This window comes from Flavobacterium ajazii (assembly GCF_010614725.1).
GTDB classification, from domain to species: Bacteria; Bacteroidota; Bacteroidia; order Flavobacteriales; family Flavobacteriaceae; genus Flavobacterium; species Flavobacterium ajazii.
This window is the reverse complement of record NZ_JAAEHL010000012.1, coordinates 115343-173013: the sequence shown is the minus strand read 5'-3', so window position 1 is coordinate 173013 and position 57671 is coordinate 115343. Positions and strand designations below refer to the sequence as shown.

Genomic DNA, 57671 nt, shown 5'->3' with positions numbered 1-57671 from the left:
TCGTCATTTAAAATATGACCTTTAACGACAGGAAGCTGATTCCATTCTAATAATTGATAATAATCTTCAAGACTTTTGGTATTTTGGGCAAAACTATACCAGCTGTCGCTGATAGAAGAAACACCCAAACCAATCATAAGTTGCGTTTTCGAAGAACTGTAACCCATGAAATTTCTATGCAGTTCTTTGTTTTGTGTTGCTTTGTATAAACTGTCGGATGTCAGGGCAAAATGATCCATTCCAATTTCATGATATCCATATTTAGAAAGCATTTTTTTTCCAATTTCGTATAGTTTTCTTTTTTCGGCATCTTTGGGCAGGTCTTCGTCGTTAAATCCGCGCTGTCCGTTTCCTTTAATCCACGGCACATGAGCGTAACTGTAAAAAGCGAGTCGGTCGGGTTTTAGGGAATTTGTTTTTTCAATAGTATCAATCACATTTTCAATCGTCTGAAATGGCAAACCAAATATAATATCATGCCCGATGGAAGTGTAGCCAATTTCTTTTGCCCAAAAAGTAACCTTTGCCACATTATGAAACGGCTGAATACGATGAATCGCTTTCTGTACTTTTTCTGAATAATCCTGAACACCAAAACTAACTCTGCGGAAGCCTAAATCGTATAATTTTTTCAATTGTTCGTAAGTCGTATTGTTGGGATGTCCTTCAAAACTAAATTCATAATTTTCTGCTTTATTAGAAAAACTGAAGATACCGTTTATCAAATGTTCTAAGTTTTTTGTTGAAAAAAAAGTAGGTGTTCCGCCACCCAAATGGATTTCTTTTATAATTGGTCTTTCAGAAAGTAAATTGCAATAGAGGCTCCATTCTTTCAAAATAGCCTGAATATATCTTTCTTCAACAGCATGGTTTTTGGTAATTCGTTTGTTGCATCCGCAAAAGGTACACATACTTTCGCAGAAAGGTAAATGAATGTACAAACTTATTCCGTTTTCTGAATTGCTTTCTGCAAAAGATTTTTGAAGCGATTCAATCCATTTTTGCTGGGTAAAATCGCTTTCATTCCAGTAAGGAACAGTAGGGTAGCTGGTGTATCTTGGTCCGGGAACATTGTATTTTTGAATGAGTGAAATTTCCATAAAAAACAATTTAGAGAGTCAAAATTACTTTATCACTTAAAAAATTAAAATGATAAATATCATATTAGCCACAAAAAAAAGAGACTCATTACGAGCCTCTTTTCTGAATTAAATAACTAACTAACGTGAAATGGGAATCAAATGGAATCCTGAATAATTTTAAGCCATTTTTTTGCAAACTGATGGTCCTGATAAACGCTTATCTGCTTGATGCGGTCGTCATCAAAATCATAAAATGGTATGGTGATTTTTTTAGAACTTTCTTTTTCCTGAAATTCAAAATCTATTTTAACAATAGTATCCGAGTTTCCTTCGGTGGTTAAAACCAGTTTACAGGAAGAAACATTTTTTAAATCGACATAAATTGATTCCTGTTGCTTCGGATTGAAATTCATCAGGATAAACTTTCTGTTTTTTTGATCGATGGTAAGTGTTTTGTTGCTTTTAGATTCTGTCAGATCAAAATGTTCAGGATTATTCGGGTTGAATTTCTTTTTGATATTCAGTATTTTAGATTTGCTAGCAGCACTCGATCGTGCTGAAAAATAAATAGGAATGGCTACTATGACCGCAATCACAATACCAATTATAGTTACACTTGTTTCCATGTTTTTAAATTTGGTGAATAATATGAAATTATAAACAGTCTTCAGGAAGAAAACGGTTCAATAGTTACGGAAAAAAGAATTCTTTCCGTTTAAAATTTCATGGATTTATCTACCAAAAAAAGTGGAAGGCATAGAGCAATAATGAGATTTTTTTGCTCTGAATTGAAAATTGTCGGGTTAAGTCAAATAATGTTTTGACGGTTTTATGCTGCGGAAGAACAGGCAGTAAAGAGTCGAACCATTTAATTTCGACAGGATAATCTGTTTTGATGCTTGCAGCAAATTGATAACTGCCCTGTGGTTGAATGAAGGCTGATGAATCGGCAATATCTTTAGAAAAATTGCTGTCCGTCTTTTGGTTTTCGATTTTTTGTACAGGAAGGTTGCTTGCCTGAGCGGCAAAAATTCCCATTATCAAAAGTGATACAAAAATAACGGTTTTACGAATCCAGTCCATGGCGGCGAATATAGTTCATAAAACACAATTAAGAAAATTTAAATTGCTAATTACTTCTTAAAAATTGTTTTTATAATTTATCCCCAACTTAATGGGTTGGGGATAAATTTATATTATTGCTGCATTTTGAAGTAATAGTCTGCAGAATGTTTTCCTCCTCCATAAAACAAAAAGAAGATACAAACTAATAATACAATTATAGCCAGAATTAAGCTTTCGGAGTGCATACGGCCCATAAAATTGATAAGTACTGCACCAAATAATACGGGTAACTGAGCGGCAATTGCCCAACGGGTCAGAAGACCAAAAACAATCATTATTCCGCCAATCATGTGAGCCGGGGCGATGTAATGTAAAAGAAACATTCCGCCTCCATACTGATCGATAGGAGAAATTAGATCATGCAGATACTGAGCATTCGTGACAAACGAAACACCTTTCATAAATAAAAAAACACCCAAAACAATACGTACTAAATCTAATGGTAAATAAGTGTGCGCATTCGCCCATTTATTCAAACTTTTTACATTTTCCATGATGCTACAGGATTAAAAATTATATACTAAGTTACTAATTTTTAATCAGATATTTATTTTTAAAGTATTGAAAATGAGTTTTTTGTTTTTTATTTAACGTCTAACTGAGAATTCTTGAATCTAAACTTGGATTACTCCTAAATTGAAAGGTTTCTGAATAGGAGCGTGGTTGGCTGCTTCGATTCCCATCGAAATCCAATTGCGTGTTTCTAAAGGATCAATGATGGCATCTGTCCAAAGTCTTGATGCAGCATAATATGGAGAAGTCTGCTCATCGTAACGTGCTTTTATTTTATTGAATAGTTCTGTTTCTTTTGCTTCATCAACTACTTCTCCTTTCGCTTTAAGCGAAGAAGCTTCAATTTGCGCCAATACTTTTGCGGCTTGAGTTCCGCCCATAACGGCAAGTTCGGCACTTGGCCAGGCAAAAATTAATCGGGGATCATAGGCTTTTCCGCACATGGCATAATTTCCTGCTCCGTATGAATTTCCGACAATAACTGTAAATTTTGGTACAACTGAATTACTTACTGCATTTACCATTTTGGCACCGTCTTTAATAATGCCGCCATGTTCTGATTTTGAACCTACCATAAAGCCGGTAACATCTTGTAAAAACACCAAAGGAATTTTTTTCTGATTGCAGTTTGCAATAAAACGAGTGGCTTTATCGGCACTATCTGAATAAATAACGCCACCAAACTGCATTTCGCCTTTTTTGGTTTTTACGACTTTTCTTTGGTTGGCAATAATACCGACAGCCCAGCCATCAATTCTGGCGTAACCAGTAATTAGAGATTGTCCGTAACCGTCTTTGTAAGCTTCAAATTCTGAATTGTCAACCAAACGTTTGATGATTTCCATCATATCATATTGTTCGGTTCTGGCTTTTGGAAGAATTCCATAGATATCATTTGGGTCTAAGGCAGGTTTTTCAGCTTTGATTCTGCTGTAACCTGCTTTATCAAAATCACCAATTTTATCTACAATATTTTTGATTTTGTCTAAAGCATCTTTGTCGTCTTTAGCTTTATAATCTGTAACTCCGGAGATTTCACAGTGTGTAGTTGCTCCTCCTAAAGTTTCATTATCAATAGTTTCACCAATTGCAGCTTTGACAAGATAACTCCCGGCAAGGAAAATACTTCCGGTTTTATCGACAATTAAAGCTTCATCGCTCATAATAGGAAGGTAAGCACCACCGGCAACACAGCTTCCCATAACGGCAGCAATTTGGGTAATTCCCATACTGCTCATTTGGGCATTGTTTCTAAAAATACGGCCAAAATGTTCTTTATCAGGAAAAATTTCATCCTGCATTGGCAGATAAACTCCCGCACTGTCAACAAGATAAATAATAGGTAATCTATTTTCAATTGCAATTTCCTGTGCACGAAGATTCTTCTTTCCTGTGATTGGAAACCAGGCCCCGGCTTTTACAGTAGCATCATTGGCAACCACAATGCATTGTTTTCCTTTAATGTATCCAATTTTAATAACAACACCTCCAGATGGGCATCCGCCGTGTTCTACATACATACCTTCGCCGGCAAAACCACCAATTTCAATACTTTTAGAATTTTCATCTAATAAATAAGCTATTCTTTCGCGGGCTGTCATTTTGCCTTCAGAATGTAATTTTTCAATTCTTTTTTCGCCTCCGCCCAATTTAACTTTTGCAAATTTTTGTTTTAGTTCTGAAAGAAGTAATTTATTATGATCTTCGTTTTTATTGAAGTTTAAATCCATAAGATAGTATTGATTTTGAAAAATAGTGTTGGCTAATTTACAAAATAGAAGTTAATTTCGAAGGCTTATAAATTACAGTAAACAAAAAAAACAGAAGTTTCAGCTTCTGTTTTCTATATAAAATATGTAATAAAAATTATTTCCTGGATTCGCCAACCATTCGTTTCAAAATAGCCCATTGTTTTAAAGCATCACGGGCTTCTACGGCTGGATATCCTAACATGGTTTTTCCGGCTGCAATATCGCCTGTAACTCCTGAACCTGCACCAATTACCGCTCCGTCGCCAATAGTAGTATGATCTTTTATAGAAGCGCTTCCGCCAATGATAACCCCGTTTCCTAAAGTTACAGAGCCGGCTAAACCACTATTTCCAGCCATAATACAAAATTTACCTAATTTACTGTTATGACCAATCTGAACCAAATTATCAATTTTGCAACCGTCACCAAGAACTGTTGAGCTGAATTTTCCACGGTCAACACAAGAATTTGCGCCAATTTCAACTCCGTTTCCGATAATTACATTTCCAATTTGTGGAATTTTAACCAATCCTTTTTCGCTGCATGGACGAAATCCAAAACCATCGGCACCAATTGTTGCATTTGGATGGATAATACAATCATTACCAATGTGACAACGTTCACGAATCACGGTTCCTGACCAGATAACAGTATTTTTACCAATAGTACATTCGTCTAAAATTGTAACGTTAGGGTAAATGGTAACATTGGCACCAATTTCAACTTTTGGACCAATGTAACAACCTGCACCTATTTTTGCTCCATCAGCAATAATTGCAGTTTCGTCAATTGTTGCTGTTTTGTGAATATTAGAATGGAATATTGGAGTAGGCGGTGCAAAAAGAGCCAAAATTTGAGACATGGCCAAATCGGCATTTTTTACTTTAATAAAAGCACGATTTTCTCCCGGTTCAATTGAAATGTCTTCATTAACGACAGCTACTGAAGCATTTGATGCTGACCAGTATTTTTCATATTTTTTATTTCCTATAAATGAAATTTCCGAAGTCGTTGCTTTTTCTAATTGTTCGGTTGCTGTTATACTTTGAGAAGTAGAGCCGTATATTACGCCATTAATTACTTCATTAATTTCTTGAATTGAATAGGATTTCATTGAATTATTTAATTGGACTTAGGATTAATTTTTGCCAAATAAAATGAATTAGAATTTAATTACCTAATTAAATCTTTGTATTTCTTAATAAATGTTTAAAATAGAAGTTTAAATATTACAAAATTAATATTTTAACTATTAATTTATTGAAACTTTTTTAATCTTTGAAAGGTGTGATTGTTGTGTTTTAGTGAGGATTATTTTAAAAGTTATATAATTCATTAAATAACTTATTTAATTGTTAAGTACAGACTTATATTTGTTTTGTTAATTGTTTTGTTTAGTGAAGATTTAAAAAAAGCGATTCACTTTAAAAGGAATCGCTTTGTATAATTATTCTTTGATTTTAGATAACGAAATAGCATTGATACAATATCTTAAACCACTTGGAGGAGGTCCATCCGGAAAAACATGTCCTAAATGAGAATCGCAAACATTACAAGTTACTTCAACACGGATCATTCCGTGAGATCTGTCAGCGTGATATCCAATTGCATTTTCTTTTACAGGTTGTGTAAAAGATGGCCATCCTGTTCCAGATTCGAACTTTTCGCTTGCATCAAACAATAAAGTGCCACAACATTTACATTCGTAAATTCCAGGTTCAAATAAACTGCACATTTCTGAGCTAAAAGATCTTTCGGTACCTTTTAAACGTGTTACCTGAAATTCTTCCTGCGTTAGAATTTGTCTCCATTCTTCTTCCGTTTTCTCAACTTTTTTGTCCGGAGTTGGATTTCCTTTATTTGTAAAATGAATTACATCTGCCCATTTTATCATAACTATTTTTTTTAGTTGAATGTTTCAGGTTTCAAGTTTCAGGTTATTGCCACTGATAACTTTATTCTTCTTCTTTTTGCCCCATCATCATTAGATATGCTTTAAGGAATGGGTCAAGATTTCCGTTCATAACGCCATCAACATCGCTGGTTTCATAGCCAGTACGAACGTCTTTTACTAATTTATAAGGCTGCATTACATAATTACGAATTTGTGAACCCCATTCGATTTTCATTTTTCCGGCTTCGATGTCAGCACGTTGCGCTTGCTGTTTCTTTAATTCGATTTCATACAATTGAGAACGAAGCATTTGCATGGCACGCTGTCTGTTATCTTGCTGAGAACGAGTTTCAGAACATTGAATCTGAATTCCGGTTGGTTTGTGAACCAACTGAACTTTAGTTTCAACCTTATTTACGTTCTGTCCACCCGCACCACTCGAACGGGATGTTGTAATTTCGATATCGGCAGGATTAATGTCGATTTCGATACTGTCATCAACCAATGGATAAACGTAAACTGATACGAAAGAAGTATGGCGTTTTGCATTACTGTCAAATGGTGAAATACGAACCAAACGGTGAACACCGTTTTCTCCTTTCAGATATCCGAAAGAATAATCTCCTTCGAACTCTAAAGTTACGGTTTTTATTCCGGCAACGTCGCCTTCCTGAAAGTTAAGTTCTTTGATTTTATAACCATAACTTTCTCCCCACATCATGTACATACGCATCAGCATTCCTGCCCAGTCGCAGCTTTCAGTTCCTCCGGCTCCGGCTGTAATCTGAACTACAGCGCTTAAGCTGTCACCTTCGTCAGAAAGCATGTTTTTGAATTCGATGTTTTCGATATGAGACTGAGTTACATCATATTGTTCGTCGAGCTCGTCTACAGAAAGTTCTCCTTCTTTGTAAAAATCATAAGCAAGCTGTAACTCATCTGTAAGAGAAACGGCTTTGTCATAATCTTCGATCCATTTTTTTTTGTTTCGAAGATTTTTTACAATATTTTCGGCTTCTTTTGGATTGTTCCAAAAATCTGGTGCAAAAGTTTTTTCTTCTTCGTTTGCAATTTCGATTAGCTTGGCATCAACGTCAAAGATACCTCCTCAACGCACCAAGGCGCTCCACAATACCTTTTACTTGTTCGGCTGTTGTCATAAATTAATTAATAGGTTTTATATGTTTTTTAGAATTATTACGTTAATTTGGTCAGTAGAAATTCGCAAGTTAAAATTTATTAAAACAGGCAAGTAATAACTAACAGTAATACGTAATTTTGCGTACAAAAATAAGATATAGTTTTTAGAATATGGAAATAAATTTAATCAGCGATACCATTACTAAGCCTAGCTACGAAATGTTGCAGTATATGTTCAACGCTCATGTTGGCGACGATGTATACAGACAGGATCCGACGGTTATCGAGCTAGAAACCAGAGTGGCTGAGTTTTTTGGTATGGAAGCTGGACTTTTTTTTCCGTCTGGAACTATGGCTAATCAGACTGCTATAAAATTGCACACACAACCCGGCGAACAATTAATTGCAGATAAATATGCTCATGTTTATCACTATGAAGGCGGTGGTGTTTCTTTTAACAGTGGTGTTTCATGCTGTTTGCTGGATGGTGATCGAGGTATGATAAATGCAGCTCAGGTTGCTGCAGCAATAAATGATCCTGAGTTTTATCACAGTCCGTTAACGAGTTTAGTCTGTGTAGAAAACACAACTAATAAAGGTGGCGGAGCTTGTTATGAATTAGAAGATTTAAGAGAAATAAAAAAAGTTTGTGACGCCAATAATTTGAAATTCCACCTAGATGGAGCCAGAATTTGGAATGCATTGGTTGCTAAAAGACAAAATCCTAAAGAATTTGGAGCTATTTTCGATACTATTTCAGTTTGTTTATCAAAAGGATTGGGTGCTCCAATAGGTTCTATTTTGCTTGGAACCAAAGCAGATATTCACAGAGCGTTAAGAATCAGGAAGATATTAGGAGGTGGGATGCGTCAGGTTGGTTATTTGGCAGCAGCCGGCTTATATGCTTTAGCACATAATATTGAGCGAATGGCCGAAGATCACAGAAGAGCTAAGGAAATTGCATCAGTTTTAAAAACAAAATCCTGGGTGGCAGCTATTGAACCTGTAGAAACCAATATTTTGATTTTTTCATTGGCTGAAGGATACAGTGACCAATTACTGATTGAAAAATTAAAACAGAAAAATATACTTATAAGTTCTTTGGGACATAATAAACTTCGAATTGTTACGCATTTGGACTATAAGGAAGTTATGCACACTTACGTGTTGGAAACGCTTGTGAAGTTTTAAAGTTTTGTTTTAGATTTAATTTGTTTCAAGTTTCAGGTTTTTGTAATGGAACCTGAAACCTGAATTTTGTTATTTAAAAAGATTATCCATTCCCGGAATAGACGGCATATCCATTCTGGCTACAGCATCCAGTTCTCTTTCGTTAACGCTGGTTGCTTTTTCAATAGCTTTATTTAAGGTTACAATTAAGTAGTCTTCTAATTGTTCTTTGTCCTCAAGTAAAGAATCATCAATAGAAACTGTTTTTATTTTTCGGCTGGCTGTAATAGTAACTTTCAATAATCCGTCAGCGCTTTGTTCGTCAATCAAAACAGTATCTAAACGCTTTTTTGTATCTTCAATTTTTTGTTGGGTTTCTTTAAGTTTACCCATCATTCCCATTAAATCCATTTTTTGTTTGTTTTTTAAATTATTTCATACAAAATTAGTATATTGCTATATGAAAACAATAGAATATTTTATGAAAAAATTAATTTTCGTTCTGTTGTGATTGTGCTATTTTTGCTTCTCGTATTTAAAAACCAATGCTTAAATCAATGCAAAAAGATATAGTAGCTCCAAAAGCAAAAGAAATTCCTAAATCATTAAAAAAACACAAAGAAACCCGAATCGATAATTATTTTTGGCTTAACGACCGTGAAAATCCTGAAGTTATTGATTATCTAAATAAAGAAAATGATTACTATGAAAAGATGACTGAGCATACCAATGCGTTACAGGATTCTTTGTATGAGGAAATGAAAGCCAGAATTAAAGAAGATGATTCATCTGTTCCTTATTTTTATAATGGCTATTTTTATATTACCCGTTTTGAAACAGGGCAGGATTACCCGATTTTTTCCAGAAAAAAAGGAAGTCTTTCAGCAGAAGAAGAAATTATGTTTGATTGTAATGAAATGGCAAAAGGACATGCTTATTTTAAATTAGGAGGTTTGAGTATAAGTCCGGATAATAGATTTGCAAGTTTCGGAACTGATATTGTTGGAAGAAGGATTTATACTATTCAGGTTAAAAATCTGGAAACAGGAGAGATTATGGAGGATAAAATTGATAATGCAACAGGAGCTTCAGTTTGGGCAAATGATAATCAGACCATATTTTATGTCAGACAAGATGAGGTAACATTACGTTCTGATAAAGTATTCAGACATAAATTAAATACAGATTCAGCAACTGATGTTTTGGTTTTTAATGAAACAGATGATACGTTTAATGTTTCAATTAGTAAAGAAAAATCAAGAAAATATATTGTTATCGGTTCAGGAAGTACTTTGACAACAGAGTACAGAATTCTGAATTCGGATAATCCGGATGGTGAATTTGAAGTCTTTCAGACACGTGTTCGTGGTTTAGAATATAGTATTTCACATTATGATGATTCGTTTTATATTTTGACGAATAAAGACAAGGCAACGAACTTCAAGTTGATGAAAACGCCTGAAAACAGAACTGAAAAAAAATTCTGGAAAGATATTATTTCGCATCGTGAAGATGTTTTATTAGAAGATATTGAAATTTTTAAAAATTATTTGGTTGTTGAAGAGCGTTCAAATGGTTTGAATCATATCAGAATTATGCCGTGGAACGGAGAAGAAGATTATTATCTGCCTTTTGGAAGTGAAACTTATAATGCCTACACGACAACGAATATTGATTTTGATACTGATATTTTACGTTACAGTTATCAGTCGCTAGCAACGCCGTCTTCTGTAATTGATTTTAATATGAAGACTAAAACGAAAGAGATCTTAAAAGAACAGGAAGTTTTAGGGGGCAAATTCGATAAAGAAAATTACATTGAAGAACGTGTTTGGGCAACAGCAAGAGATGGTGTAAAAGTGCCAATTTCCATGATTTATCGAAAAGGATTAGAGAAAAACGGAAAGAATCCTTTGTTGTTATATGCTTACGGATCTTACGGAATTACTATGGATACGTATTTTTCATCCACAAGGCTTTCGCTTTTAGACCGTGGTTTTGTTTATGCTATTGCTCATATTAGAGGAGGAGAAGATTTAGGAAGACAATGGTATGAAGACGGAAAACTGTTAAAAAAGAAAAATACCTTTACAGATTTCATTGATTGCTCTAAATTTGTAATAAACGAGAAATATACCTCTGATGATCATTTGTACGCAGAGGGCGGATCTGCCGGCGGACTTTTGATGGGAGTTATAGTAAATGAGGCTCCTCAGTTGTATAACGGAGTTATTGCCCAGGTTCCGTTTGTAGATGTTATTACAACAATGCTGGATGACAGTATACCACTGACAACAGGAGAATACGATGAGTGGGGGAACCCAAACAATAAAAAATATTACGATTATATGTTATCGTACTCACCCTACGATAATATAAAAGAACAAAAATATCCTAATATGTATGTTTCGACAGGATTGCACGATTCGCAGGTGCAATATTGGGAGCCGGCAAAATGGGTAGCTAAAATTAGAAGTCTAAAAACAAATGATTCTTTGCTGTTTTTGAATACTAATATGGATGCTGGTCATGGCGGGGCTTCGGGACGTTTTCAGGCTTTAAAAGACTTAGCGAAGGAATTTAGTTTTTTATTAGATTTAGAGAAAATTAAAAGCTAATTAGAAATTTTTTGTTAAATTTGCAACCTATCGGGGTTATTTAAAAATACCTTTGATTAACTATTTTTTTATGAAAGAAGAAATAAATGCTTATAATAACGTTTTAGAATTAATAGGTAACACACCACTTATTAAACTAAATAAAGTCACCGAAGGGTTAGAAGGAAATTTCTACGCAAAGGTAGAAGCTTTTAATCCGGGACATTCGTCAAAAGATAGAATAGCATTATATATCATTGAAGAAGCGGAGAAAAGAGGAATTTTGTCTCCAGGTGATACCATAATTGAAACGACATCAGGAAATACAGGTTTCAGTTTGGCTATGGTAAGTATTATTAAAGGTTATAATTGTATACTGGCAGTAAGTTCAAAGTCTTCTAAGGATAAAATTGACATGTTGAGGAGTTTAGGGGCAAAAGTTTATGTTTGTCCGGCTCATGTTTCTGCAGATGATGAAAGATCGTATTATAATGTAGCAAAACGTTTACACGAGGAAACAAAAGGTTCAGTTTATATCAATCAATATTTTAACCAATTGAATATTGATGCACATTACAATACTACAGGACCCGAAATCTGGCAGCAGACAAAAGGAAAAATTACTCATCTTATCGCCTGTAGTGGAACAGGAGGAACTATCTCAGGAACTGCAAAATTCTTAAAAGAACAAAATCCAAATATTAAAATCTTAGGTGTTGATGCTTTTGGATCAGTTTTGAAAAAATATCACGAGACAAGAGAATTTGATAACAAAGAAATTTACCCATACCGTATCGAAGGTTTAGGTAAGAATTTAATTCCCTCTGCAACTGATTTCGATATTATCGATAAGTTCATGAAAGTTACAGATGAGGAAAGTGCCCACACAGCCAGAGAAATTACCCGTAAAGAAGGTTTGTTTGTAGGTTATACTTCAGGAGCTGTGATGCAGGCTATCAAACAATATGCAGAGGAAGGTGAGTTTACTAAAGACAGTAATATAATAGCTATTTTCCCGGATCATGGATCACGTTATATGAGTAAAGTATTTAGTGATGACTGGATGAATGAACAAGGATTCTTTGACAGTGTTAATGAAGAAGAAGCTCAAAAAATCGAATTTGTAAAATAATAATTATTTATTTCAGATATACAGAAAAACCTGCTTACAATTAAGCAGGTTTTTTAGTTTTAGCCATTATACTAAAATAATTTTATGTTTTACAGCATATAAAACCAATCCAATTCGGGTTTTGATTTCCAGTTTGTCGAATAAACACTCCCTGTATCCGTCAATTGTTTTTGGACTTAAGCACATTTCTGAAGCAATCTCCTTATATGTTTTTTCGCTGCAGGCATGTTTTATAAAAGTGATTTCTCTTTCTTTTAAATTGATTTTTTTAGAATCATCATTAGCTTTTTTGACTAACATTCCGGAAACTAATTCTGTAAAATAAAAGCCTTTTTCAATTACTGAAATAATCGCATCTTTAAAAATTTCCGGTGAAGTGTCCTTTAGTAAATAACCTTTTGCTCCGTTAGTTATCATTTTAATAATTATCTCTTCGTCATCGTTTACTGAAAGGGCAATTACTTTTAAATCGGGTCTGTTTTCTTTTATCCATTTCATAGTACTTACACCGTCGAGTACAGGCATATTGACATCTAATAAAATCAAATCGATTTCTGCACTTGTATTTTCTTGTAAATACGAAATGAATGCTTTGCCATTTGCAAAATGATTGGTAACCTCAAAATCTTTAAAACTGTTGATTAAAAGCTCTAAGGATTGTGAAAAAAGCTGATGATCATCTACAATAATAATTTTGTTTTTAGTGTTAGGTTTCATTGTTTTCGGTTAAGGGATATTCTAAAGTTACGGTTGTTCCTGATGAATCTGATTCCATTATTAAGGCTGCTCCAATTAGCTTAGCTCTTAATTTCATGTTGTTTAGACCTAAACCTGAATTTATCTGGGCTGTGTCATAACCAATTCCGAAATCTTTCATTTTTAATCGAAAAAGGGTATCGGTTGTATTAATATCTACTTCAAATAAATCACTATGCGAATGTTTAAGGCTGTTGTGCAACGCTTCCTGAAAAATTCGGTAAATAAATAAATCGTGTTCCTTGTTAATCTGAGGTATTTCTCCTGTAAGATTATAATTGTATTGGATGCTTTTTAGTTTTTTTATCCGCTCAAGATCTTGTTTTATAGCTTCGATGAAATTGCTTTGCAGTAAATTATCTTTATTAATTATTCGGGATAAGATTCGTATTTCGTCTAATGATTTGGCTAGTATTTCTTTAAGGTCATTTAGTTCATTGGTAAGAACAGGCTGACCAGAATTAAGATATCTGTTAAGCTGCATGATACCAACAGAAACAATCTGACCTATATTGTCGTGAAGTTCTTTGCTGATTTCACTTAAAGTCTGATCCTTAATTTCAATCCTTGTTTTAACCAGTTCAGATTGAAAATACATCTCTGATTCCATTTTATCAACCAAATAATTGTTTTTCTTCTTCAAAAAATAAAAGAATATAACAAGCAGTGTTATCAGTAAAGTTAGAAAAACGATACTTAACGAAATGACTAATAGTTGTATTTCTTTTCGCTCCATAAAAATCCGATAATATAGCAACTGTGGGCCAAAGCATTTAAAATGAACACTACCAGGCTAAAAATGGATTCGTCATGTTTAATCAGAATCCAGTTTAAAGCAAGCATAAAGGGCAGAAAAGGTACATGAAAAACTAAAATTCCTAATATGTACCAAAAAAAAACCGATTTTTTAAAATTTAATATTTTGTCTGAATTAAAAATTTCTACTAAATACAAGCAGGATAATATCATAATTAAAAGAACTCCAATGGCAAAACTGTATGTATATGAGTGATTTAGATCTTCTTTAAAATATAAAGTATTTAGAAAAAATGATACGATAAAAAGTATAAAACTTAATATCCCTGCTTTTCGATGATTGGGTTTTGATAAAATACTCCTTATAAGTAATATATAGGCAGAAAAACTGACCAGCATATAAAAATTAAACACATAATAATTTAAGATGCCTGTCCATGCGGTAAAATAATATCCAACTTTTTCTATTACGGCAGAAAACCAAATCAAAATTACTAAAAATTTAGCTTTGTTTACAGGAAGTTTGTTCCACGAAATCAAACCAATAATTCCTGAAGTTAAAGCTAGGTAGACAGTATAAAATCTTAAAAATTCAAACATAATTTTTTTCTAATATGTTAGGCTTGGAGGATTACCGATACTTCCATAATTCATTGGTTCAACACCTGGTATTTCTTCATCGGCAGTTTCACGAACCAAAGCAAAAGTTTGTATATTATTTGTTGCAGGTGTTTTGATTTTTTTTCCTGTAGCGGTTAAAAAAATAGTTGCAAGACCTGCTTTTTCAGCATATTTTTTTTCATCAGGATATACACCAAAGTAAAATCGTATTCCGTTTACATTATATCCTTTCCGTTCACCTTTTGCTTTGGCGTAATCAATATAATTTTCGAGTTCTTCTATAGAAAACCAAACGGCATTTGAGTCTTCTTTTTGAATGTATTTCGAAATTATTCTTGCACGGTATCTCATAAAATTCAAATGTAATTCCTTAGCAAATTTTTTTGTAATTAATTGACTTGGTCTTTCAGATCTCTTTTCCATTTTTTTTAATGATTAATTGGTTATGTTGTTGTTAAATAGTGATTTGTGTAAATATATGAAGCAAAATTATTTTAAATTCTTACAAAAGTAAAGGGGAAATATACCCTTTTTTTGTAGGGTAAATTTATTTAAAAATTTGGGGATAAAGACTGTTTTGTAGGAAAATAAATAAAATGAATTTTACATCGTTCATTTGGTGCACAAAATGGATAGGTGAAATCTGAAAAACCTGTTAAAGAGTAAGAGCTAATTATAATACTAAAAATTATGAGTTTATATCATGAAGTTTTTCAAGGAGAATCATTCAGCGAAGACAATTATTTTGAAGCTGTAAGATATGTTTTAGGGCCAGAATATTCAAATTTGAGTGAAAGTGAATTAGAGGATGTCCTATTATCAAAAGTAGATCAAATGACTGAAAGTGAAGCAGAAGGGTTTTGGTCAAGTTTAGGAAATGTAGCAAGCAATATTGGTTCCGGGGTTTTACGTGGTGTTTCTGCAGTGGCTCCAATAGTAGGAACTGCTGTTGGAACTTATTTTGGTGCTCCGCAAATTGGGGGAGCAGTAGGAGGTTTGGTAAGTAATCTGGCTGGAGCAGGAAGCGCTGCATTAGACAATAGCCGTCAGCAACAACGCAGACCAGCACCGCCGCAACCACAGCGCAGACCTGTGAACAACCAGCCTGGACGCAGACCTGCACCTTCACCAGTAAGACAGGCCTGGAATAGCGCTACAAGATATGTTGCAGATGCGGGCAGGGCTGCACTTCCGGCAATTCAGCAATATGTACAGGATAATCCGGTACAGTTACGCCCGCAGGCAGCGCAGGATATCAATAGAATACAGGGATTGTATAATCAATTAGGAGGCGTAATTAATAACCCACAATTTCAGGCGGGTCAGGCGCAACAAAGTTTAGGTACTGCAAGTCCGGGGTCTCCTATTGAGAGCCATTCATTTGCCGAATTAATTGAAAGTGTTAATTACCTGACTGAAAACATTCTGTATGAATATTACAATGGAGGATTGATTCCGACAGAGGATTATTATGTTGATCAATATGGTCAGTTTGTTGGTACAAATACACCTAACCGAATCAATAGACTTGAAAACTCTATTGCCAGTTTATAAAATTTAAAAAATTATACAATGGATGCTTATTTGGAATATTTGAAAGAACATAATCCTGAAATGGCTAAATATTTTGAGCTTATGCAGCCCATGATGGAAAAAAAGGAACCGGAAGAAGAAAAAGAAACTCCAAAAATTGATTTAGAACTTGAAGAAAGGATCAGAAAACTAAAAAAGATAAATCAAAAGCTTTTTACCATCATAGAGGGGTTGAAATTTCAGCTGGAATTTGAGTTAAATCAAAACGATGATTTAGCAAAAGCCATTGGTGCCTGTTCAGAATGTTTTGGCGAAAATAGCGATTGCCCTGAATGTTTTGGAACTGGAAAACCGGGCAATAGTATTCCTGATTTTATTCTGTTCAACAGATATATTCAGCCTGCAATCCAAAAATATAACAAACATTATTTCAATAAAAATTAACAATAAAAAATTAAAATTATGAGTTATTTCGAAAGTTATTTAGATGAAGATTTATTAAATGAGGATTATTTCAACGAAGATTTGTTGAGTGAAGATTTATTAGAAAGTTATGATGAAAGCTTTGATGAAGCGGCCAAACGTAGAAGACCTTCTATAAAAGGAATTAGACCAAACGTAAGTTCGGCTGTAAAACAAAGATCTAATTTTGGGAAAGCCTTAAGTGGAAGAGCAAATGATTATGCAACAAAAAGCGAACTGAAAAAATCTTTGGATGCGATTTCAAGTCAGGTAAATGAACTGAAAAAAACTTCATTAGCGACTAATAAAGCAATAGTTGCATTAGATCAAAAACATACGGAACTTGCAAAAGTAGACGCCCGTAAAGGTGAAAACCAAACCAAGGTTTTAAAAAATATGCAGATGATGAGCATGATGGGATCATTGTTGAATCAGCCAAAACTGAATACTGCAAACTTACAAGTAACATCTAATGGTGAAGGAAAAGATGCGGTTCATACAATTACAGCTAAAGATGGTAAAAATCCAATAGAAGTTGATCAGACGATGTCTATATTGTTGCCAATGATGACTACTATGGGAGATTCAGGTTCAGGAAAATCGGACAATAATATGATGCTACCGTTGGTACTACTAATGTCTCAACAAAATCAGGGGACTACAGGTAATAATAATACAACACTGCCTCTTGTCATGATGATGATGATGAATAAATAAATTGTAAAAGGGCAGTTGATTCCCAATTGCCCTTTTTTTATTAACCTTAAAAGATTATAAAATGAATCCATTTAATTTATTAGTTAATTATGTCATAGCCAACAGCAGGGCCACCTTTTATAATGTTGCAGGCAATCAGGAAATAACCAATACGGCTCTTTTAACCGGTATGATTTCTGAAAATCCATTGATGAGTTATTTAGTCATTGATAATAAAGCTAAAATAGAAGGTGAGAAGCTTAATGCTGTTGTGGTTTCAACTCCATCTGCCGGAACAGCCAATACTCCTGGCTTACCCGCGCCTGGTCTTCCTCCTGTAATTACCCCTCCAGTTGGTACAGGTGTGCCAACAGGTACTGCAGAAACACTAACAGGTACTGAAAAAGAAGGAACAGCTTGTGCAGACACTGTAACTCTTGAAGCTGTTAAAAACGAAATTTTAGCTAACAATCGAATTTTAAAAGAAGAATTTACTAAAAGTTTAGAAAGTTACAAAGCAGAATTAAATAAGCTTATAGTTGAAAAATTAGATACAAAAATTGCGGTTCTGGAAAAGAGTAATATCTCTATTAATGAATCTATTGAGGAAATTAAAAAGAGATTGGGTGAAATTTCTAATGTAAATCAGACTCAGGATACTTCTACGGGAAATAAAAGCACTCCTAGTCAAAAAGTAGTGACTAAAAATGATCCGAAATGAAAATATTAGATGTTAATCAGGAAATCACCAGTTTAAACTCTTAAAAAACTAACCATGGATCCAAGACTCAAAGTTATATTATATGGTAATCCTGACGAAGAATTATCATTATTAATGCGTTTAGAAAAGGAAAAAGAGTATCCTGATCACTGTAAAATCGTTTCAGAATTTGGAAATATTGTAAGTATTAGAACCAGACGCCGTTTTTTGTGCTCTATCTATAACAGTAAAAAAGTAAAAAGTCTGAAAGCACCCACAGTAATTCCTGCTAATGATGGCATTGAACTTAATTCTGAAACACAGATTTTGGATAAGAAAAATGAAGTTTTAAGTGATACTGTTTCAAAAGCGGTGTTTGGAATTATTGATTTTGGTTTCGATTTTACCCATCCTGATTTTATTAATAATGGCAAGACACGTTTTGAAAAAATCTGGGTGCAGTCTGGGCGTTATGATGGGAATGAATTTGGGTATGGAAGAATAATTAATCAGGCACAAATCAATGAAGCTTTGGCAGACGAGTTTCCATTTAAGAAGCTGGGATATCATCCGGGGAAATCTGATTTGTTTGGTAATGGAACTCACGGAACCCATGTGCTTGGAATTGCCTGTGGAAATGGTGCGGTTGCTCCCAAAAGCTTTGCTCCCAATGCTTCAATCATAGCTGTTGATATGGGAACCAATTATGTAAACGGATCTAATTTATCACTGGGAGATTCTGTAAAAGGCTGTGATGGTTTGTATTTTATTGTTAAAGAGGCGATTGAAAGGCCACTTGTAATAAATATGAGTCTGGGAGGTCATGGTGATGCACACATGGGAGTAACCCTGTTTGAACAAGTGATAGATTATATCCTGACAACGAGAAAAGGAACGGCAATAGTACAAAGTACAGGGAATTATCATCAGGCAAATGCGCATACATATGGTGATATTAAACAGAATCAGAAAATTAAAATTCCGTGGATGTTTAAAAAACACGATCGTACTCCAAATGAAATGGAAATCTGGTATCATGGCGATGATGTTCTGAGTGTCAATATTTATGATGATGATCAAAAAGTACTGCTATCTTCAACTCCTTTTAAAGATGAATTGATTATAAAAGGAGGAGAAGAAGTTGGGATTTGCCTCCATAGATGCAAAGAACCCAATACAGGTAAAAATCAAATAAATATTTTGATTAACGGTAAGCTGAATTCAAAATTCTGGACAATAGAACTGGTAGGAAAATCTGTTAAAAATGGTCGATATCATTGTTATATTGAACGCGATGATGGTGGACAGTCTATCTTTTTGCCTGCAATTGCAAATAAGACACATACAACAAATTCGATCTGTAATTCAAAATACAGTATTGTTGTAGGGGCGTATAATCAAACTGACAGTGATAAAGCAATTTTGTCTTTCAGTAGTTCAGGACCAACAGCAGATGGACGAATGAAACCAGAGCTTGTAGCTCCTGGTTTTAAGATCAAATCATCTTGTTCTTCATCAAGCAGGGAAAATAGGGCATCAAATAAACTGACTTCTAAAAGCGGGAGCAGTATGGCGGCACCTTATGTGGCATCTTTAGTGATGAAAATACTGGAGAAAGAACCTGATCTTGATATTATTTCAATTCGGAAAAAGCTTTTTAAAGCCTGTGATACTGCATCTTTTAAAGAAAATAATCTAGAGATTTTTAGAGCAGGACATGGTTATGTAAATCCGGATAAATTAGTGTAATCCGGATAAATTATTCTTTCAGAAATAAAATACAGGTGTAATAAAAAAACTCCGGATGAACTCCGGAGTTTTTGGTATTATTTTTTTGCTAAAAGCTCTATAATTTTTGCTTTTAATTCTGCTCCTCTTAAATCCTGAGCAACAACTTTTCCTGAAGAATCAAGTATAAAGGTTGCAGGAATAGATTCTACATTGTATTGTTTCGCAATCGGTTCATCCCAATGTTTTAAGTTAGATACATGTGTCCAGCTTAAATTGTCTTTTGCGATGGCTTCTTTCCAGGCAGATGCTTCTTTATCAAGTGAAACACCGATGATGTTCAATCCTTTTGAATGGAATTCTTTGTAGATTGCCACAACATTCGGATTTTCTTTTCTGCATGGTCCACACCATGAAGCCCAGAAGTCTACAATTGTTACTTTTCCTAAACTTTCTTTAAGCGATACTGTTTTGCCTTCGGGATTAGGAGCAGAAAAATCTGCTCTTCATTTAGGGCTGCCAACTGGAGCAGCTCCAGTACCTACAGCAGGCATTTTCATCTGGCCAATTTTTTCTTTAATGCTTTTTCCTGGTTTTGTGTTTTTCAATGACTCATCCAAAGAGTTGTATAAAGCTTCCGTTTTTTTGAAATCAGCAGATGGATCATTAATTAAACTTTGGATAATTAAAGCTGAAATGAATGATTTAGGGTGTGTTTCAGCATAAGCAGTATATTTCTTTTTAGACTCTGCCTGTACTTCAGTTTGAATCGCCATGTATTGTTTCATTAAACCATTGATAACTGCTGTGTCTTGTTTTTGTTGAGCAGCTTGCATAGTTTGAGTATTTTTTTTCTGGAAATCCATTAATTTTTTCTGAACTTTAACAAGATCTTCGTTGAATTTAACGTATTCATCGTTGCTGTAAGTTCCTGCAATTTTAGATTTGTGGATACTGTCCTTATCCACTTCGATGTTAATTTCACCAGTTTCTAAGATAAACGGAACCTGACCCTGAATGTCTTGTACAAGTAAAATATGAAAAGCTGGTTCAGTAACTTTTCCTTTTATTTCAAATTTTCCGTTTTCAACTTTTACAGTATCAAGGGCTACCGGAGCCATTGTTACAGGGTCTTGCCCCTGAAGGATAATTGTTTTTCCGTTAGCAATACCTTTAGCAGTTCCGGTAATAAGGTATTCACCGTCTTTAACCTTGCTGCATGAAATTATTGCTAAAGAAGCTGTAAGTAAAAAGAATACTTTTTTCATTATAAAAAATTAATTAGTTAATTGATTTGCGCAACAAAAGTATTTAAAAATATAAAACATCAACTATTTTGCAACCTAAAATTTTGTTATAGTTTTTTCTGACTCAAAAGGCTTGTATATAAGGAATTATCTATTTTAAAGTGCTAATAAAACAAATTATTCTGTTGTTATTCAGAATCATATTAAACAATTTGGTGTTTTTTAAACATAAAAAAAGCATTCTGAAGGCAGAATGCTTTAAAAAATATATATAATGTAATTTTATTCCTGATTTGTTTTCTTTCTCCAAGTAAAAGCATTAAGAATATGTCTTTTTGCAAATCTTGCAGGAGAATCTGCATTTACCATTTTAACGTAAGTTGCTTTAGGAACACTAATGTATTCGTAAACACTTCCGTTAGAAAAGTCAATAATTAAACGACCTTCTACAAATTTAAAATCTGTAATAGAACAAGTTGTAATTGTTTCTGTATACTCAGGTAAATTAAGTTTGATAGTATCAGGGTGAATACTTACTAAAAAGTGGTAAGCTTCGATGATCGTTTTACTTTTCTCTTCTGCTTCTTTTAAACCAGCGTCGTCTCCTACGAATTTATCCGGATGAGATTCTTTCATCGCATTACGATAAATTGTTTTTAAATCTTTTAATTCTGCAGTTTTTTCTACGTTTAGTAACTTGCGGTATTCAACTATTTTTTTCATAAATATAAAGGTAACTACTTGTCTATTAGTTTTAAATCGATATTAATTAGCTCAAATCGACAAATTTTTTGCAAAGGTACACTTTTTTTTAACTTTTTAGTTTTGATAGAAAAAATATTGAATAAAGTTAACTATAACTTTATTTAACTGCAATCCCGATAGCTATCGGGGCTAAGATTTGTTTATTTGAGTTTGTAATAAAACGCAAAGTTTGCAAAGTTGTATCAAACTTGTCTTAACTGAAAACAGTTTGAGGATGAATTAATAAAAATACTTGAAATTTTAATTTTTGAAATGATGAAGTTAATTCCAAATAAGACCTGAAAAAGCTTATAGCTCTTACAATCGGTTATTTAGGCTGTGTTATTATTTTTCCATTTCTTCAAAAACAAGTAGTTCATTAAGATAGACCCCAAGTATTAATATTAAATTAGAATTTCCAGAAAACCTTATAATTCCATTTAATTCTTTTAAACAATCATTTTTGTTATTGTCCTCAAAAAAAGATCCTAATTTTATTTCATATGAAATTATTTTATTTCCGTCGTTTAGAAAAGTAGTGTAAGTGTTCTTCCTGTTTTTGAAAAATGATGGGGCATTTTTATCAAATTCCCAATTTTCATTTATATATTTATCGTAAATGGAAATCTTTGGACGTAGCCAAGTCCATCTCCAATAATCAATTTCTCCTATTTTGAGATTTTCTGATGAGAAAATTTCAAGTTTTCTTAAAACGGAAAATCTTGTCAATGGTCTGATGAAATATTCGTGTGAATTATAATCTATTTTTGCAGTAAATGTTGAGTTGATTTCAATTCTTGCGATAATTTCTTCTTCTTTTGAAATTTCATAACAAACAATGTTTTTAAAGTTCCAAAATGTATTTTTCGAAATAAAAAATTTCTTGAAAACGAATTCATTTTCTAGCATTGATTCAGCTTAAGGTTTTGGTAATGGATTCAGAAAAAAGCTTTACGAACTTATTATTTAGCCAAAAGTTAAATGAAAAAATTAACATCTTTTGGAGTAAAAAAAACATAAACAACTTGAAACAAACGAAACTTGAAACAAAAAATTATTCAGGCTTATGATTCGCCTTATCGAAATTTCTGGATTTCTTTGGATATTGTTTATAGCTCATATCGCTTGGGTTTTCAATAACTGATTTTATAGTAATCCAATCACCGACATTAAATTTTGCCTGAACCATTTTGTAGTCTAAAAGATATTCCCCGCAGAAATAATTGTTGTTTTCATCTTTTTCGATAATACCGGTAAAAACTCCTTTTTGCGGCATTTTTTGTTGTGAATCTTTAGACATGATTTTTTGTTTGAAATTAAGAGGCAAAGGTAGCGATTAATATTTTAGGGAGTTCGCTGTAATCTGAGTATATTTGCAACATGCAGAAAAACTTTAAACCACATCCAAATTCATTTAAAAATACGTTTTGTGCTTTTCATGAAGTGCTTCCGGATGCAGTTAAAGGTTTAAAAAAACAATTTGAAAGCAAAGCTGGAAGTTCTTATTATTATACTGAAGAAGGAATGTATCGCGTTTCTAATCACTGGGGAAGGCTGGCAAACAGTAAATGGCGTTTAATTTCCCGTGACCCTGAAACAGAATCGAAAACTAAAATTGGTTTTGCAAAGTGGGAAGAGTTTTATCCAGATAACGCAACGGATAAACTATATTATATTGAAGCTGATTTCGAAAAAAACTTGGCTAATTATCAGCATAAAAATAATCCTCTATACGATGGGAAAGCCGTTTTAAGGACAAGTTTGGAAACCACAAAGAGATTAAAACAAATAAGAAATCTGCAGCAACTGACGAATTGGGCCAAACATTTTGATTATGATGATATTGATGAATTGCGAAAACAAATCATTAATGAATTGATTTTTACCGAAAAAACTTTAGAGCAAATTAAAAGAGAAGTATAATGGGACGCAATAACGAAAAGAACATCAAAAAACACAATGACAAATTGCACAAAGCCCAGGCAAAAGCCAAACAAGCTGAAATTGCTAGAAAAGAAAAACTAAAAGAAATCGTGAAGAAATTCAACGAAAGTAAAAACGAAGAGTAAAAATATTTGTTTCAAGTTTCAGGTTTCACGTTACAAGTTGAACCTGAAACTTGAAATCTGAAACTTGAAACCAAAAAAAAAATGAATTCAAAATTTGAAACTTTAAAAGCAAGCGTACAAGAAATTATCGATTTAATCGCTGCTAAAAACGACAGAGAAGCCAATAATAAACTTTTAGAAGTAAGTGAAACTCTAGACGAAATGATTGATTTTGCTGAAGAAGATGAAGAAGTGAGAGAAATTACACGTTATCAGGTTTTGCTGAATCAGCTTCATGTAAAAATTAATGGAGAAGAACCAGTCGATGGAGAGTAATACATGTTTCTGCGATACGGGACTGCTTTTTGAAAATTGCTGTGGATTATATTTGAATGATGGTCAAAAGGCGCCTTCAGCATTAGCTTTAATGCGTTCCAGATATTCGGCTTATGCTTCTCATAATGCTGATTATTTAATGGAAACTACCTATATTTCGGAAAGAAAATATTATTCAAAACCTGAAATTTTAAAATGGGCTGTTTCTAATAAATGGCAGAAATTAGAAATTTTGAGTTTTACTGAAAATGCAGTCGAATTTAAAGCTTACTTTTTAGATTCAGATAATAAACCACAAGTACATTACGAGTTTTCTACTTTTAAATACGAAAATAGTGCTTGGTATTATTTGGATGGAAAGTTTGAATAATTATTATATCTAACACTGTTAGTTCTGGTTTTTGATTGGATATTTTAACTAAAAATTAATAAACGATTCGTTTTTCATAATTCTAAAAAAACGTAATTTTAAAAATTATGAAAAACGAATTTAAAAAAGGCTTTTATTTTAAGACTTACGAAGCTCCTTTTCAGTCTCCGTTTGACAAACTTTTTGGAATTTTCAAAGAGTTGATTACCCATACTTCGGGTGATTTTGATGAGGCCATTAACTGGCTTAGGGAGCTGGATAAAGAATATAAACTTACAGACGAAAATTATACAATCGACGATTTTATTGAAGACCTAAAGAAAAAAGGATATATCAAAGATGAAGTAAAAGGCGATGGGAGTTCTGGTTTTGGAATTACTGCTAAAACCGAAAGAGCGATCAGACAGCAGGCTTTAGATCAGATTTTTGGAAATCTGAAACGTTCTGGAAATGGTAATCATAAAACAAAATATGCCGGAAGTGGCGACGAACATACCGGAGAATTCCGTGAGTATAATTTTGGCGACAGCTTAGAAAGAATCTCATTAACAGAGAGTCTTCGAAATGCTCAGGTTAACAATGGTGTCGAAAGTTTCATGTTGACCGAAAACGATTTGGTGGTAGAAGATGCTCAGTACAAAGCACAGATGAGTACGGTTTTAATGATCGATATCAGCCACAGTATGATTTTGTACGGCGAAGATCGCATCACACCAGCCAAAAAAGTAGCAATGGCTTTGGCGGAATTAATCACTACACGATATCCAAAAGATACCTTGGATATTTTGGTTTTTGGTAACGATGCTTGGACAATTCCGATTAAAGATTTACCATATTTGCAGGTTGGTCCATATCATACCAATACGGTTGCAGGTTTACAATTGGCGATGGATATTCTTCGCAGAAAGCGAAATACCAACAAGCAGATTTTTATGATTACCGACGGAAAACCAAGCTGTGTTCGCGAACGAGATGGTTCCTATTATATGAATAGTAACGGTTTGGATGAATATATTGTTGATAAATGCTACACGCAGGCACAGCAGGCGAGAAAACTCCATATTCCGATTACTACTTTTATGATTGCCAGAGATCCGTACTTGCAGCGTTTTGTAAATCAGTTCACAGAAGCCAATCAAGGAAAAGCATTTTATACCGGGCTGAAAGGTTTGGGCGAAATGATTTTTGAAGATTATGAAGCGAATAGGAAGAAGAGAATTAAATAAAGGTTCTAAGTTGCCAAGATTCTAAGCACTGAGGTTTTTTTTACATGCCTATAAACCCAACGCACATCGTAAAGACGCATTGCAGTGCATCTAACACAATTAAATGAATCAGCTTAATCGGCAAAATCTGCGAGAGCAAAAAAAAATATTATAAAAAGATATCTGAATATACCATGAATATACTAGACATAAAGACATTAGGTCAATTAAAAGCCGCTGGATATAAAAGTACAAGTATTAAAGATGAATTGCGAAATAATCTTCGGGAAAAAATCAGATCTGGAAAACCTGTTTTTGAAGGTGTTCACGGATTTGAAAACACTGTAATTCCAGAATTGGAAAGAGCCATTTTATCTCGCCATAATATTAATTTACTGGGACTTCGCGGACAGGCTAAAACACGTTTGGCTCGTAAGATGGTCGAATTGTTAGATGAATATATTCCGTATGTTTCTGGTTCAGAAATTAATGACGATCCTTTAAATCCGATTTCGCGCTTTGCAAAAGATGTAATAGCAGAAAAAGGTGATGAAACTCCAATTTCGTGGCTACATAGAAGTGAACGTTTCTTCGAAAAATTGGCAACGCCAGATGTAACCGTAGCCGATTTAATTGGAGATGTTGACCCGATAAAAGCAGCAAATTTAAAACTATCATATGCAGATGATCGCGTAATTCATTTCGGAATGATTCCGAGGGCGAATCGCTGTATTTTTGTAATCAATGAATTGCCAGATTTACAAGCAAGAATTCAAGTTGCGTTGTTTAATATTCTACAAGAAGGCGATATTCAGATTAGAGGATTCAAATTAAGAATGCCTTTGGATATGCAATTCGTATTCACAGCAAATCCGGAAGATTATACCAATAGAGGAAGTATTGTTACGCCTTTAAAAGACAGAATTGGTTCTCAAATTCTAACACATTATCCAGAAAGTATAGAAATTGCAAGGACGATTACAGAACAAGAATCTAAATTAGATCAAAATCAAACAGATTTGGTTTATGTACCAAGTTTAGCGAGAGATATTTTGGAGCAGATTAGTTTTGAAGCCCGCGAAAGTGAATACATAGATAACAAAAGCGGTGTAAGTGCAAGAATGAGTATCACGGCTTTTGAAAACCTGATTAGTACAGCCGAACGCCGCGCTTTAATTTCTGGTGCAGATAAAACAACTTTGCGTTTATCTGATTTTATAGGAATCATTCCGGCTATTACAGGAAAAGTAGAATTGGTTTACGAAGGAGAGCAGGAGGGAGCCGATGTTGTGGCAGAAAGCCTAATTGGTTCTGCGATTCGAACATTATTTCCTCAGTATTTCCCAAAAATTGAGAAATTAGAAAGACCTGACGAAAAAACACCATATTCAGATATTGTAGAATGGTTTTTTGCCGAAAGCGGTTTCGAATTATTAGACGATGCTTCAGATGCAGATTACACAAGTATTTTAGACGAAGTAGCTCCGTTAGATGTTTTATTAAAAAAATACCAACCTCATTTAGCCAAAGAAGATGTGTACTTTATGAAAGAATTCATTCTTTGGGGATTGGTTGAATATAAAAAGCTAAGCAAAGATCGTTTTGCAACCGGGCACCAGTTCAAAGATATGTACGGAAGTTATATTAGTAAATTGTAATTGTTTTTATGAGAAAAAATCTGCTTTCATTATTGTTTTGCTTTTTAGCGATTAGTTCATTTGCTTGTGTCTGTGAGCCTCAAACGATTACTGAAAAGTATATAAAATCTGATTTTGTTGCTATTGTAACCGTGACTAAAATTTATCTAAACAAGAAGAATTCGGATAGTTATAAAGCAGATATAAAAATAAGTGAATTATTTAAAGGTGTTAAACTGAATTCTATTTATGTCCTTGGGAGAAGTGACGGAGGCATAGGCTCATCCTGTGACATTTTTATTCCGGTAAATACAAAGCTGGTAGCTTATGCTTATAAAAATAAAGAGGGTTTGTACGAGGTGGGTATGTGTTCAGGACTTCTTTATTTAAATAAAAAACAACTAAAGCCAAATCCTGAATTAGAGATATTAAATATGTTTAAAGCTGAAAAAATTAATTTTACAGATAAAACGTGGTATCATGAAACCAGTAATTCAAGTCTTGAGTTATTAAAGTATAAAGGTATTCAACTTAATAAAGGGTATGGTATTTATGAAATAACCTTTTCGTCGAATTTATCGATAAAGGAAGTTAAAGCAATAAGCGGATTTGGTAATCCGGTTGATGAGGAGCTCATAGCTGTTTTAAGGAATACTAAATGGTCAAGTAAAAGTAGTTTAGGGTTAAAAAATGAAGTAAGTGATAATACCAAATTTATAATAGGATTTTATTATTATGAAGCTGAAAAGGATAATAAAAGCTTTATAAGCGAATTTTATCATTATTAATAAAATCAATTCAGCTAATTATTGAAGGCGTCAATTCCAATGTCTTTGATTAGAAATCTAAATCAAAAATGTAAGTGGTAGTTTTTTTATTTACTTTATTTCTTTACAATAAATCATAATTCAGGTTTTAGTAATTGTATTTACGTTTCATTCCTTATTTTTGCTAATAATACATACATCCTAATGAAATTACTCATAGTCGAAGACGAACCAAATCTACTTTCTATTTTACGTAAAGGATTCGCTGAAAACAATAACGATGTCAGCGTGGCCCTTGACGGTACAACAGCTTTAGAAATGATTCATAATTATACTTTTGATGTAGTTGTTTTGGATGTAATGTTACCGGATATTAACGGAATTGAAATCTGCAGAAGATTGCGTGCTGCTAAAAATTTCGTTCCGATTTTGCTTTTAACAGCTCTTGGTACTTCAGAAAATATTGTAACCGGACTCAATGCAGGTGCCGATGACTATCTGGTTAAGCCGTTTAAATTTGGTGAACTCGACGCCAGAGTTAATGCTTTAAACCGAAGAGCTAATCAGGATACAGAAAAAGTGGATACTATCGTAATTAGCGATCTTGAAATAAATGGTAAAGCCAAAACGGTAAAACGCGATGGAGAAACAATTGTTTTGACTGCCAAAGAGTTTAAATTATTGTATTATTTAGCCAAAAATACAGGTAGAATTGTCTCCAGAGATCAGATTTTGGATAATGTCTGGGACATTAATTTTGATATGAATACCAATGTTGTGGATGTTTATATTACATATTTAAGAAAAAAAATAGATAAACCTTATAAAACCAAACTTATTCATACCATGAAAGGTCTGGGTTACGTTATACAGCCATAAAATGGATATCAGAAAAAGAATCACCTTTACTTACGTAGCACTTTCTACCTTTAGTACTTTGCTATTGAGTATCATAGTATTCGTTTTATTTAGGGAAAATAACCGTTATCATTTCTTAAAAAGACTAGAAGACAGGTCCAAGATTGTAGCTTCTATCCATTTTCAGCACGATCCCGAAAAAATAAAATATTACAGTAATTTAAAGAAAAACGGACTTGAAGAACTTATAGAGGAAGAGGAATATGTTCTTAAAATAAACAGTGCCAATAGTTTTGACTATAATACAAAACTAAATCTTCCGAATGAATTTTATTCCAATATTCTTCAGACCGGGAAGGATTATTTTGAAGTTAACAGTAAATATTATCTTGGGCAGGTTTTTACGGAACGAAATCAAAAATATATTGTAATTGTTGGCGCACGTGACCGAAGAGGAAAGACGACAACCATTTATATTGTAAAAATATTACTTTTTGGGGGCATTGGATTTATATTTTTAGCTTTCATATTAGGTCGGTTTTTGGCAAAACGAGTCATAAATCCTGTAGCCAGAATTACCAAAGAAGTAAACAGAATTAGTGCTTCAAACCTTCATAACAGATTGCCGGAAGTTAAAAATTCAGATGAAATTTCAGATCTGACAGAAACTTTTAATGATATGTTGGACCGACTGGAAACCTCTTTTGAAATTCAGGCGAATTTTATCAATAATGCCTCTCATGAATTAAAAACACCTATTACAACCATTATTGCCGAGGCTGAAATTATGCTTTTAAAAGAGCGTGAAAAAGAAGAATATGTACAGTCTTTAGAAAATATTTACAGTCAGGCATCCAGATTAGGAAACTTAACAGAAAGCTTGCTTAAACTGACTCAGACAGGTTACGATGGTAATAAACAGGTTCTGGATATCGCCCGAATTGATGAATTGCTATTGGAGGTAAAATCAGATCTGGATAAAATTTATCCGGACAACCGTGTCAGTATCAAGCTTAATTTTGCTCCAAAAGACTCTAATCTCTTACTCATTGCGTGTAATAAGCCACTTTTGGAGCTTGCAATCAATAATATCATTACCAATGGTGTAAAATATTCTGATAATAATGAGGTTTTTGTAACGCTTTCTGCGAATAATGAAGCCATAAAAATTTCGATAAATGATATCGGGATTGGTATTCCGCCTGAAGATATTCCGCATTTATACGAACCTTTCTTCAGAGGTAAAATTGCGGCAAAATATATCGGTTATGGTTTAGGACTTCCTTTGGCCTCCAAAATCATTCGCATGCACGATGGTGAAATACAAGTACAATCGGAACAAAATAAAGGAACGATTGTAACCATCATTTTCAAAAAATCAAATATTAAAAAGAAGAACATTAAAAATTCTAATGTTGAATCTTAGAAAATTCTAATTTTAGATTAAGACTCTTCTAATTATCAGGCTGTTATTTTGTATGTATAAACTAAAAGATTATACATATGAAAAATTTCCTGATACCTACGACTTTAAAAGACGATACGATTTCTGCTGTAAAATCGGCAATAAGCCAGGCAAAAAAATCGGATTGTGAAATTGTTTTGATGATGGTTTCTGAGACGCCGGATTCTTTTTCATCTTCTAATTTTTTGCGCGAGATGCGAACCGGACTAACCAAAAGTCAGGAAGAAGTTTTGGCAACCTGCAGGTATATGATTGATCATACCCAAAACTGCAAAATTAAAATTCATAATCAATATGGACTTTCATCGCCTATTTTTAGAAGGATTATTGAGAGTTTTTCTGTAAAATTAGTTATCCTTCCTCATTCGTATAAACAGGAAACCAAACGTATTCATCAATATTTGGTTCAATTAGCGGGTAATCAAAAATGTCCGATTCTGCATTTGGGCAACGAACAATTCAAAGAAGATTTTACGAAAGCACTTTATATTGAAAACAGTAGTGCCAATATGCACGTTAAAGATGTGCAACAGTTTCTAAACGAAAATTTCTCTTATGAAATTGTAAGTAAGGCTTCAAAGACTGAGGATTACGAAAGTATAGCTCCCTTATCTGAAGCGATTTCAAAATACGAGATTGATTTGTTAGTTGAAACCCGTAAAGGAGAAAAAATCAAATTTAAAAAAATAAAAAAGCAAAATATTAATGAGAAACTAGGGCTTCCGGTACTTTCATTGTACGAGGAACTGGTTTAATTGTTTTAGTAAAGAGTGATTAGTCTTTCGGAGCAATAAGAAATAACTACAAAGCTAATTACTAAGGACTAGTCACTAAGAACTCAATAATAATTTAAAACCGAAAATATGTTATTAAAGAAAAGAATACCAATGAAGTACGTTCTCGGGAAAATTAAAGTAGAAATTGTTCTCGTATTGGCTTACACGATATTATTTGAAATATTCCATCATTATTTTATCAACCTTCCTGTAGATATCCCGATTGCGATTCCAACCATGATTGGGACGATAATTTCCTTATTATTAGCTTTTAAGTCAAATCAGGCTTATGACAGATGGTGGGAAGCGCGAATTGTCTGGGGAGCAGTTGTAAACGATTCAAGGACCTTGATTCGTCAGGTTTTGACGTTTTATAAAGACCCGGATTTTTCTGTTGAAGCAAGTGAATTTAAAGAAAATTTTGCCAAAAGACAAATTGCATGGTGTTATAGCTTAGGACAGGCACTTCGAAATAAAGATGCTATAAAACCGCTAACAGGTTTGATGAGTGAAGAAGAAATTAAATACATCAAAAATCATCAAAATGTACCAAATGCTATTTTGATGCTGCATGCGCGTGATCTTAGAAATGCTAAAAATGACAAGCGTATCAATATGTATCAGCAGGTAGAAATTGATAATACACTTTCGAGATTGTGTGATGAAATGGGGAAATGTGAGCGAATTAAAAACACGATTTTTCCAACTACATACAGTATGTATATCCGATTAACATTGTGTTTGTTTATTTTTCTGCTTCCTTTTGGATTAACAAGTGTTTTAAGCTGGTTTGCTATTCCGTTGATTACAGCTATTGGGGCTGCTTTCTTTTTGATCGAAAGAATGGCGATTCATTTGCAGGATCCTTTCGAAAACAGACCAACAGATACACCTGTTACGACTATTGCAAATACAATTGAAAAAAATATTAAGCAAATGCTGAATGAATATCAAAGCGAATTTGACATTCTAAAAGAGTTTGATTTAGAAAACGAACCTAAAAAAGTGGACAACAACGCTTATTTTGTTTTATAAATTAAAGTTAATTTTGGTATTTTAATTGTTGACCGGACAGTGAGTAGTTGTGCTGTCCGGTTTTTTATGTTTTAAATGAGCTTTTAATGCATAGAGAGGTGGTATAGATTAAAATCTAAATAAAAGTTGGTTGAAAAAGTCAAGTTTTTACAGATAGTTATGTGTTAGCGTTGTTCTCGAGAACACCTGATTTAATTATTAATTAGAACTATTGATTTTTATGAAGATAATCAATAAACAAGAAAACAATCATCTTAATAGATCATCTACTAATGTTAAAATAGTTGACTACCGTATTAATTAATATAGAGAAAGTTATATATTTGCATTATGAAAAAAATGATCACAAAAGAATCAATAATGAAATCTATAACCAAAATGGTTGAAGATAAAGCTACTGTTCGTTCTTTTTTGAAAGGAAACACTTCTATTGAAACAGTAACTCAAAAAGGTATTAAGTTTGCCAAACCTTTATAACTACACTTTTAACGAAGTTACAAGTACTTATAATTTTACTACTAAAAATAACATCGAATATAAAGTTGTATTTATAATTGATGAAACTCTTGATTCTGTATCTGAAGATACTATTGAAAATGTATATCAAGTAATTATTGAAAAAGTTAGTGAGACTATTGAGCCTTTTGATAGTGCAGTTGCACGAACAATTGATGACATAATAAAATCTTTCTTTAAAAATGCTCAAAACTCTTTAATCTATATATGCTCAGAAGATGAAGAAAAGGCAGAAATTAGATTTAATGTATTCGATCGGTGGTATTTAAATAGCACTTTCAATGAATTTGTAACGAAAATTGATAATGTTATTAATTGTAAAGCCAATGGAGAAACATACTTACTTTATACTTCTTTATTGTACCATAACGAAAATCCAAATATTGAGTATATTCTCATCGCATATAATAGTATTGAAGAAGTTTTAAATTCAAAATAAAAACACCACTAACTTTGTATACTAATGAAGCGTCTTTGTCTACAAAGAAAACTATGTATTAATTACCTAAAAACTCTCGGGTGCCAGTTTTCCTAATGTCTGTATAGATTGACGCAATTCATTTGTCCAGGGCAAACCAAAACTCAAACGCATGCAATTTGAAAACTGATCCTGAAAAGTAAAAATACGTCCGGGAGCAATGCTGATATTGTGTTTCATGGCCAGATGATAAAATTCTGCCGTATCAATTTTTTTATCAAGTTCTATCCAAAGAAAAAAACCGCCCTGAGGCTGACTTACTTTTGTACCTTTCGGAAAAGATTCTAAAATCGTGTTGATGTAATTATTGCAGTTATGATTCAGTATTTGACGAATTTTACGAAGATGATTTTCATAGCGGCCGTTTTTCAGAAAATCACCTACGACCTCATGTGTAATGGTAGGCGAGGAGATTGTGTGGTATAATTTTGTTCTTAAAATTTCTTTTTTGAATTTGCCGGGAATAACCCAGCCTGCACGATAGCCGGGTGCCAAAGTTTTAGAAACCGAACTGCAGCTCATCACAATGCCGCTTTGATCATACGTTTTACAATTTGTTGGTCTGGCTGACCCAAAATACAAATCACCGTGAATATCATCTTCGATAAGCGGAATATTATGCAATTCCATTAAGCGGACTGTTTCTTTTTTGTGCTCATTAGGCATCATACTACCCGATGGATTACTAAAATTACTCATTAACACACAAGCTTTTACTTTCTTAGTTGAAATGGCTTTTTTTAAAGCTTCCAGTTCTATTCCGGTTGTCATATTGGTAGGCAATTCCATGACATATAAGCCCAAAGATCTGGCCAGCTGTAATATTCCAAAATATGCAGGACTTTCAGTAACAATTGTATCCCCCGGTTTCGTTATCGCCATCAGACAATTCGAAATAGCACTCACACAACCTGGTGTGGTGATGATATCGTCTTCTGTCAGCGATCCTCCCCAGGCAAAAGACCAGCGGGCAATTTCTTTTCTGAAATTTACATTACCCTGCATTTCCTCATAGCTGGTACCGCTGTTCGGGAGCTGACGCATCGCCTGAACCATTCCTTTATTGAGTTTGGCTATCGGAAGAAGCTCGTTCGATGGAAAACCCAAAGAAAGCATCGTAACATTTTTATTGGTCATGTTGCCATAAACCAAATCGATTAAATCTTCACGTTCAATATTCTGAGTGGTAAGGATAGGAGAGCTGGAAGTTGGCTCTGGAGCAATCCTGGCAGATATATTACTCACATAATAACCTGATTGTGGACGTGATTCGATTAACGATCTGCTTTCAACTTCATAATAAGCTTTGCTTACGGTACTCATGCTGTAACCGGTTTCACTGCATACTTCTCTTATCGAAGGCAATTTGTCTCCAACGTTTAAAAGCCCCGATTTTATTTGTTTTTCAATAACATCGGCAAATTGTAAATAGAGGTAATTTGAATTTCGCATAAAAAAACTGTTCTGCTGCAATTTACAAAAACTGTATCTGTATTGCTGTTTTATTTTTAAGAAATTTGCTTTATCAGAGATGAACTAACAAAAATTACCTGTGAAAACTACAAAATATTATCTGGCTGCCATTACAGCTTATACCACCTGGGGGTTTTTCAGCCTTGTGCTAAAACCTATACACGAATATGCTTCACTGGATATTTTGTTTTATCGTGTTTTTAGCTGCAGTATTTTAATGTTGCTGATTTCGTTTTTATTTATGCGAAAAAAAATAAACGAGACAATTGAAGTTTTCAGGGCTTTACCGCCTTCCAAAAAAAGAAATACAATTTTACTGAATATCGGCGGAAGCTTTTTTCTAATGGCGAACTGGTTTACTTTTATTTATGTAATGAACCATGTTAGTGTAAAAGCGACTTCTCTGGCTTATTTGGTTTGCCCTATTTTGACCACTTTGCTGGCTTATTTTATCCTGCACGAAAAATTAAAGAAAACACAATGGCTCGCAGTAGGATTAAGTATTTCAGGTTGTCTGCTGCTATCGTATTCAGATATTATGGATATGTTTTTTAGTATCATTATTGGATTGACATACGCTTGTTATCTCGTAAGCCAGCGTGTCAATAAAGGTTTTGATAAGTTTATTATTCTGACATTTCATATTTCTTTAGCGGCTTTATTGTTAGTGCCATTTTACCCGGCATATAGCGGCCCGGTACCTACAGAGTTTACTTTTTATTTTTGTATTGAAACAATTGCTATATTTTTTACGATTATACCATTATTCTTAAACTTATATGCATTATCCGGAATCAATTCCTCAACAGTTGGAATGTTGTTGAATATCAATCCGATGATTGCTTTTGGGCTGGCTTGTTTTGTTTACAAAGAAAAAATTACGGCGTTGCAGATTTTGGCGTATGCTATTATTTTCATAGCCGTACTGGTTTTTAATTCGCATCATTTATTTGCTGTGAGACAAAAATCAAAACTTTCTGTCAAAATTTAAAAAAGGAATCCGGAAGATTTTGGGGGATCTTTCCGGATTTTTTTTGAATGATTTTTAAAACATTATTTTTACAGAAAAAAAAGTATGTTGTTTCTAATTTTAAGTATTATTTGTAGTGTAACTGTAGGTGTAATTTTTAAAATAACCCGTAATTACAATTGCAATCCGGGACAGATTATCACTTTTAATTATGTATTTGCAATCCTGTTCTGTTATTTTGCTTTCAGCCCGGATCTCACACAAATCACGACAAACGTTCCGTGGAATATTTATTTGGCTGTTGGTATTTTATTACCCGTAGTTTTTCTGTTTTTGGCGGCTTCTATCAAGCATATGGGAATTGTAAAAACAGATGCTGCCCAACGATTATCACTTTTTATTCCAATACTCGCAGCCTGGTTTATTTTTAAGGAAGAATTCAATACCTATAAAATAATCGGTCTTGTGATTGGTTTTTTAGCATTGTTGCTAATTCTGAGAAAGCCATCAGAAAATGAGCAGAACAAGTGGTTTTATCCGGCAATTGTTTTAGTTGGGTTTGGAATAATTGATATACTTTTTAAACAAATTGCACTTTTCAGTGATTTACCATATACGACTTCCTTATTTATTGTTTTTTATATTGCTTTGCTGGTTTCGTTGGTTATTGTGATCTATAATGCTAAAGTGAAAAAAGTGAAGTTTGAACTTAAAAACATTTTTTACGGAGGGTTGGTCGGACTTTTCAATTTCGGAAATATATTATTTTACTTAAAGGCACATAAAGCATTTTCTGAAAACCCATCCACAGTTTTTGCCGGAATGAACATGGGGGTTATTGTTTTGGGAAGCCTTGTTGGAATGCTTTTTTTCAAAGAGAAATTATCCAAAACTAACTTTTCAGGTATCATTTTAGCCTTAATTGCAATAATTTTTATCTTTTTTTCTCAAATTAATTAAAAATTATCGTTTTGTAACACCTTGTTTTATAATGGTTTTATAAAAGAGTTTGATTTTTTTTAAAAATAACTCTATCAATTCTATAGAATTTATAAAATATATTTATAAATTTGCCATAACAATGAAAAACTATAATCGAAATATGATGTTATTCAGATGCAGCTTCACGATGTGCTGCATGTTGAATCATGTCTTGAAATGGCGTTAATAGAGAAAGTACTTGTTAGTTATTTTTTTTTTTTTTAGCCTTTCATCACCCATGAAAGGCTTTTTTTAGAATTTATTTAAAACCACAAATATGAGATCAAATAAATACACCGATACACTGATGCAGGGCATTCTGATGAAAATCCCTTGTTGCAGCTGCTGTAAAGAGGTACAGAAAATGTGAAACACTCTTTTGTAATGAACAGAAGACTTTAAAATATAAAATTTCAAAATCAATTGAATAAAAATCTTAAAACTAAAAAATTATGAGCCTACAAATAATTAAACAGAATCCTTTTCAGTCAATGATTGACCGTTTTAATATCGCTGCTGATATTTTAAACCTTGAAGAATCAATCAGACAGAAATTGCAAAAACCCGAAAAACAAATTGTTGTAAACTTTTCAATCACACTTGATAATGGTACAACTAAAAATTTTGAAGGATACCGCGTTATTCACAACACGGCTTTAGGACCATCAAAAGGAGGAATTCGCTATGATACGGCTGTAAACCTTGATGAGGTAAAAGCACTGGCAGCCTGGATGACCTGGAAATCTGCTGTAACGGGAATTCCGTTTGGAGGAGCAAAAGGCGGAATTATTTGCGATCCAAGAGAACATTCAAAAACAGAATTAGAAAAAATTACGAGAGCTTATACAAAAGCATTAGCAGATATTTTTGGCCCTGAAAAAGACGTTCCTGCACCGGATATGGGAACAGGTCCTGATGAAATGGGCTGGCTGATGGATGAATTTTCTTTGGTTCACGGCAAAACAATCCATGCTGTGGTTACCGGAAAACATTTGCATTCAGGAGGTTCTTTGGGAAGAGTAGAGGCTACAGGAAGAGGAGTAAGTATTATTACACTTCTTGCACTTCAAAAATTAAAACTAAGGCCGGCAAGATCTTCAGTAGCGATTCAGGGATTTGGAAATGTTGGATTGCACTCGGCTTTATTTTTATATGAAAAAGGATTAAAAGTTGTGGCTGTAAGTGATGTTTCAGAAGCTTTCTACAATCCGGAAGGGCTTAATATTCCTGAACTGATTTTGTATTACAACCTGAATAATAAGAGTATTAAAGGATATCCAAATTCAGTTGCTATAAAACATGAGGAATTATTGCTTTTGGATGTCGATGTACTAATTCCGGCTGCAAAAGAAGATGTTATTACACAGAAAAATGCAGCTGATATCAAAGCAAAAATCATTATTGAAGGCGCCAATGGTCCGGTTTCTTCTGATGCTGATAAAATCCTGCATGAGAATAATGTTTTGGTAGTTCCTGATATTTTAGCGAATGCTGGCGGAGTAACGGTTTCTTATTTTGAATGGCTTCAAAACTCACTTTTAGAATCCTGGAGAATTCATCAGATAAACAAACGTTTAGAAGATATACTTGAAAAAGGTTTTGAAACTGTTTTTAGAATTGCAGATAAACACAATGTTACACCACGTATAGCAGCCTATATAATTGCTCTGCAAAAAGTTGCGGATACACAATCTGTGAAAGAAGTAGCACTAGAAGCTTCAAAATTTAAACAGAATTAAAGTCAGGTTTATAATTTAAAAAAGAATATTTTCATTGATTGCAATAGTTTGACAATTTCAGGCATAACTAATCAATGAAAATATCTTTCGGTAGTTTTTATAGTATTGAAAATAAATTTTTATCGGTAAAAAGATTTTTTAAAAATGGAACATATTAATTTTCTTGCGTTCGCAATGCCTGCGTTTTTCATTTTTTTATTCCTGGAATATAAGTTGATACAGCGTAAAAACAAACCGGAGATTTTTAATTACGAAAGTTCAGTTTCGAACATTAGTATTGGTATTGCAGAAAGACTGATCAACCTTTTTATCGCTGCAAGTTTTTATCAGTTGTATTATTTCATTTATAACAATTACAGGCTTTTGGAAATTCCGAGCAATGTTTTTGTATGGATAGCCTTAATTCTTGCGACCGATTTTGTCTGGTATTGGTACCACAGGCTTGGACATGAAATCAATTTTTTCTGGGCGGCACATATCGTACATCATCACAGTGAAGAATTTAATTTTACTGCTGCTGCAAGAATTACAACTTTTCAGGCCATTATAAGAACTGGTTTTTGGTGTGTTCTCCCTTTCATCGGGTTTCATCCCGCCATGGTCATTACAATGCTGATTGTTCATGGTGCTTATTCTTTTTTTACGCATACACAGCTTGTCGGAAAAATAAAATGGCTGGAATATGTTTTTGTAACGCCTTCAATTCATGGGGTTCATCATGCTTCTGACGAAAAATACCTGGATAAAAATTACGGAGATATGTTTACTTTTTGGGACCGTATTTTTGGCACTTTTCAGGAGGAGGAAGAGAAACCAAAATACGGTTTAACCCATCCGTTAAAAAGCTACAGTTTTATGTGGCAGCATTTTCATTATTACTTTGAAATTTATGAATTATGGAGACGTTCCAAAGGTTTTAAAGCAAGATGGAAAGCCATTTTTGGAAGCCCCGCTGATATGGATCAGGATATCAGACCAACATTAGAAAAACGCTTTTTGCAGGATAAAAGCAATCCGCATCAGAGGTTGCGATTTAGGAATTACCTTTATATTCAGTTAGGAATCTGCACATTGTTTTTAACTGTTTTTACCTATTATTTTGAGTTACTGAATCTTTTTGATAAAGTTTTTGTACTGTCTTTTATCCTCATCACATTAGTAAACTGCGGATCTTTATTAGAACAGCGAAAATGGATGTATTATCTTGAATATGGCCGAATATTCATTGTAACTACCTATTTTTTATATGAAGAAGATTTGATTACGTTTTTATTCATTCCGCTTGCCATCATGATTTTTGCTGAGCAGCTGTTTTCGTTGAGCAAACATTATCAAAATGTGGTTCTTCAGCTGGAAACTTCAGAATAAAATATAAAAGACATTTGAAAAGTGCCTCTTTTTATCAGAATTAATGAATGGTAGTATTTTTTAATCTGTGTATTAAGTTTAAAAATGAGTTAGTTTGTGTTAAGTTTATAGTTTTTTTGAGCAAACAAGCCCGATACTTTAAAAGATCGGGCTTGTTTTGTTTTTATAATAAGTAAAAAAGTAAGACTTAATAATCACTTATATGGTTTTGGAATTTTTAAAATTTAGAGTTTACTTTTAATGTTTATAAAGCTTAACATGGTTTCCAAAGGAATAAGTAGCTGTTAAAGTAGGACCATTATATCCCCATTTAAAATAACCGCTTAGTCTTTCTTTTTCTACATCCACTCTAATATTTAAACCTGTATATCCGGCTGTTAAACTGAAATTTTTATAAACATTATATAAAACTGACAAGTTATAACTCAAAATACGGCCATCAATGTCATTGATTTTAATGGCGAAGTAATTTGTATTTACATATAATCCCCATTTATCTGCTAAAACAAATTCTCCCCAAAGGCCAAGATCGGGTAGTGGTGCAGTGAAACCAAAATCATCTTTTTTTTCTACTTGTGCGGTGTTTCCTTCTAGTTTTAAACCAGCGTCAGCAAACATAATATGTGCACCAATAAGTGCCCCAATTTCGTATTTTGGTTTTGAGATAAAAGCATAGCCATAAGTAATTCTATAAATTTGGTTGTTCATAAAAGCAGAAACTCTTGCATCTACCTCATAAACATTATCACCAAATTCTATCTCTTTCTGAAGAACTTTGGTTGAAGTTCTTTTTAAGTAAAAATACTCAGCACCAAGTCTGGATCTTCTTGAAATCCTCCATTCAAAGGCACCGGCAAATGAGGTAGTAGATTTGTCAAATCCTAAGTCTTTTTCAAAATCAATCATATTTCCAAAATCACCATTATTACTGCCAACCTCTACCTGTGTATTGTTGGATGGAAAAAATACTCCGGCAGTAAATTTAAACCGTCTGGCATGCCACGGCAAATCTTCCTGGATATTTTGTTTATCTTGTGGAGGAGTCAAAGTATCTTTGACAGAGGTTTCAGAAACCTGGGCGTGTAATGTAAAGCAGGAAAATAAAACTATCAACAAACAAAATAAATTTTTCATAACGAGCTGTTTTAGATTTAATTGATAAAATTTTAACAATTAAAGTTAGCGAAAAAAATCATTCATCTGTCTGTTTTGTATTTTATTTTTGTTTAAAAGTATTTGATAATCAGTAATGTATGGTTTTTGGTATTGATTTTATACCCGATTATAATCCCCTTTCCAATGTGTAATTGCTTTTTTGATAGTGTTACCTGATAAATTTTCTACTAGTGCCCGTTCTATTAAAGGCAAAAATTCTATATCAGAAGCAAATCGCAATGCAAAAATCTGATCATCAGTGTACTTATATTCAATAGCTTCGAAACGGCTTCTAATAAGTACAAAGTATCGATATCGGAATTCGGTTTTCACGATTCTGTTTTGTAAAATCAAGACGTAATGCTGTGCAGGATAGAACTCTGCATAATTTAATAAGATTGTGTTTTCATCATTTTTTTAATAAATCTCTGATGACTTTCCATTCCTTTAACTTAGAATCAAATGTTTTGCCGGCATTGGCAGGGCTTGTTGAAGGCATGGTTATAAATTGATAATCCATATTTTTTAAAGAAACATGTTTTTTAAAGAAAGCGGCTGCCTTCTGACCATTAAAGACAATCGTTTTAATATGAGGATGTTGTTTCAAAAATTGCCCGAAATCATTTGTAATTTCATTTTTGATGGCACTGTCAAGGCTTCCGATTCTTTCACAATATTGCAGAACATCCCATAAGGCAATTTTGTTTTTTATCAAAAGAGCTTTTTTTACTTCGTAATCATCAGAGAAATCTTCTTCCAGAATTTCAAACATAAAACGCCAGAAATTGTTTCGGGCATGACCATAATATTGCTGTATTTCGAGTGATTTTGTACCAGGCATGGTGCCTAAAATCAAAATGGCTGCTTTGGATGGAGCTATTGGGGCAAAAGAAAAACTTTTCATTTTTTGTCTGATAAAAGTATAGTTTAGAAGTAATTATAAAACAATTCTCAAAAATTATATAACATTCGTGGGGGGTTTTTGAACGAATTTTGGAATACAGATTAATGATAAAATCTGATGTTATTGTTCCGCCTGTAAAAATAATCCTAAATCCTCGAATGAAATGAAATTAGTAACTATACATAAAGATAAGATTAAAAATATATTTGAAGAACTGACACAGAGCTTTGGAGGAAAAATAGTTTTTGATTCTGATGAATACGCTCTGGAGGTCTGTAATGATTTTGCTAAAGGTACAATTGTTGGATCTTCGTATAGCGACTCGGTTTCCTGTCTGCAATTTGATATGACTTTTTCTGAAGATGTAAGGATCAGTATTGGAAATCCGAATATTTCCCCGGTTTATTTTTCTTATTGTTCTAAAGGAAGCTTATCTCACAGTTTTGGGATTTCGGGAGTTGAAAGAAAACTGAAAAAATTCCAGACCGCCATTGTTTCTTCTAGGCAGGATGAAGAGAATATTTTATTTTTCGAAAAAAATACCAATACAACACTGACCCTAATTGTAGTAGGCACTCAAAACTCAGGTTCATCTGATTATGATTCGCTGAATTATAAAGTAAGGGAAACTTTTTTTGAAAAGAATTCAGAATATAACTTTTTCTATGTAGGTTCTTATAATTTAAAAATAGCCGAAAAAATCGAAGAATTAAGCGCTGTTACCGAAACCGGAATTGTTCGTAATTTATTAAAAGAAGGAATCTTGAAAATTATTCTGGCTATGGAAATCCAACAGCATTCTGATGATATGAATAATTCCCTGAAAGAAACCAACTGTTTTACCATGAAGGAAATGGAAGAGATAAAAAAACTTTCAGATCTGATAAAAGAAACACCGGAAGAACAATTTACCATTAAATCGCTAAGTAAAAAATCTGGTTTATCGCCAAACAAACTTCAGGAAGGTTTTAAAATGATTCATGACAGAACGGTAAATGATTTTATTACTCACATGCGTATCTTAAAAGCCGAAATTTTAATTAAAAACAGCGATTTGAATATCTCGGAAATTGTGTATTGTATTGGTTTTACCAGCAGAAGTTATTTCTCTAAAATCTTCAAACAAAAATTCAACTGCAGCCCAAAGGAATATAAATTCAACCAAAATCCATTAGCGATTACAGCATAATAAAGTACTCTGAGATGCTAAGGTTTATTTTATTGATTATTTAGTATTTTTTTGATAAACAGACTAGCGTTAGTCAAAATCTTAGTATCTCAGTATTTTATGATTATGAATGTTCTAACGAAAGTAGAAAATAAATTGGCTGTGTTTTTTATGTTTAGTTTAGTTAGTTTTTTTACTGTTCTGAAATTTCTTTTAATTTATTCAATGCTTGTGGGTAGGTATTATTGAAGTACTCTAAATATTCATCAATAGTATCCATTTCTACGGTTACGGTTGTAATGCCGTTGTTTTCCTGAAAGTTGTAATTTTCGTGCCCGCCAGCCCATTTTTCTACTTGTTCGCCTGTGGTTACTTCGATATCACCATCTAAAAAACCGTAATGACGAATAGAAACAAAACTGGCAGGCTTGTGTTCTGCAATTTCCGAAACCATTCCTCCCTTTTTACCGTTTTCATCAACTCCTACAAAAAGAATTTTGCTTCCTTTATTCCAGCTGCCTTCATAAGTAGAAGTAGGATTAAAAGTTGCTGTCCAGTATTCGTAAGTGGCCTTGTTTTTTAAGCCTAGCATCGTTTCATATACTTTTTGAGCTGATGCGTTTATTTCCTTTTTAAATTGTAATTTTTGCATTGCTTTATTTTTTTAAAGGTTTGAAATATTTCTATATTTATTAGCTTAAATTCTTTCAGGAATATGAATGAATGTCAACACACAAATTGTGTAACGACGGTTAGGCGAAGGTTGTTTGCACGAAATTATGATTTTAACCGCTAACTTTTTACGCTACTGTTGGCAAATTCAGATTTTCACGCTTCTGCTATAAAATTTTCGTTTTGCGTTGTTTGTCATTTATGAATTTGTTTTAGAACTAATTTCTTCTTCGTTAACTGAATAATTTTTGCTCTTAATTTAATTGTTCCACCCCAATATGTATGTTCAAACGCTATTATAGAATCGTTTGTTTTTTGCCAAGTTCCATCAGCTATTTCGTATTCGATTGGTTCGGTTCCGCACCAGCTTGAATTCTGGTTAATTTTCAAACTTCCATCTTTTTTGAATTCGATTCCAGGTTTGTTTTTAGAAAATCGAGCTTTAGCTTTGTAAGTAGAAACTCCATTCAAGTAATTTTCTAAAACCCATATCTTTTCCAAGGAAACATCTGGAACTTTTTTAATAGAAAACGACGTTGCAAAGAAGAAGAGTATAATAAGCAATATGACGTTTTTTTGTTTCATAGTTGAATAAATGTCGCATAATTGCGGAATAAATGCATATTTTCTAATGATTTCTTTCTGCGTAATTTTGGCATAACTCTCGCCTAACGTCCCGCCTACTACAGCGGGTTTGGGACTAAATTAAGCCCTATTTTCGGATTTGCCAAATCTTCCAAATACAAAACCAACTTTCCATTAAGCCTATTGTCCAAATCCGTTGTAGTAGTTGTTGTGCGTTCGTTTTTTTATTTATAATCGGTTGAAATAGAAGTTTCGCTTAGATTTAGAATTCTAATAATATCAAATTTTTCACCTTCAAACATTCCATTTATAACAGTGGTTTTTTCATACTCATTTGTTTTTGAGTTCCAAGAGAGATTTTCAAATTGATTTTTATCCCAATTAAAAATATAATTTTTTGATTTTCTTAAAAATTTATGAGTTTCTATAGTACCATTTGTTGGATTTACAGGTCTTGCATAAATAATTTCTTTTGCCTCTTTTTCAATGAAAATTGGTTTTTTATTTTGCAAATAAATTTTTATTGATTCATAACTTTCCACATTATTGCTAGTAGAATAATATTCAATTTTAACTATCTTGTTACTAATCTTTTTTACAATAATATTTTCATTTGTATTATATTTTTTCTCCTTAATAATTTTTGAAGAGGGAACTTCAAAAGTTTTTATATTAGAATTTTGATTTATTTTAAAAATTATTTTTTCAATTTTAGAAATAGAATCATTCCTGCTTTGAGCATACAGATTTGAAAAACAAAATAAAATAATTAAAAATACAGATAATATTTTTTTCATTGATAAATGTTTTGGTTTTCTGTTTGTTAAAATGACGCACAACTTGCATATATAGGAAATAAACATTCGCCAATCTGCCTAAATTTGGGTGTATATGCGAATGTTTACTTCGTATTATCTTCTCAAAGATATTTATTTTTTGTTGTAAATAATCAAACAGCATTTTGATTATTAAAATTTAATGAAAGTAAGATTTTAATAGACAAAAATCACCTTCCAAACCTGTAATAATCCAAGTCGGGATTTTGTTTGTTATTAATAGAATCCAGTATCGAATTCATTGCCATAACGCTAAACGTAATTCCGTTGCCACCGAAGCCCAGGACATAATGTTCGTTTCTGTCGGGATTCGGTTTTCCAAAATAGGGAAGTCCGTCCTGGGTTTCTCCAAAAGTACCCGCCCAGGAATAATCGATTTTGAAATTAATTTTCGGAAACTTTTTTTGAAATTTGGTCAAAAGAAAACGTTCTTTTTTAGGTAATAATCTATCCCGTTTTTGAGGATCTTTAAAATCTTCATCGCCACCGCCCATGATAATTCGGTTATCTCGAGTTGCCCTAAAATATAAATAAGGTTTAGAAGTATCCCAAAAAATAGCTTTTTTAAAAGCATTTGATAATTCGGGTATGCTTTCAGAGGCAATAACATAAGTACTTTTCAGGTCAACTACTTTTTCTTTAAGCGTTTCGGTGCTTTCGTAACCGCTGCAGCGTATAATATGGTCTGCTGTGATGGTGTATCTGTTTTCGGTATGTGCAACCAGTTTTTCGTTTTGTTTTCCGGTTGAAGTTATATTGGTGCGGTCAAAAATCTGCATTCCTTTTTTTTGACAATAGAGAAACAAATCCTGTGCAAGCCGATACGGATCCATAACCGCAGCTGTCGCCGATTCTATAGCGGCCAAAGCATTTAATCCAAATTTCTCCAAATCCCATTTTTCGAGCCATTTTACATCAAAACCATGTTTTTTTCGGGCTGTAAATTCATTTTTTAAAAATGGAACATCTTTTTTCAAAGAGCAGAAATAAATACTTTTTTTAAATTCAAACTGACAGTCGCTTTTTACATCGTCGATTATTTTTCGTAAATCAAAAATGGCTTGTTTTCCGTTTTTGTAACTGTCAACAGCACATTTCGTACCTCTTATTTTGATCAAATCGTATAATGACACATCGATTTCATATTGCAGCAGGGCAGTGCTTGCAGCCGTACTTCCATTAGCAATATCACGACAGTCTGCGAGTACTACTTTTTTTCCTTCCTTAATAAGTTTGTAGGCAATTAGAGCTCCGGTAATTCCTCCGCCAATAATTAAAATCTCTGTTTCAATATTGGATGCTATAGAGGGATAACTGTTTTCCATCGCATGTCTTAAGGGCCAGAAGCTTTCTGTTGAGCGTAGTTTCATTTTGATAGGTTATTTGTAATTCGTCAAATCATAAGTTATCATTGAATAAAAATCACTTTGCCTTAACTTTTTCCTGCCGAATTACTTTGTTGCTTTTTTCGTTATACACGGCATCAAGTATTTCTTTTCCGGTTTTGCTGAATACTTTTATCTTTGGCGCTTCATGAGTGCCCGTTATAGTAATTGGAAAACCAATAATACCAAAAGGAGGAAGTCCTAAACGCATTCGTAAATCTAAAAGACCGTCAAAGCTGGTCGTTCCTTTAATAGTGGGTTTAAAACTGGCAACACTAAAAGTAAAAGGCGTAACATGAATAAGATTATTGTCAATAGTTGATTTGATTTCGATACCTTCCATATCGGGATTATTCAAACCGTTCTGACCTGTTTTCGAACTTATTCCGTCAAATAATTTTAAGCCTTTGATTTTTACATCTCGCAAGTTCAGGGTTCCGCCACCTTCAAGAGATTCATAAATTGGACTCATATTGCCATCCAGATCTCCTTTGATTTTATAATCTATAGATATAATTCCGTGTGCTTTTTCGGCAACCGTCACCATATCATGAAACATCGGAATTTCTTTGTAGGCTCTTTGTACGCTAAAGTTTTTTGCACGAAAGTGAGCATCAAAACGGGCTGCTGTTGGAGATTCATCTCTGTAAGAAGCATCAATTAGTAAGGCACAGTCAATTATATTAAAAACAGCATTTTCCAGATAAAAATTACCTTTAGAAATACCAGTTTTACCATTGAGGTTATTAAAAACAAGTCCGTTATATTCAACTTTGTCAGCATTTGCGGTAAGACTTACGTTTAAGTTTTTAGGTACAATGACGACTCCGCTCATTTTGGGATGATCTTCTTTTGCATATTCAACTTCCAGATTTCGGTCTTTATTTTCGCCTTTTTCGAGTGCCATAAATTCATCAACATTGATCAGTTTTGACTTCAAATTGAAGTTTCCGCTTAAAGTGCCCCGGGATTCAAGAAAATAGTTGATAGTGTTTAAAAGATAGCCGTTAATATCAAAATCTGATTTTCCATAAGAAGCATAAAATTTCTCAAACCACATTTTTTCGTTTTGAAATCTGAAATTTCCCTGTTTGATAAAGAAAGATTTCGGAAAAAGCTCTGATGTAGCTTTGATGTTTTTTAACAGAATGGTACCCCGATTATCCAGTTTGTCATATTGCCCTGTAGCAGCGTAACTTTGTTTTCCACGAAGTGAAAGATCAGCCTTCGCATAGCCAGAAACATCCATACCTTTTCTTGAAAACACTTTGTAAATGTTGCCCACGTTAAGTTCTCCTTTTATTTTGGCATTATAAGCCAAATCGTTAAAGTCGGAAAGAGCTGCTTTTACATAGACAGGATTTCCTTCGAACACAAAAGAAGCTGGAGCCACAGCTATAATCAGGTCTTTGTACGTGCCGGCTTTATTAAGTACGTTGGCTGCAAAAGTGATATTTGTGATTGGGTTTGGATACGAATCTGTTTTGAGCCAGCCGTTATCCAACGAAATTCCGCCTTTAGTTTTAGGGAATAATTTTTTAGATGTACTAAAAAGTCCTTTTGCTTCAAGATCGGTTATTAAAGTTCCTTTCAAATCAAGTGTATTTAAACCTAAAGCAGCATCAAGCGTTGCGAGATCTAATGCTCCTTTTATTTTAGCGTTCACATTCATTTCGCTATATCCTTTGCTTTGCAGGAAAGCCGTAAAATAATCGTTGTGCCCAATGTTGAAGCGAAGTGTGCTTAAATTGACCCGTAGTTTTTCGATATCAAGCGAAGGCATGATGGTATTCAGGTTCATTTGAAAATTGGTCAACGGAACCGGGGCATTTTTATAATTGACAGATCCTTCGTTAATTTTTAAATTGAAAGCCAGATCTGGTTTTTGCTTTTTGGATACATTATAATTTCCTTTAAAAGTAAAAAGCAAATCACTGCGCCCGGAAAGCTGGGTATTTTCCAGCCAGGTTAAATATTCGGGAGGCATAACAGAAAAAAGATCTTTTAAAGTGGTATTTTCAGAAGCGGCTTTGATGTTTATTTTGTATCCGTCTCTTAAAATGGTAAATAAACCTGTAAATTTTAAAGGTAATTTGTTGATTTGCAATTCATTTTTTTGAAGTATAAAAGACAATGCATGTGTGTTGATTCTGGTAATTAAATCGGCATGTACTTCTTTCTTCCTCAAATAAGCCGTTCGGTTATAATAGAAACTGACATTATCAATTTGGGCATCTGTATTTAAATCGAAAATATCTTCGCTTAAATTTCCTTTTCCGACATAATTGAAACCTCTCGCATCTACGAGAATTTTGGCTGAACGGTCATTGTATTTTACGTTACAGTCTTCAAAATCAATACGCTCTAAACGGATTGCAGTTCCTTCTTCAGGAGCATTTTTATTGTTTTTATCTTTTTCGGAAAGATCTTCAGGCGCAATGTAAATATTGTAATTGGCCTGTCCTTTTTGATTCACCATTACATTTATATCGGCGTTTGAAACGTATAGTTTATTAATTTTTACTTCATTATCAAACAATAATCTTTTGATGTTAATTCCGAAGGCAACCTGTTTTGCTTTTAATAAAGTGTCATTTTTAAAAGGTGCAGAACCAGTCAGTGACAAATCATCAAGCGAAACGGTCAGGGAAGGGAAGTGTGTAAAAAATGAAAAACTGGATTTTGAAAATTCTATTTTACTGTCTAATCTTTGGTTTGCAATTTTTTTGACTTCAGAAGCTACACTTCCCGGAAAAAGTAACGGAATCAAAAAAAGCAACAGTAAAACAGAGGCTATGACTATTCCTGAAATTTTTAATGTTTTTAAGGCAATATTTTTGAAATTGTAATTCATAGTCAATGTATTAAATTGTTATGGTTTCTTTTTGGCGTCTTCTGTTTTTTTAGCTTCCTGCTCAGCTTTTTTCTTATCTTCCTTCAATTTCTCTTCTTTTTCTTTTTCAAGTTTTTCCTGCTGTTCTTCCTTTTTTTCTTTGGCTTCTTCTATCTTTTCTTCCTTCTCTTTTTCTTTTTTCTTAAAATAACCTCTCAATAGGAAATTACTTTTGGCTGCTTCCATGTTTTCGCTGAAACCTTTTGTACCTTTTTCCAGATTGTTAAGTGTTTTGTCCATAGCGTTTGCCATTCCGGGATCACGAATTAGTTTTGACAAAGCTCCGTTGCCATTGTTCATGCTGTGGCTGAAAATGGCCAGTTCTTCAGAAATCACACTTACGTTATCCATGCTTTTTTTGACACTTTTCATAATGTCGTTCATTTCAATTCCATTGACTGAAGCGATTTGTCCGTTATTATCAATTACTTTCTGCGATTTTATACCCGGTGTAATGGTAAGCACTTTATCACCCATAAGTCCGTCAGAACCAATGCTGGCTTTTGCATCTGTTTTGATAAATTCCCGGACATCATCTTTGATAACCATTCCTACAATTACTGTGGAGTCGTTTGCCAGCTGAATTTCATCGACAGTACCAATATTGATTCCGGAAAAACGTACGTTATTACCAACTTCTAAGCCACTTACGGTTTTAAAACTCGATGTAATTCGAAATGTTGAACCGAAAAGGTTTTGCTGTTTTCCAATAAAATAGACTGCCAGTATAAAAAGCAGCAGGCCTATTGTGACAAACATTCCTAATTTCCAGGTATATCCAGATTGCTTTTTCATGATTTCTGATTTTGATTTTATTCAAAGAATGAGCGTACCCATTCGTCTTCACTTTTTTCTAATTCTTCATAAGTACCTTCTGTGTGAATTATGCCTTCCTTTAAAACAATAATTCGGTCAGAAGTTAGTTTTGCACACGCCATATCATGCGTAATAATAATTGCAGTGGTTTTTTGCCTGTGCTTGATATCTAAAATTAATTCGCTGATTTCCCTTGATGTAATGGTGTCTAAACCGGTAGTGGGTTCATCATATAAAATAATTTCGGGTTTCAGAATTAAGGTGCGAGCCAGACCAATTCTTTTTCGCATTCCACCTGATAATTCGGATGGCATTTTATCAACAGCATCCATCAGACCTACATTATCCAAGGCTTCGAGTACTTCTTTTTCGACTTCTTTATGACCCAAGTCACGATTGTGTTTTCTTAGTGTAAAAGCCAGATTTTCTCTCACCGTCATTGAGTCGTACAAAGCGCCGCTTTGGAATAAAAAACCAATACGGACTCTCATTTCGTTGAGTTCCTTTTTTTTAAGTTTCAGTACATTTTCGTCAAAAACATTGATTTCGCCTTTATCAGGAGAAATCAGCCCGACAATACATTTGATAGTAACCGATTTTCCGGAACCTGAACGTCCCAAAATCACTAAATCTTCTCCTTTATTTACCGTAAAATTTACTCCCTTCAAAACATGGTTGTTGTTGCCAAAAGTTTTATGTAAATCTTTGATTTCAATGATTGCCTTTTTTTTATTGGCTTTTATTTCAGTAGCTGTATTTTCTGTTTCCTTTTTCATCTTAAAAAAATAAATCGGTTATCTGAACGGCGAGCATATCAATAATAAAAATGGAAAGAGAAGCTGTTACCACTGCAGAGTTTGCAGCTTTACCAACGCTTTCGGTTCCGTTTGTAGCATTAAAACCTTTATAAGAACCAATCATTCCGATGAAAAATCCAAAGAAGAAAGTTTTGATCGTGGCCGGAATTAAATCAAGAAATTCCAATGACTGAAAAATTTTTGTGATATAACGGTAGAAACTAACTTCTCCATGAATATTTATCCCCACATAACCACCATAAATTCCAATGGCATCAGCAAAAAATACCAATATCGGAACCATTAATGTACAGGCCAGAATTCGGGTCACCACCAAATAATTGTACGGATTAATTGCTGAAACTTCCATGGCATCAATCTGTTCTGTAACTTTCATAGAACCCAGTTCGGCGCCAATTCCGGAGGATATTTTTCCGGCACAAATCAAAGCGGTAATTACAGGTGCTATTTCTCTGATAAGCGATAACGCTACCATTCCCGGAAGCCAGCTTTCTGCACCAAATTTTACCAGTGTAGGTCTCGACTGCAGCGTAAGTACCAATCCCATGATGAAACCGGTTATGGCAACCAGTGGCAGGGATTTATAGCCAATAACATAACATTGTTTCAAAAACTGTCTGGTTTCGTAAGGAGGCACAAAAACCTCTTTAAAAAACCGTGCAGCAAACAATGTTGCATTTCCTACATCTTCGAAAGTATTTTTTAAGCTGAAAATCAAAGTATTGAATTTTAAAATTGTATTTATTTGTAAAACAGTTTTTTAACAGTTTTGATTGCTTTTTTAATTATGATGAAAGTTACTTCTATACTTGTTAAAATTCTTTACACAACTTTTTTTCAACCTTATATAATTTTCATAATGACATAATAATTACTATAAAATAACGTTCGGAGAAAATTTGGAGCAAAAAAAATCCCTTTGGTTAAAAAGGGATTGATTTTGAATAACTATAGCTTTTATGAGTTGATAATCAGATCTGCTTTTGTTTTTACGAGATCAATTACCTTACATTCGGCTTCTTTGAAATTTTCCATGATTAATCTTGCAGTGAGGTAGCAGACTGTCGATTCTGCTCCCTGGTTCAGGTTTACATTTTCTTTTTCAAGACCGTCGTATCCACCGCCGCTCACAGGGTTGTACATAATCTGGTTTAAATGGTTCTTTCCTAAAAACCAGTTAAAAGCAGTTTTCATATAATCTTTGTATAATGGGTTTTTAAAGGCGTTATAAAAACCGTTCAAAGTCTGAATAATGTACGAAACATCAATTGGCTGTTCTCCATATTCATGCGGTTGTTCGTTTTTGTGGTACCATCCGTTATTAGAAATTACTTTGAAACCTTTTTTTGTAAACATTTTTGAAAGAAGGAAATCCAGCGATTCCAAAGCTATTTTTTTATAAATTGGTTTGTTGGTTACCAGATAGGCATAGAGCATAGATTCGGGAAGGATACCGTTTCCGTAAGTCAGATAATTTTCAAACCATTTCCAGTCTTTGGTAGCATGAATTTCATAATTTGAAACCAGTTTTGCATTCAGTTTATTGATAATTGCCGAAACGTACAAATTAGGAATTACAGAATTATAAAGATAAAGTCCTTTTGTAGCAAATCCAATGGAACGCGGTGACTGAATAGTCTCTGCCCAAGGCAAACTTTTCAAAAAGCATTCTGTCGCTTTATTTACAATATTTTCAGGCAGGATATCTTTTAGGGCAATAACACTTCCTAAAGCCCAAATTCCTCTTGCGTTCGAATCTTCCAGATTAACTTCTGCATTTTGTTCTACATGTTCTCTGTTGTGTTCGTCTACATAATTGATGAAACTTCCGTCCGGTTTTTGACAGCGGTTTATAAAATCCAGATAAATCAGGATATAAGGCAAATCGTCTTTGTCGCCGGTCAATTTGTAATGCATGCCAAGAGCCACCAGCGCACGTGCATTATCGTCTAAAGTATAACCCGTAGACAAATCAGGAATTGATATTTTGCAGAACTGAACAATGCCTAGTTCAGTAGTCATTTTTTTGATGTGTGCCAATTGAACATCTGGATAATCAAATTCAATTGCAGTTTCGTTTTCAATTAGGGTTTTGTAGGTATTCATATGGATAATAGCTACGTTTTCCCATGATGATGCACGCGTTTTGGCAAAAGCATTTTTACCCATTTCTTCTCTTAAATGATCATCAGAAAGCAGTTTTAATGTTGCTTCTGCAAACTGATCCACATTTCCGATATCAACTAAAATTCCGCAGTCAGATGTCAAAACCTCTACAGTGTGTGGAATTTTTGATGCTACCAGCGGGCAGGCACAGCTCATGGCGTAAGAGAAAGTGCCGCTCACTGCCTGATTAGGGTCTTTTGAGGTAAATAAATAGATGTCTGCTGCTTTTAGGTAATTTAAAAGTTCCTCAGTATCTAAATATTGATTGATGAAACGAACATTATTATGCAGATTTAATTCATCAACAAGGGCTTCCAGTTTATCACGATATTTATCGACACCATCAACAATCAGATTGGGATGGGTTCTGCCAATAATTAAATAAAGCACATTTGGTTCTTTTTTTACAATTTTGGATAAAGCCTGCAGACCGGTTTCAATATTTTTTCCTTCACCTAAAAGCCCAAAAGTAGCTAGTACCTTTTTGTCTTCAAAGCCAAATTTCTGTTTTGCCTGTTCAGGGGTTTCATAAACCACGACGTGGGTTCCATGGGGTACACAGGTAATAATTTCTTTCTGAATATCGTAATCTCTAATAAGTATATCACGGGACTGATTTGTCATTACAAAAACCGAATTGCTGTAAGAGAGCAACAGTTTTACAAATGTTTTCAGTTCAGGATTCGGATTCTGGATAACACTATGAAAAGTAAATGTTACCGGTTTTTTTATCACATTTAAAAACTCTAATAAATGATCTCCATAATTACCGCTAAATAAACCAAATTCATGCTGAATATGAACAAGTTTTACCAAATTGTCTTTATTGATTTCTTCAGCAACTCTAGTATAATCTTCCTTGTCAGTTGTGTTTAAAGTAAAGGCCTGTGTTGGTTTTTCTTTCGGAGATTTTACCAATTCGCAAATTTCACAGCTAATTGAATTTCCGTAGACATCCATAATTCCTTTTATGGTATCCTGTGTATAAGTAGCAATACCACATTGTGTTGGCGGATAAGTAGACAGGAAAACTATTTTCGATTTAATTTTTTGTAGCGTCTTCATGGGATTTCTTTTTTAGTTCGTTTAATAAATCGTTAAGGTTCAAAGAGACCGCAGTGATTTTGTCGTCTGCAGCACCGTAATGCAATATTTTATCAAAGATTTTAAATTTTTATTTTTTAAAATTAGAAATCAGGGACGCCTGAAATTAATCCAATACATTAAAAAATTGACTCGAAAGATTATTTATGGGAATTATATAAGAAAGTGGTTTTGTAAAATAATTTTTATAAAACCATTTTTTAAAGTTAAAAAAAAAATCAATAGGATTAAAGTTAAATGTTTGATTATGTGATATTTGAGTAAATATGAAATTAAGTACCTGCCTTTTTATGAATTGAAGATAAAGCGACTGAAAAAGAGGTTCTTATTTATTAAAAAAGCAAAATGACTACAAAATCTCAGGAAAAATTAATGCAGCTTTTACTTACTAAGCCTGAACAAGCGATAGAAAAACTGGATTTGGTTTATGTAAGTGATAAATCCATGCCAATCGAAAGATGCAGGGAAGGAGATGTTTTTGTTTATAAAAAAAATGGCAGATGCATTAAACAAAAATCAGAACTTAAACGCATTAACAGTCTGGTGCTTCCTCCTGCATGGGTGAATGTGAGGATTTCCGAATTATCAAACGGACATTTACAGGCGGTTGGCCTTGATGATAAAAACAGAAAACAATACCGTTATCATTCGAAATGGAATTTAATCAGAAATCAGACTAAGTTTTATAAAATAGCCGATTTTGGAAGAAAGCTGTCTTTTATAAGAAAAAGGGTTGATGCTGATTTAGAAAAAAAAGAATGGTCGAAAGATAAGGTTGTAGCTCTTGTTATCCGGTTAATGGAGGAAACGCATATTAGGATTGGAAATGAAAAGTATGCCAAAGACAATAAATCGTATGGGCTTTCTACTTTGCGAAAAAGACACATTAACATCAATAAAAATGCCATACGATTTGAATTTATAGGCAAAAAGGGCAAACAGCATTCAATTACAATCCGCAACAAGCAGCTGATTAAATTAGTGAGTAAATGTGAAGAAATTCCGGGTTGGGAAGTTTTTAAATATTATGATGAAAACGGAGAAAGAAAAATTCTCGACAGTCATATGGTCAATGTTTACCTTCACGAAATATCTGGGGAATATTTTAGTGCCAAAGATTTCAGGACATGGTCAGCCTCGGTTATTTTCTTTGAAACCTTAATGGAACTTGGAATAACTAATGACGAAAAAGAAATTAAGAAAAACATCCTGACCGCTTTTGATATAACGGCAGAAGCTTTGGGAAATACCCGAAATGTCTGCAAAAACTATTATGTACACCCGCTGTTGCTTTCAACTTATGAAGACGGAACGATAAAAGAATATTTTGATAAGGTTAAAAAAAGCCGCAGCAACAAACAATATTTCTCTCGTACAGAAACAGCATTTTTAGAATTAATTAATCATTACCAGCCTTTATCTATCTAAAAGAATAGAATTTTTTAGCAATAAAAGCAATCGGAAAACCAATGCAGGTAATGATAATTAAAATAGAGATAAGTAAAGGAAAGTCTAAATGTTTGTCGGGAAGCTTAGGAAATGCAATTGGAAGAACAATCAAATTCATGATGCTCCAGGCAAAAAGTCCATATAAAGTTCCGGACAAAAAAGCATTTTTTTTAAGAAATGGAAAATTAGGGTAGATGGTAAAATAAAACCATGCAAATACAAAAGCTATGAAATAATGAAGCCCCAATCCATAAAATACCATTTCCGAACCGCCTGTATAAGCTTCTTTTTTGAAAATACCACTGGCAATAGACCGTAGGATTTTTGTTGGATGAAGTTTGGTTAAAATGAAAGAATAAAAAGTAATTGCTGCTACAAGATCCATTGTTCCTGCTACTAATCCGGCCAAAAAAATGGCTCCGCCTTTTGCTTTCATATAAATATCTTTTTATGGATTGAGAAGCTAATTTACAATTTATTTAAATATTTTAAGATGTTATTTAGTTGATTTGTATGGCGTTGCGTATGAATAAGTCCGGAATTAATCCATTCAAAAATGGTAAAGGTTTCAAAACCCGGAACCTGAAAATCCTGACAGGTGAGTGTTAAATCGTAAGTTTCAGAAGCTTTTAATAAATCAGATTCTATTTCGAGGATTTTTATGGTCAGTGAATTTTTAGAATATTCTTTTGCTTCGGGTTTCAAAAAATCGGGCGAATCCATTTTGGTATTAAAATCGAGAAAAATTCGTTCGAGTTCAGAAACGTGTTCATCGTATTTACGAATTTTCTTTTTAGTATTTCCGGCAAATAATTCAGGATAACCTGAACAGCCCAGAATAATATGCTGAATGACCTGTCCAGCCGTCCAGCTGTTTTTATAAGGAATTGTATTTAAATCTTCCTGTGAAAATGAAGAAACTGTTTCATTCAGTTTTTTAAATGTTTCAATGATGTTATTTTGGACAGTTTCTTTCATTTTTACTAAAGATTATGTTTCTTATTCGAGTATTGAGGTGATCCACCAGACGTTTCCAAAAGGATCAAGTACGCCACAGGATGTGAGGAAATTTTTTGTAGCAATATCCATTACATTTTTTGAACCCCACTCCAGAGCTTTTCGATACGTTTGCTCAGCATTTGGAACATAGACAAATAAATGGGCTGTTTGTTTTCTCCAGTCATTATTTACATCAGATATCATAATGGTATTGCCATTAATGATAATTTCGCCATGCATAACGGTTTTGTTTTCACGCAAAATTTCTCTGCTTCCTTTTTCAGCACCGAAAACTTTTTGCGTGAAATCGATAAATTCTGAAGTATTTTCTAAAATTAAATATGGAATTATGCTTTGATGATTTTCCGGTAAATTCATTTTGTAAGATTTTAAAGATTGATAGGTATCTCAAATTTACAAATAAAATATTTAATGTTTTGTAAAACAGTTTGTTATGTTTTTTTTGTAATTAGGAAAGAACTTCACAATGATAACCATGCGACCTGAGAATTTCTATTATGGTATGGCTGCAAATAGACAGAGCATAAACCCGCAGAATCTTATCGCAGTCTTCAAGGTCAAAATTGATTGTGCTGTCTGGAAAATGTTCCAAAAGTTTTTTCACAATCATTTGAGACTGTTCTGTTTCCTGGACATTGGTTTTAAAAACTTCTATCATCGTTTATAAATTTACGAAGCGATGTTTTTGTATTGTTCTATTTTATGATAATAGATATATGAAAGTGCTAAAATCAATAAAATGATCAAAGGGAAAAAGCCTTCAAAAGTAATTCCGTCAACGGCAAAATGACTGATGGAAGCAAAGATAAAATCGAAGCCGAAACCTGAATAAGCCCATTCTTTTACATTGTTTGGAACTTGTGGAATAACCAATGCGAGAACTCCCAATATTTTGAAGACAACCAAGGCATTTCCAAAATATTCAGGATAGCCCAAATGTCTGATTCCTTCTTTAGCCAATTCTGTCTGCGATGTCAATGCCGGCATTACGCCTTCAAACAGAAAAATAAGAATTGTGGTTGTCCAGAAAA

61 protein-coding genes and 1 pseudogene (2 of these 62 running past the window's edge) are annotated in these 57671 nt (G+C 33.4%); 26 read left to right on the top strand and 36 right to left on the bottom strand.

Annotated elements, in window-relative coordinates; translation table 11 throughout:
* From hemN to prfB, 8 genes are all read right to left on the bottom strand, one after another.
* Positions 1-1100: the 5' portion of an oxygen-independent coproporphyrinogen III oxidase gene (gene hemN, locus GWR14_RS19885; RefSeq protein ID WP_163410891.1), read on the bottom strand. It extends 265 nt beyond the left edge of the window; 1100 of the gene's 1365 nt are visible here — the first part of the coding sequence; the start codon lies at positions 1098-1100; its stop codon lies beyond the left edge, outside the window.
* A gap of 137 nt (positions 1101-1237) precedes the next feature.
* The gene (locus GWR14_RS19880) at positions 1238-1708 is read right to left on the bottom strand and encodes a hypothetical protein (protein ID WP_163410890.1); all 471 of its coding nucleotides are present in this window, start codon (positions 1706-1708) and stop codon (positions 1238-1240) included.
* A gap of 109 nt (positions 1709-1817) precedes the next feature.
* Positions 1818-2165, bottom strand: a complete 348-nt coding sequence (locus GWR14_RS19875) for a hypothetical protein (RefSeq protein WP_163410889.1) — start codon at positions 2163-2165, stop codon at positions 1818-1820.
* Between the two features lie 113 nt (positions 2166-2278).
* Entirely contained in the window at positions 2279-2701 is a 423-nt protein-coding gene (locus GWR14_RS19870) for a DoxX family protein (RefSeq protein WP_163410888.1), read from the bottom strand.
* A gap of 120 nt (positions 2702-2821) precedes the next feature.
* Positions 2822-4450: an acyl-CoA carboxylase subunit beta gene (locus GWR14_RS19865; protein WP_163410887.1), complete on the bottom strand. Its 1629-nt coding sequence runs from the start codon at positions 4448-4450 to the stop codon at positions 2822-2824.
* 136 nt (positions 4451-4586) lie between these two features.
* The gene (gene lpxD / locus GWR14_RS19860) at positions 4587-5585 is read right to left on the bottom strand and encodes a UDP-3-O-(3-hydroxymyristoyl)glucosamine N-acyltransferase (protein WP_163410886.1); all 999 of its coding nucleotides are present in this window, start codon (positions 5583-5585) and stop codon (positions 4587-4589) included.
* 333 nt (positions 5586-5918) lie between these two features.
* Entirely contained in the window at positions 5919-6365 is a 447-nt protein-coding gene (msrB, locus tag GWR14_RS19855; RefSeq protein WP_163410885.1) for a peptide-methionine (R)-S-oxide reductase MsrB, read from the bottom strand.
* Positions 6366-6426: 61 nt separating this feature from the next.
* A protein-coding gene (gene prfB / locus GWR14_RS19850) for a peptide chain release factor 2 (RefSeq protein ID WP_163410884.1) occupies positions 6427-7525 on the bottom strand; the annotation gives its coding sequence in 2 pieces (ribosomal slippage) (positions 6427-7461 and positions 7463-7525; 1098 coding nt in all).
* Positions 7526-7676: 151 nt separating this feature from the next.
* On the opposite strand from prfB, the gene GWR14_RS19845 reads away from it, so the two are divergent.
* On the top strand, positions 7677-8696 hold the full coding sequence (locus tag GWR14_RS19845; RefSeq protein ID WP_163410883.1) for a threonine aldolase family protein: 1020 nt from the start codon (positions 7677-7679) through the stop codon (positions 8694-8696).
* 69 nt (positions 8697-8765) lie between these two features.
* On the opposite strand, the gene GWR14_RS19840 is transcribed toward GWR14_RS19845, so the two are convergent.
* Entirely contained in the window at positions 8766-9086 is a 321-nt protein-coding gene (locus GWR14_RS19840) for a YbaB/EbfC family nucleoid-associated protein (protein WP_163410882.1), read from the bottom strand.
* A 146-nt stretch (positions 9087-9232) separates the two neighbouring features.
* Here GWR14_RS19840 and GWR14_RS19835 point away from each other — a divergent pair, with 146 nt between their 5' ends.
* Both GWR14_RS19835 and GWR14_RS19830 read left to right on the top strand, forming a co-directional pair.
* Positions 9233-11293: a S9 family peptidase gene (locus tag GWR14_RS19835; protein WP_163410881.1), complete on the top strand. Its 2061-nt coding sequence runs from the start codon at positions 9233-9235 to the stop codon at positions 11291-11293.
* A 70-nt stretch (positions 11294-11363) separates the two neighbouring features.
* Positions 11364-12404: a PLP-dependent cysteine synthase family protein gene (locus GWR14_RS19830; protein ID WP_163410880.1), complete on the top strand. Its 1041-nt coding sequence runs from the start codon at positions 11364-11366 to the stop codon at positions 12402-12404.
* A gap of 66 nt (positions 12405-12470) precedes the next feature.
* Here the strand turns inward: GWR14_RS19830 and GWR14_RS19825 are convergent, their stop codons facing one another.
* The 4 genes from GWR14_RS19825 to GWR14_RS19810 all read right to left on the bottom strand — a co-directional run bounded on the left by GWR14_RS19825 (position 12471) and on the right by GWR14_RS19810 (position 14960).
* Entirely contained in the window at positions 12471-13121 is a 651-nt protein-coding gene (locus tag GWR14_RS19825) for a response regulator transcription factor (RefSeq protein ID WP_163410879.1), read from the bottom strand.
* A complete protein-coding gene (locus tag GWR14_RS19820) occupies positions 13111-13758 on the bottom strand; it encodes a sensor histidine kinase (protein ID WP_246236356.1) in 648 nt (215 codons plus the stop codon). Before GWR14_RS19820 ends, GWR14_RS19825 begins: the two co-directional genes overlap by 11 nt.
* A 110-nt stretch (positions 13759-13868) precedes the next feature.
* Positions 13869-14516, bottom strand: a complete 648-nt coding sequence (locus GWR14_RS19815) for a hypothetical protein (RefSeq protein ID WP_163410877.1) — start codon at positions 14514-14516, stop codon at positions 13869-13871.
* A gap of 9 nt (positions 14517-14525) precedes the next feature.
* Positions 14526-14960, bottom strand: a complete 435-nt coding sequence (locus GWR14_RS19810; RefSeq protein ID WP_163410876.1) for a hypothetical protein — start codon at positions 14958-14960, stop codon at positions 14526-14528.
* A gap of 267 nt (positions 14961-15227) precedes the next feature.
* Between GWR14_RS19810 and GWR14_RS19805 the strand changes: the two genes are divergently transcribed.
* The 5 genes from GWR14_RS19805 to GWR14_RS19785 all read left to right on the top strand — a co-directional run bounded on the left by GWR14_RS19805 (position 15228) and on the right by GWR14_RS19785 (position 19677).
* Positions 15228-16091, top strand: a complete 864-nt coding sequence (locus GWR14_RS19805; RefSeq protein WP_163410875.1) for a hypothetical protein — start codon at positions 15228-15230, stop codon at positions 16089-16091.
* Positions 16092-16109: 18 nt separating this feature from the next.
* Positions 16110-16514 carry a hypothetical protein gene (locus GWR14_RS19800; RefSeq protein ID WP_163410874.1) on the top strand — a complete coding sequence of 135 codons (405 nt, stop codon included), beginning with the start codon at positions 16110-16112 and terminating at the stop codon, positions 16512-16514.
* Positions 16515-16532: 18 nt separating this feature from the next.
* A complete protein-coding gene (locus tag GWR14_RS19795; protein WP_163410873.1) occupies positions 16533-17249 on the top strand; it encodes a hypothetical protein in 717 nt (238 codons plus the stop codon).
* Positions 17250-17310: 61 nt separating this feature from the next.
* Positions 17311-17949 (top strand): hypothetical protein, encoded by a 639-nt coding sequence (locus GWR14_RS19790; RefSeq protein WP_163410872.1) that lies wholly within the window; start codon positions 17311-17313, stop codon positions 17947-17949.
* A 54-nt stretch (positions 17950-18003) separates the two neighbouring features.
* A complete protein-coding gene (locus GWR14_RS19785; protein WP_163410871.1) occupies positions 18004-19677 on the top strand; it encodes a S8 family serine peptidase in 1674 nt (557 codons plus the stop codon).
* A gap of 77 nt (positions 19678-19754) precedes the next feature.
* Here GWR14_RS19785 and GWR14_RS19780 read toward each other — a convergent pair.
* The 5 genes and pseudogenes from GWR14_RS19780 to GWR14_RS19760 form a co-directional block, all read right to left on the bottom strand.
* Positions 19755-20144, bottom strand: a pseudogene (locus GWR14_RS19780) (peroxiredoxin family protein); the annotation flags it as partial.
* 18 nt (positions 20145-20162) lie between these two features.
* The gene (locus GWR14_RS19775) at positions 20163-20924 is read right to left on the bottom strand and encodes a DUF4369 domain-containing protein (protein WP_163410870.1); all 762 of its coding nucleotides are present in this window, start codon (positions 20922-20924) and stop codon (positions 20163-20165) included.
* A 261-nt stretch (positions 20925-21185) separates the two neighbouring features.
* The gene (locus GWR14_RS19770; RefSeq protein ID WP_163410869.1) at positions 21186-21626 is read right to left on the bottom strand and encodes a KTSC domain-containing protein; all 441 of its coding nucleotides are present in this window, start codon (positions 21624-21626) and stop codon (positions 21186-21188) included.
* A 366-nt stretch (positions 21627-21992) separates the two neighbouring features.
* Entirely contained in the window at positions 21993-22556 is a 564-nt protein-coding gene (locus tag GWR14_RS19765) for a hypothetical protein (RefSeq protein WP_163410868.1), read from the bottom strand.
* A gap of 145 nt (positions 22557-22701) precedes the next feature.
* Positions 22702-22947, bottom strand: coding sequence for a hypothetical protein (locus GWR14_RS19760; protein WP_163410867.1), 246 nt, complete (start codon positions 22945-22947; stop codon positions 22702-22704).
* A gap of 80 nt (positions 22948-23027) precedes the next feature.
* On the opposite strand from GWR14_RS19760, the gene GWR14_RS19755 reads away from it, so the two are divergent.
* The 12 genes from GWR14_RS19755 (at position 23028) to GWR14_RS19705 (ending at position 33099) form a co-directional block, all read left to right on the top strand.
* Complete coding sequence (locus GWR14_RS19755; RefSeq protein WP_163410866.1) at positions 23028-23570, top strand: hypothetical protein; 543 nt, start codon at positions 23028-23030, stop codon at positions 23568-23570.
* Complete coding sequence (locus GWR14_RS23745) at positions 23570-23716, top strand: hypothetical protein (protein WP_008467810.1); 147 nt, start codon at positions 23570-23572, stop codon at positions 23714-23716. The genes GWR14_RS19755 and GWR14_RS23745 overlap by 1 nt, the downstream gene beginning before the upstream one ends.
* Before the next feature lie 81 nt (positions 23717-23797).
* Positions 23798-24031 (top strand): hypothetical protein, encoded by a 234-nt coding sequence (locus tag GWR14_RS19750; protein WP_057116258.1) that lies wholly within the window; start codon positions 23798-23800, stop codon positions 24029-24031.
* Positions 24003-24401, top strand: coding sequence for a YchJ family protein (locus GWR14_RS19745; RefSeq protein ID WP_246236355.1), 399 nt, complete (start codon positions 24003-24005; stop codon positions 24399-24401). The genes GWR14_RS19750 and GWR14_RS19745 overlap by 29 nt, the downstream gene beginning before the upstream one ends.
* A 107-nt stretch (positions 24402-24508) precedes the next feature.
* On the top strand, positions 24509-25627 hold the full coding sequence (locus tag GWR14_RS19740; RefSeq protein ID WP_163410865.1) for a vWA domain-containing protein: 1119 nt from the start codon (positions 24509-24511) through the stop codon (positions 25625-25627).
* 173 nt (positions 25628-25800) lie between these two features.
* Positions 25801-27264, top strand: a complete 1464-nt coding sequence (locus GWR14_RS19735) for a magnesium chelatase (RefSeq protein ID WP_163410864.1) — start codon at positions 25801-25803, stop codon at positions 27262-27264.
* 8 nt (positions 27265-27272) lie between these two features.
* A complete protein-coding gene (locus GWR14_RS19730) occupies positions 27273-28031 on the top strand; it encodes a hypothetical protein (protein WP_163410863.1) in 759 nt (252 codons plus the stop codon).
* A gap of 183 nt (positions 28032-28214) precedes the next feature.
* Positions 28215-28889 carry a response regulator transcription factor gene (locus GWR14_RS19725; protein ID WP_163410862.1) on the top strand — a complete coding sequence of 225 codons (675 nt, stop codon included), beginning with the start codon at positions 28215-28217 and terminating at the stop codon, positions 28887-28889.
* Position 28890: 1 nt separating this feature from the next.
* Positions 28891-30294: a sensor histidine kinase gene (locus GWR14_RS19720; protein ID WP_163410861.1), complete on the top strand. Its 1404-nt coding sequence runs from the start codon at positions 28891-28893 to the stop codon at positions 30292-30294.
* A gap of 77 nt (positions 30295-30371) precedes the next feature.
* A complete protein-coding gene (locus GWR14_RS19715) occupies positions 30372-31088 on the top strand; it encodes a universal stress protein (protein WP_163410860.1) in 717 nt (238 codons plus the stop codon).
* A gap of 108 nt (positions 31089-31196) precedes the next feature.
* Positions 31197-32144, top strand: a complete 948-nt coding sequence (locus GWR14_RS19710; RefSeq protein ID WP_163410859.1) for a bestrophin family protein — start codon at positions 31197-31199, stop codon at positions 32142-32144.
* Positions 32145-32604: 460 nt separating this feature from the next.
* Complete coding sequence (locus tag GWR14_RS19705) at positions 32605-33099, top strand: DUF6169 family protein (protein ID WP_163410858.1); 495 nt, start codon at positions 32605-32607, stop codon at positions 33097-33099.
* 66 nt (positions 33100-33165) lie between these two features.
* On the opposite strand, the gene GWR14_RS19700 is transcribed toward GWR14_RS19705, so the two are convergent.
* Positions 33166-34590 carry an aminotransferase-like domain-containing protein gene (locus GWR14_RS19700; RefSeq protein ID WP_163410857.1) on the bottom strand — a complete coding sequence of 475 codons (1425 nt, stop codon included), beginning with the start codon at positions 34588-34590 and terminating at the stop codon, positions 33166-33168.
* Between the two features lie 100 nt (positions 34591-34690).
* Between GWR14_RS19700 and GWR14_RS19695 the strand changes: the two genes are divergently transcribed.
* The 4 genes from GWR14_RS19695 (at position 34691) to GWR14_RS19680 (ending at position 39669) form a co-directional block, all read left to right on the top strand.
* Entirely contained in the window at positions 34691-35602 is a 912-nt protein-coding gene (locus GWR14_RS19695; RefSeq protein ID WP_163410856.1) for an EamA family transporter, read from the top strand.
* Between the two features lie 84 nt (positions 35603-35686).
* Positions 35687-36541, top strand: a complete 855-nt coding sequence (locus GWR14_RS19690) for an EamA family transporter (RefSeq protein WP_163410855.1) — start codon at positions 35687-35689, stop codon at positions 36539-36541.
* Positions 36542-37014: 473 nt separating this feature from the next.
* Positions 37015-38301 (top strand): Glu/Leu/Phe/Val family dehydrogenase, encoded by a 1287-nt coding sequence (locus GWR14_RS19685; RefSeq protein WP_187356548.1) that lies wholly within the window; start codon positions 37015-37017, stop codon positions 38299-38301.
* 144 nt (positions 38302-38445) lie between these two features.
* Positions 38446-39669 carry a sterol desaturase family protein gene (locus tag GWR14_RS19680; protein WP_163410854.1) on the top strand — a complete coding sequence of 408 codons (1224 nt, stop codon included), beginning with the start codon at positions 38446-38448 and terminating at the stop codon, positions 39667-39669.
* Positions 39670-39906: 237 nt separating this feature from the next.
* Here the strand turns inward: GWR14_RS19680 and GWR14_RS19675 are convergent, their stop codons facing one another.
* From GWR14_RS19675 to GWR14_RS19665, 3 genes are all read right to left on the bottom strand, one after another.
* On the bottom strand, positions 39907-40803 hold the full coding sequence (locus GWR14_RS19675; protein WP_163410853.1) for a hypothetical protein: 897 nt from the start codon (positions 40801-40803) through the stop codon (positions 39907-39909).
* A gap of 138 nt (positions 40804-40941) precedes the next feature.
* Positions 40942-41223 carry a DUF6526 family protein gene (locus GWR14_RS19670; RefSeq protein WP_223150987.1) on the bottom strand — a complete coding sequence of 94 codons (282 nt, stop codon included), beginning with the start codon at positions 41221-41223 and terminating at the stop codon, positions 40942-40944.
* Positions 41224-41233: 10 nt separating this feature from the next.
* The gene (locus GWR14_RS19665; RefSeq protein WP_163410852.1) at positions 41234-41728 is read right to left on the bottom strand and encodes a DNA-deoxyinosine glycosylase; all 495 of its coding nucleotides are present in this window, start codon (positions 41726-41728) and stop codon (positions 41234-41236) included.
* A 163-nt stretch (positions 41729-41891) separates the two neighbouring features.
* Between GWR14_RS19665 and GWR14_RS19660 the strand changes: the two genes are divergently transcribed.
* Complete coding sequence (locus GWR14_RS19660; RefSeq protein WP_163410851.1) at positions 41892-42917, top strand: helix-turn-helix domain-containing protein; 1026 nt, start codon at positions 41892-41894, stop codon at positions 42915-42917.
* 172 nt (positions 42918-43089) lie between these two features.
* Here the strand turns inward: GWR14_RS19660 and GWR14_RS19655 are convergent, their stop codons facing one another.
* The 9 genes from GWR14_RS19655 to GWR14_RS19615 form a co-directional block, all read right to left on the bottom strand.
* The gene (locus tag GWR14_RS19655; protein ID WP_163410850.1) at positions 43090-43548 is read right to left on the bottom strand and encodes an SRPBCC family protein; all 459 of its coding nucleotides are present in this window, start codon (positions 43546-43548) and stop codon (positions 43090-43092) included.
* A 215-nt stretch (positions 43549-43763) separates the two neighbouring features.
* Positions 43764-44153 carry a hypothetical protein gene (locus GWR14_RS19650; RefSeq protein WP_163410849.1) on the bottom strand — a complete coding sequence of 130 codons (390 nt, stop codon included), beginning with the start codon at positions 44151-44153 and terminating at the stop codon, positions 43764-43766.
* Between the two features lie 224 nt (positions 44154-44377).
* Positions 44378-44950 carry a hypothetical protein gene (locus tag GWR14_RS19645; RefSeq protein ID WP_163410848.1) on the bottom strand — a complete coding sequence of 191 codons (573 nt, stop codon included), beginning with the start codon at positions 44948-44950 and terminating at the stop codon, positions 44378-44380.
* Positions 44951-45159: 209 nt separating this feature from the next.
* The gene (locus GWR14_RS19640) at positions 45160-46359 is read right to left on the bottom strand and encodes an NAD(P)/FAD-dependent oxidoreductase (RefSeq protein WP_163410847.1); all 1200 of its coding nucleotides are present in this window, start codon (positions 46357-46359) and stop codon (positions 45160-45162) included.
* Between the two features lie 52 nt (positions 46360-46411).
* Positions 46412-49228, bottom strand: coding sequence for an AsmA family protein (locus GWR14_RS19635; protein WP_163410846.1), 2817 nt, complete (start codon positions 49226-49228; stop codon positions 46412-46414).
* A gap of 18 nt (positions 49229-49246) precedes the next feature.
* Entirely contained in the window at positions 49247-50062 is an 816-nt protein-coding gene (locus GWR14_RS19630; protein ID WP_163410845.1) for an MlaD family protein, read from the bottom strand.
* A 17-nt stretch (positions 50063-50079) separates the two neighbouring features.
* On the bottom strand, positions 50080-50859 hold the full coding sequence (locus GWR14_RS19625; protein ID WP_163410844.1) for an ABC transporter ATP-binding protein: 780 nt from the start codon (positions 50857-50859) through the stop codon (positions 50080-50082).
* Between the two features lies 1 nt (position 50860).
* A complete protein-coding gene (locus GWR14_RS19620) occupies positions 50861-51619 on the bottom strand; it encodes an MlaE family ABC transporter permease (protein WP_163410843.1) in 759 nt (252 codons plus the stop codon).
* A 239-nt stretch (positions 51620-51858) separates the two neighbouring features.
* Positions 51859-54132 carry a glycosyltransferase gene (locus GWR14_RS19615; RefSeq protein ID WP_163410842.1) on the bottom strand — a complete coding sequence of 758 codons (2274 nt, stop codon included), beginning with the start codon at positions 54130-54132 and terminating at the stop codon, positions 51859-51861.
* A 384-nt stretch (positions 54133-54516) separates the two neighbouring features.
* Between GWR14_RS19615 and GWR14_RS19610 the strand changes: the two genes are divergently transcribed.
* The gene (locus tag GWR14_RS19610) at positions 54517-55599 is read left to right on the top strand and encodes a DNA topoisomerase IB (RefSeq protein WP_163410841.1); all 1083 of its coding nucleotides are present in this window, start codon (positions 54517-54519) and stop codon (positions 55597-55599) included.
* Here GWR14_RS19610 and GWR14_RS19605 read toward each other — a convergent pair.
* The 5 genes from GWR14_RS19605 to GWR14_RS19585 all read right to left on the bottom strand — a co-directional run.
* On the bottom strand, positions 55592-56056 hold the full coding sequence (locus GWR14_RS19605) for a DUF1440 domain-containing protein (RefSeq protein WP_163410840.1): 465 nt from the start codon (positions 56054-56056) through the stop codon (positions 55592-55594). The genes GWR14_RS19610 and GWR14_RS19605 overlap by 8 nt on opposite strands.
* 32 nt (positions 56057-56088) lie before the next feature.
* A complete protein-coding gene (locus GWR14_RS19600) occupies positions 56089-56598 on the bottom strand; it encodes a DinB family protein (RefSeq protein WP_163410839.1) in 510 nt (169 codons plus the stop codon).
* 21 nt (positions 56599-56619) lie between these two features.
* Positions 56620-56997, bottom strand: coding sequence for a VOC family protein (locus tag GWR14_RS19595; RefSeq protein ID WP_163410838.1), 378 nt, complete (start codon positions 56995-56997; stop codon positions 56620-56622).
* A 91-nt stretch (positions 56998-57088) separates the two neighbouring features.
* Positions 57089-57298 (bottom strand): hypothetical protein, encoded by a 210-nt coding sequence (locus tag GWR14_RS19590; protein ID WP_163410837.1) that lies wholly within the window; start codon positions 57296-57298, stop codon positions 57089-57091.
* An 11-nt stretch (positions 57299-57309) separates the two neighbouring features.
* A protein-coding gene (locus GWR14_RS19585) for a DoxX family protein (RefSeq protein ID WP_163410836.1) crosses the window boundary here: on the bottom strand, positions 57310-57671 show its 3' portion. 19 nt of this gene lie beyond the right edge of the window; the window shows 362 of its 381 coding nt (coding positions 20-381); its start codon lies beyond the right edge, outside the window — the gene reads right to left on this strand; the stop codon is at positions 57310-57312.

What these genes read in the sequence shown, in the direction of transcription:
- GWR14_RS19880 (WP_163410890.1), bottom strand. Translation starts at nt 1,708, where the DNA reads ATGGAAACAAGTGTAACTATAATTGGTATTGTGATTGCGGTCATAGTA.
- GWR14_RS19875 (WP_163410889.1), bottom strand. Translation starts at nt 2,165, where the DNA reads ATGGACTGGATTCGTAAAACCGTTATTTTTGTATCACTTTTGATAATG.
- GWR14_RS19870 (WP_163410888.1), bottom strand. Translation starts at nt 2,701, where the DNA reads ATGGAAAATGTAAAAAGTTTGAATAAATGGGCGAATGCGCACACTTAT.
- GWR14_RS19865 (WP_163410887.1), bottom strand. Translation starts at nt 4,450, where the DNA reads ATGGATTTAAACTTCAATAAAAACGAAGATCATAATAAATTACTTCTT.
- lpxD (WP_163410886.1), bottom strand. Translation starts at nt 5,585, where the DNA reads ATGAAATCCTATTCAATTCAAGAAATTAATGAAGTAATTAATGGCGTA.
- msrB (WP_163410885.1), bottom strand. Translation starts at nt 6,365, where the DNA reads ATGATAAAATGGGCAGATGTAATTCATTTTACAAATAAAGGAAATCCA.
- GWR14_RS19845 (WP_163410883.1), top strand. Translation starts at nt 7,677, where the DNA reads ATGGAAATAAATTTAATCAGCGATACCATTACTAAGCCTAGCTACGAA.
- GWR14_RS19840 (WP_163410882.1), bottom strand. Translation starts at nt 9,086, where the DNA reads ATGGATTTAATGGGAATGATGGGTAAACTTAAAGAAACCCAACAAAAA.
- GWR14_RS19835 (WP_163410881.1), top strand. Translation starts at nt 9,233, where the DNA reads ATGCAAAAAGATATAGTAGCTCCAAAAGCAAAAGAAATTCCTAAATCA.
- GWR14_RS19830 (WP_163410880.1), top strand. Translation starts at nt 11,364, where the DNA reads ATGAAAGAAGAAATAAATGCTTATAATAACGTTTTAGAATTAATAGGT.
- GWR14_RS19825 (WP_163410879.1), bottom strand. Translation starts at nt 13,121, where the DNA reads ATGAAACCTAACACTAAAAACAAAATTATTATTGTAGATGATCATCAG.
- GWR14_RS19820 (WP_246236356.1), bottom strand. Translation starts at nt 13,758, where the DNA reads ATGTATTTTCAATCTGAACTGGTTAAAACAAGGATTGAAATTAAGGAT.
- GWR14_RS19815 (WP_163410877.1), bottom strand. Translation starts at nt 14,516, where the DNA reads ATGTTTGAATTTTTAAGATTTTATACTGTCTACCTAGCTTTAACTTCA.
- GWR14_RS19810 (WP_163410876.1), bottom strand. Translation starts at nt 14,960, where the DNA reads ATGGAAAAGAGATCTGAAAGACCAAGTCAATTAATTACAAAAAAATTT.
- GWR14_RS19805 (WP_163410875.1), top strand. Translation starts at nt 15,228, where the DNA reads ATGAGTTTATATCATGAAGTTTTTCAAGGAGAATCATTCAGCGAAGAC.
- GWR14_RS19800 (WP_163410874.1), top strand. Translation starts at nt 16,110, where the DNA reads ATGGATGCTTATTTGGAATATTTGAAAGAACATAATCCTGAAATGGCT.
- GWR14_RS19795 (WP_163410873.1), top strand. Translation starts at nt 16,533, where the DNA reads ATGAGTTATTTCGAAAGTTATTTAGATGAAGATTTATTAAATGAGGAT.
- GWR14_RS19790 (WP_163410872.1), top strand. Translation starts at nt 17,311, where the DNA reads ATGAATCCATTTAATTTATTAGTTAATTATGTCATAGCCAACAGCAGG.
- GWR14_RS19785 (WP_163410871.1), top strand. Translation starts at nt 18,004, where the DNA reads ATGGATCCAAGACTCAAAGTTATATTATATGGTAATCCTGACGAAGAA.
- GWR14_RS19775 (WP_163410870.1), bottom strand. Translation starts at nt 20,924, where the DNA reads ATGAAAAAAGTATTCTTTTTACTTACAGCTTCTTTAGCAATAATTTCA.
- GWR14_RS19770 (WP_163410869.1), bottom strand. Translation starts at nt 21,626, where the DNA reads ATGAAAAAAATAGTTGAATACCGCAAGTTACTAAACGTAGAAAAAACT.
- GWR14_RS19765 (WP_163410868.1), bottom strand. Translation starts at nt 22,556, where the DNA reads ATGCTAGAAAATGAATTCGTTTTCAAGAAATTTTTTATTTCGAAAAAT.
- GWR14_RS19760 (WP_163410867.1), bottom strand. Translation starts at nt 22,947, where the DNA reads ATGTCTAAAGATTCACAACAAAAAATGCCGCAAAAAGGAGTTTTTACC.
- GWR14_RS19755 (WP_163410866.1), top strand. Translation starts at nt 23,028, where the DNA reads ATGCAGAAAAACTTTAAACCACATCCAAATTCATTTAAAAATACGTTT.
- GWR14_RS23745 (WP_008467810.1), top strand. Translation starts at nt 23,570, where the DNA reads ATGGGACGCAATAACGAAAAGAACATCAAAAAACACAATGACAAATTG.
- GWR14_RS19750 (WP_057116258.1), top strand. Translation starts at nt 23,798, where the DNA reads ATGAATTCAAAATTTGAAACTTTAAAAGCAAGCGTACAAGAAATTATC.
- GWR14_RS19745 (WP_246236355.1), top strand. Translation starts at nt 24,003, where the DNA reads ATGGAGAAGAACCAGTCGATGGAGAGTAATACATGTTTCTGCGATACG.
- GWR14_RS19740 (WP_163410865.1), top strand. Translation starts at nt 24,509, where the DNA reads ATGAAAAACGAATTTAAAAAAGGCTTTTATTTTAAGACTTACGAAGCT.
- GWR14_RS19735 (WP_163410864.1), top strand. Translation starts at nt 25,801, where the DNA reads ATGAATATACTAGACATAAAGACATTAGGTCAATTAAAAGCCGCTGGA.
- GWR14_RS19730 (WP_163410863.1), top strand. Translation starts at nt 27,273, where the DNA reads ATGAGAAAAAATCTGCTTTCATTATTGTTTTGCTTTTTAGCGATTAGT.
- GWR14_RS19725 (WP_163410862.1), top strand. Translation starts at nt 28,215, where the DNA reads ATGAAATTACTCATAGTCGAAGACGAACCAAATCTACTTTCTATTTTA.
- GWR14_RS19720 (WP_163410861.1), top strand. Translation starts at nt 28,891, where the DNA reads ATGGATATCAGAAAAAGAATCACCTTTACTTACGTAGCACTTTCTACC.
- GWR14_RS19715 (WP_163410860.1), top strand. Translation starts at nt 30,372, where the DNA reads ATGAAAAATTTCCTGATACCTACGACTTTAAAAGACGATACGATTTCT.
- GWR14_RS19710 (WP_163410859.1), top strand. Translation starts at nt 31,197, where the DNA reads ATGTTATTAAAGAAAAGAATACCAATGAAGTACGTTCTCGGGAAAATT.
- GWR14_RS19700 (WP_163410857.1), bottom strand. Translation starts at nt 34,590, where the DNA reads ATGCGAAATTCAAATTACCTCTATTTACAATTTGCCGATGTTATTGAA.
- GWR14_RS19690 (WP_163410855.1), top strand. Translation starts at nt 35,687, where the DNA reads ATGTTGTTTCTAATTTTAAGTATTATTTGTAGTGTAACTGTAGGTGTA.
- GWR14_RS19685 (WP_187356548.1), top strand. Translation starts at nt 37,015, where the DNA reads ATGAGCCTACAAATAATTAAACAGAATCCTTTTCAGTCAATGATTGAC.
- GWR14_RS19680 (WP_163410854.1), top strand. Translation starts at nt 38,446, where the DNA reads ATGGAACATATTAATTTTCTTGCGTTCGCAATGCCTGCGTTTTTCATT.
- GWR14_RS19675 (WP_163410853.1), bottom strand. Translation starts at nt 40,803, where the DNA reads ATGAAAAATTTATTTTGTTTGTTGATAGTTTTATTTTCCTGCTTTACA.
- GWR14_RS19665 (WP_163410852.1), bottom strand. Translation starts at nt 41,728, where the DNA reads ATGAAAAGTTTTTCTTTTGCCCCAATAGCTCCATCCAAAGCAGCCATT.
- GWR14_RS19660 (WP_163410851.1), top strand. Translation starts at nt 41,892, where the DNA reads ATGAAATTAGTAACTATACATAAAGATAAGATTAAAAATATATTTGAA.
- GWR14_RS19655 (WP_163410850.1), bottom strand. Translation starts at nt 43,548, where the DNA reads ATGCAAAAATTACAATTTAAAAAGGAAATAAACGCATCAGCTCAAAAA.
- GWR14_RS19650 (WP_163410849.1), bottom strand. Translation starts at nt 44,153, where the DNA reads ATGAAACAAAAAAACGTCATATTGCTTATTATACTCTTCTTCTTTGCA.
- GWR14_RS19645 (WP_163410848.1), bottom strand. Translation starts at nt 44,950, where the DNA reads ATGAAAAAAATATTATCTGTATTTTTAATTATTTTATTTTGTTTTTCA.
- GWR14_RS19640 (WP_163410847.1), bottom strand. Translation starts at nt 46,359, where the DNA reads ATGAAACTACGCTCAACAGAAAGCTTCTGGCCCTTAAGACATGCGATG.
- GWR14_RS19635 (WP_163410846.1), bottom strand. Translation starts at nt 49,228, where the DNA reads ATGAATTACAATTTCAAAAATATTGCCTTAAAAACATTAAAAATTTCA.
- GWR14_RS19630 (WP_163410845.1), bottom strand. Translation starts at nt 50,062, where the DNA reads ATGAAAAAGCAATCTGGATATACCTGGAAATTAGGAATGTTTGTCACA.
- GWR14_RS19625 (WP_163410844.1), bottom strand. Translation starts at nt 50,859, where the DNA reads ATGAAAAAGGAAACAGAAAATACAGCTACTGAAATAAAAGCCAATAAA.
- GWR14_RS19615 (WP_163410842.1), bottom strand. Translation starts at nt 54,132, where the DNA reads ATGAAGACGCTACAAAAAATTAAATCGAAAATAGTTTTCCTGTCTACT.
- GWR14_RS19610 (WP_163410841.1), top strand. Translation starts at nt 54,517, where the DNA reads ATGACTACAAAATCTCAGGAAAAATTAATGCAGCTTTTACTTACTAAG.
- GWR14_RS19605 (WP_163410840.1), bottom strand. Translation starts at nt 56,056, where the DNA reads ATGAAAGCAAAAGGCGGAGCCATTTTTTTGGCCGGATTAGTAGCAGGA.
- GWR14_RS19600 (WP_163410839.1), bottom strand. Translation starts at nt 56,598, where the DNA reads ATGAAAGAAACTGTCCAAAATAACATCATTGAAACATTTAAAAAACTG.
- GWR14_RS19595 (WP_163410838.1), bottom strand. Translation starts at nt 56,997, where the DNA reads ATGAATTTACCGGAAAATCATCAAAGCATAATTCCATATTTAATTTTA.
- GWR14_RS19590 (WP_163410837.1), bottom strand. Translation starts at nt 57,298, where the DNA reads ATGATAGAAGTTTTTAAAACCAATGTCCAGGAAACAGAACAGTCTCAA.